The organism is Alterirhizorhabdus solaris (assembly GCF_007785815.1).
GTDB classification, from domain to species: domain Bacteria; phylum Pseudomonadota; class Alphaproteobacteria; order Sphingomonadales; family Sphingomonadaceae; genus Alterirhizorhabdus; species Alterirhizorhabdus solaris.
In genome coordinates this window covers 1-54,597 of the sequence record NZ_VNIM01000017.1, presented here as the reverse complement: position 1 = coordinate 54,597, position 54,597 = coordinate 1, and the positions used below count along the sequence as shown (strand labels likewise).

The 54,597-nt window shown below is 67.6% G+C and carries 48 protein-coding genes and 1 pseudogene; 24 read left to right on the top strand and 25 right to left on the bottom strand.

The window, feature by feature from the left end; genetic code table 11:
• From FOY91_RS06325 to FOY91_RS06290, 8 genes are all read left to right on the top strand, one after another.
• On the top strand, positions 1-1,278 hold a 1,278-nt coding region (locus tag FOY91_RS06325), incomplete at its 5' end, for a replication-associated recombination protein A (RefSeq protein WP_145149243.1).
• A gap of 187 nt (positions 1,279-1,465) precedes the next feature.
• On the top strand, positions 1,466-3,514 hold the full coding sequence (locus FOY91_RS06320) for a protein-disulfide reductase DsbD family protein (RefSeq protein ID WP_145149241.1): 2,049 nt from the start codon (positions 1,466-1,468) through the stop codon (positions 3,512-3,514).
• Between the two features lie 15 nt (positions 3,515-3,529).
• Entirely contained in the window at positions 3,530-4,129 is a 600-nt protein-coding gene (locus FOY91_RS06315) for a redoxin domain-containing protein (RefSeq protein WP_145149239.1), read from the top strand.
• Positions 4,130-4,220: 91 nt separating this feature from the next.
• Positions 4,221-5,855, top strand: a complete 1,635-nt coding sequence (locus tag FOY91_RS06310) for a M28 family metallopeptidase (protein ID WP_420822862.1) — start codon at positions 4,221-4,223, stop codon at positions 5,853-5,855.
• Positions 5,852-6,859, top strand: coding sequence for an agmatine deiminase family protein (locus tag FOY91_RS06305; protein ID WP_145149237.1), 1,008 nt, complete (start codon positions 5,852-5,854; stop codon positions 6,857-6,859). Before FOY91_RS06310 ends, FOY91_RS06305 begins: the two co-directional genes overlap by 4 nt.
• Positions 6,856-7,704, top strand: a complete 849-nt coding sequence (aguB, locus tag FOY91_RS06300; RefSeq protein ID WP_145149235.1) for an N-carbamoylputrescine amidase — start codon at positions 6,856-6,858, stop codon at positions 7,702-7,704. The genes FOY91_RS06305 and aguB overlap by 4 nt, the downstream gene beginning before the upstream one ends.
• A 169-nt stretch (positions 7,705-7,873) precedes the next feature.
• Positions 7,874-9,292 (top strand): amidase, encoded by a 1,419-nt coding sequence (locus FOY91_RS06295; protein WP_145149233.1) that lies wholly within the window; start codon positions 7,874-7,876, stop codon positions 9,290-9,292.
• A gap of 250 nt (positions 9,293-9,542) precedes the next feature.
• On the top strand, positions 9,543-11,696 hold the full coding sequence (locus FOY91_RS06290; RefSeq protein ID WP_145149231.1) for a TonB-dependent receptor: 2,154 nt from the start codon (positions 9,543-9,545) through the stop codon (positions 11,694-11,696).
• 84 nt (positions 11,697-11,780) lie between these two features.
• Here FOY91_RS06290 and FOY91_RS06285 read toward each other — a convergent pair whose 3' ends face one another.
• The 14 genes from FOY91_RS06285 to FOY91_RS06220 all read right to left on the bottom strand — a co-directional run bounded on the left by FOY91_RS06285 (position 11,781) and on the right by FOY91_RS06220 (position 25,575).
• Positions 11,781-13,451 (bottom strand): FAD-dependent oxidoreductase, encoded by a 1,671-nt coding sequence (locus FOY91_RS06285; protein WP_145149229.1) that lies wholly within the window; start codon positions 13,449-13,451, stop codon positions 11,781-11,783.
• Positions 13,452-13,596: 145 nt separating this feature from the next.
• The gene (locus tag FOY91_RS06280) at positions 13,597-14,250 is read right to left on the bottom strand and encodes a TetR/AcrR family transcriptional regulator (protein ID WP_145149227.1); all 654 of its coding nucleotides are present in this window, start codon (positions 14,248-14,250) and stop codon (positions 13,597-13,599) included.
• Positions 14,251-14,266: 16 nt separating this feature from the next.
• Complete coding sequence (locus tag FOY91_RS06275; protein ID WP_145149225.1) at positions 14,267-16,012, bottom strand: N-acyl-D-amino-acid deacylase family protein; 1,746 nt, start codon at positions 16,010-16,012, stop codon at positions 14,267-14,269.
• A gap of 183 nt (positions 16,013-16,195) precedes the next feature.
• Complete coding sequence (locus FOY91_RS06270) at positions 16,196-18,376, bottom strand: TonB-dependent siderophore receptor (protein ID WP_145149223.1); 2,181 nt, start codon at positions 18,374-18,376, stop codon at positions 16,196-16,198.
• A 292-nt stretch (positions 18,377-18,668) separates the two neighbouring features.
• Entirely contained in the window at positions 18,669-18,851 is a 183-nt protein-coding gene (locus FOY91_RS06265) for a CsbD family protein (RefSeq protein WP_145149221.1), read from the bottom strand.
• Positions 18,852-18,954: 103 nt separating this feature from the next.
• Entirely contained in the window at positions 18,955-19,086 is a 132-nt protein-coding gene (locus FOY91_RS06260; RefSeq protein WP_145149219.1) for an entericidin A/B family lipoprotein, read from the bottom strand.
• Between the two features lie 59 nt (positions 19,087-19,145).
• Entirely contained in the window at positions 19,146-20,027 is an 882-nt protein-coding gene (locus FOY91_RS06255) for a hypothetical protein (protein ID WP_145149218.1), read from the bottom strand.
• Between the two features lie 35 nt (positions 20,028-20,062).
• A complete protein-coding gene (locus FOY91_RS06250) occupies positions 20,063-20,266 on the bottom strand; it encodes a hypothetical protein (protein WP_145149216.1) in 204 nt (67 codons plus the stop codon).
• Positions 20,263-21,783 carry a PAS domain S-box protein gene (locus FOY91_RS06245; protein ID WP_145149214.1) on the bottom strand — a complete coding sequence of 507 codons (1,521 nt, stop codon included), beginning with the start codon at positions 21,781-21,783 and terminating at the stop codon, positions 20,263-20,265. Before FOY91_RS06245 ends, FOY91_RS06250 begins: the two co-directional genes overlap by 4 nt.
• Before the next feature lie 6 nt (positions 21,784-21,789).
• Complete coding sequence (locus FOY91_RS06240; protein ID WP_145149212.1) at positions 21,790-22,155, bottom strand: CsbD family protein; 366 nt, start codon at positions 22,153-22,155, stop codon at positions 21,790-21,792.
• A gap of 37 nt (positions 22,156-22,192) precedes the next feature.
• A complete protein-coding gene (locus FOY91_RS06235; RefSeq protein WP_145149210.1) occupies positions 22,193-22,513 on the bottom strand; it encodes a hypothetical protein in 321 nt (106 codons plus the stop codon).
• 61 nt (positions 22,514-22,574) lie between these two features.
• Positions 22,575-22,805 carry a hypothetical protein gene (locus FOY91_RS06230; protein WP_145149208.1) on the bottom strand — a complete coding sequence of 77 codons (231 nt, stop codon included), beginning with the start codon at positions 22,803-22,805 and terminating at the stop codon, positions 22,575-22,577.
• A 129-nt stretch (positions 22,806-22,934) separates the two neighbouring features.
• The gene (locus FOY91_RS06225; RefSeq protein ID WP_145149206.1) at positions 22,935-23,342 is read right to left on the bottom strand and encodes a response regulator; all 408 of its coding nucleotides are present in this window, start codon (positions 23,340-23,342) and stop codon (positions 22,935-22,937) included.
• 274 nt (positions 23,343-23,616) lie between these two features.
• Positions 23,617-25,575 carry a flavin-containing monooxygenase gene (locus FOY91_RS06220; protein WP_145149204.1) on the bottom strand — a complete coding sequence of 653 codons (1,959 nt, stop codon included), beginning with the start codon at positions 25,573-25,575 and terminating at the stop codon, positions 23,617-23,619.
• Between FOY91_RS06220 and FOY91_RS06215 the strand changes: the two genes are divergently transcribed.
• Positions 25,522-26,547 carry a helix-turn-helix domain-containing protein gene (locus FOY91_RS06215; RefSeq protein ID WP_162527157.1) on the top strand — a complete coding sequence of 342 codons (1,026 nt, stop codon included), beginning with the start codon at positions 25,522-25,524 and terminating at the stop codon, positions 26,545-26,547. The two genes, FOY91_RS06220 and FOY91_RS06215, sit on opposite strands and share 54 nt — an antisense overlap.
• Positions 26,548-26,589: 42 nt before the next feature.
• Here the strand turns inward: FOY91_RS06215 and FOY91_RS06210 are convergent, their stop codons facing one another.
• Positions 26,590-27,900 (bottom strand): SLC13 family permease, encoded by a 1,311-nt coding sequence (locus FOY91_RS06210; protein WP_145149201.1) that lies wholly within the window; start codon positions 27,898-27,900, stop codon positions 26,590-26,592.
• 95 nt (positions 27,901-27,995) lie between these two features.
• Here FOY91_RS06210 and FOY91_RS06205 point away from each other — a divergent pair, with 95 nt between their 5' ends.
• The gene (locus FOY91_RS06205) at positions 27,996-28,868 is read left to right on the top strand and encodes a hypothetical protein (protein WP_145149199.1); all 873 of its coding nucleotides are present in this window, start codon (positions 27,996-27,998) and stop codon (positions 28,866-28,868) included.
• 67 nt (positions 28,869-28,935) lie between these two features.
• Here FOY91_RS06205 and FOY91_RS06200 read toward each other — a convergent pair whose 3' ends face one another.
• Complete coding sequence (locus tag FOY91_RS06200; protein WP_145149197.1) at positions 28,936-29,988, bottom strand: AI-2E family transporter; 1,053 nt, start codon at positions 29,986-29,988, stop codon at positions 28,936-28,938.
• On the bottom strand, positions 29,985-30,965 hold the full coding sequence (locus FOY91_RS06195) for a YihY/virulence factor BrkB family protein (RefSeq protein ID WP_162527156.1): 981 nt from the start codon (positions 30,963-30,965) through the stop codon (positions 29,985-29,987). The genes FOY91_RS06200 and FOY91_RS06195 overlap by 4 nt, the downstream gene beginning before the upstream one ends.
• Positions 30,966-31,161: 196 nt before the next feature.
• On the opposite strand from FOY91_RS06195, the gene FOY91_RS06190 reads away from it, so the two are divergent.
• Positions 31,162-32,730 carry a phospholipase D-like domain-containing protein gene (locus FOY91_RS06190; RefSeq protein ID WP_145149193.1) on the top strand — a complete coding sequence of 523 codons (1,569 nt, stop codon included), beginning with the start codon at positions 31,162-31,164 and terminating at the stop codon, positions 32,728-32,730.
• Between the two features lie 46 nt (positions 32,731-32,776).
• Here the strand turns inward: FOY91_RS06190 and FOY91_RS06185 are convergent, their stop codons facing one another.
• Complete coding sequence (locus tag FOY91_RS06185) at positions 32,777-34,219, bottom strand: DUF389 domain-containing protein (RefSeq protein ID WP_145149191.1); 1,443 nt, start codon at positions 34,217-34,219, stop codon at positions 32,777-32,779.
• Positions 34,220-34,591: 372 nt separating this feature from the next.
• Here FOY91_RS06185 and FOY91_RS22785 point away from each other — a divergent pair, with 372 nt between their 5' ends.
• On the top strand, positions 34,592-34,945 hold the full coding sequence (locus FOY91_RS22785) for a LysR family transcriptional regulator (protein WP_420822861.1): 354 nt from the start codon (positions 34,592-34,594) through the stop codon (positions 34,943-34,945).
• Here the strand turns inward: FOY91_RS22785 and FOY91_RS06175 are convergent.
• Entirely contained in the window at positions 34,911-35,909 is a 999-nt protein-coding gene (locus tag FOY91_RS06175) for a hypothetical protein (protein ID WP_145149190.1), read from the bottom strand. The two genes, FOY91_RS22785 and FOY91_RS06175, sit on opposite strands and share 35 nt — an antisense overlap.
• A 330-nt stretch (positions 35,910-36,239) precedes the next feature.
• Here FOY91_RS06175 and FOY91_RS06170 point away from each other — a divergent pair, with 330 nt between their 5' ends.
• The 4 genes from FOY91_RS06170 (at position 36,240) to FOY91_RS06155 (ending at position 40,391) form a co-directional block, all read left to right on the top strand.
• On the top strand, positions 36,240-37,868 hold the full coding sequence (locus tag FOY91_RS06170; RefSeq protein ID WP_145149188.1) for an alpha-D-glucose phosphate-specific phosphoglucomutase: 1,629 nt from the start codon (positions 36,240-36,242) through the stop codon (positions 37,866-37,868).
• A 250-nt stretch (positions 37,869-38,118) separates the two neighbouring features.
• Entirely contained in the window at positions 38,119-38,748 is a 630-nt protein-coding gene (locus FOY91_RS06165; RefSeq protein ID WP_145149249.1) for a DUF938 domain-containing protein, read from the top strand.
• A 14-nt stretch (positions 38,749-38,762) separates the two neighbouring features.
• Positions 38,763-38,945, top strand: coding sequence for a hypothetical protein (locus FOY91_RS06160; protein WP_145149185.1), 183 nt, complete (start codon positions 38,763-38,765; stop codon positions 38,943-38,945).
• Positions 38,946-38,999: 54 nt separating this feature from the next.
• The gene (locus tag FOY91_RS06155) at positions 39,000-40,391 is read left to right on the top strand and encodes an alpha/beta hydrolase domain-containing protein (RefSeq protein ID WP_145149183.1); all 1,392 of its coding nucleotides are present in this window, start codon (positions 39,000-39,002) and stop codon (positions 40,389-40,391) included.
• 247 nt (positions 40,392-40,638) lie between these two features.
• Here FOY91_RS06155 and FOY91_RS06150 read toward each other — a convergent pair whose 3' ends face one another.
• The 3 genes from FOY91_RS06150 to FOY91_RS06140 are packed head-to-tail and all read right to left on the bottom strand — an operon-like array spanning position 40,639 to position 42,269.
• Positions 40,639-41,196: a DUF1190 domain-containing protein gene (locus FOY91_RS06150; protein ID WP_145149181.1), complete on the bottom strand. Its 558-nt coding sequence runs from the start codon at positions 41,194-41,196 to the stop codon at positions 40,639-40,641.
• An 11-nt stretch (positions 41,197-41,207) separates the two neighbouring features.
• On the bottom strand, positions 41,208-41,621 hold the full coding sequence (locus FOY91_RS06145; RefSeq protein WP_145149179.1) for a DUF350 domain-containing protein: 414 nt from the start codon (positions 41,619-41,621) through the stop codon (positions 41,208-41,210).
• 9 nt (positions 41,622-41,630) lie between these two features.
• Complete coding sequence (locus tag FOY91_RS06140) at positions 41,631-42,269, bottom strand: DUF2491 family protein (protein ID WP_145149178.1); 639 nt, start codon at positions 42,267-42,269, stop codon at positions 41,631-41,633.
• A gap of 128 nt (positions 42,270-42,397) precedes the next feature.
• On the opposite strand from FOY91_RS06140, the gene FOY91_RS06135 reads away from it, so the two are divergent.
• The 7 genes and pseudogenes from FOY91_RS06135 (at position 42,398) to FOY91_RS06105 (ending at position 49,187) form a co-directional block, all read left to right on the top strand.
• A complete protein-coding gene (locus tag FOY91_RS06135) occupies positions 42,398-42,835 on the top strand; it encodes a YjfI family protein (protein ID WP_145149176.1) in 438 nt (145 codons plus the stop codon).
• Between the two features lie 40 nt (positions 42,836-42,875).
• Positions 42,876-43,604: a PspA/IM30 family protein gene (locus FOY91_RS06130; protein ID WP_145149174.1), complete on the top strand. Its 729-nt coding sequence runs from the start codon at positions 42,876-42,878 to the stop codon at positions 43,602-43,604.
• Positions 43,605-43,608: 4 nt separating this feature from the next.
• Entirely contained in the window at positions 43,609-44,772 is a 1,164-nt protein-coding gene (locus FOY91_RS06125) for a glutathionylspermidine synthase family protein (RefSeq protein ID WP_145149172.1), read from the top strand.
• Between the two features lie 138 nt (positions 44,773-44,910).
• Positions 44,911-45,148, top strand: a pseudogene (locus FOY91_RS06120) (transposase); the annotation flags it as partial.
• A 374-nt stretch (positions 45,149-45,522) separates the two neighbouring features.
• Positions 45,523-46,929, top strand: coding sequence for a DUF2254 domain-containing protein (locus FOY91_RS06115; protein ID WP_145149170.1), 1,407 nt, complete (start codon positions 45,523-45,525; stop codon positions 46,927-46,929).
• 12 nt (positions 46,930-46,941) lie between these two features.
• The gene (locus tag FOY91_RS06110) at positions 46,942-47,919 is read left to right on the top strand and encodes a mechanosensitive ion channel family protein (RefSeq protein WP_203234509.1); all 978 of its coding nucleotides are present in this window, start codon (positions 46,942-46,944) and stop codon (positions 47,917-47,919) included.
• Between the two features lie 2 nt (positions 47,920-47,921).
• Positions 47,922-49,187, top strand: a complete 1,266-nt coding sequence (locus tag FOY91_RS06105; RefSeq protein ID WP_238995274.1) for a cation:proton antiporter — start codon at positions 47,922-47,924, stop codon at positions 49,185-49,187.
• Between the two features lie 131 nt (positions 49,188-49,318).
• Here the strand turns inward: FOY91_RS06105 and FOY91_RS06100 are convergent, their stop codons facing one another.
• The 3 genes from FOY91_RS06100 to FOY91_RS06090 form a co-directional block, all read right to left on the bottom strand.
• Positions 49,319-51,412, bottom strand: a complete 2,094-nt coding sequence (locus FOY91_RS06100) for a TonB-dependent receptor (protein ID WP_238995273.1) — start codon at positions 51,410-51,412, stop codon at positions 49,319-49,321.
• A gap of 425 nt (positions 51,413-51,837) precedes the next feature.
• Positions 51,838-53,205: a chloride channel protein gene (locus tag FOY91_RS06095; RefSeq protein WP_145149166.1), complete on the bottom strand. Its 1,368-nt coding sequence runs from the start codon at positions 53,203-53,205 to the stop codon at positions 51,838-51,840.
• A gap of 4 nt (positions 53,206-53,209) precedes the next feature.
• Positions 53,210-54,235 (bottom strand): hypothetical protein, encoded by a 1,026-nt coding sequence (locus FOY91_RS06090; protein WP_145149164.1) that lies wholly within the window; start codon positions 54,233-54,235, stop codon positions 53,210-53,212.
• A 172-nt stretch (positions 54,236-54,407) separates the two neighbouring features.
• On the opposite strand from FOY91_RS06090, the gene FOY91_RS06085 reads away from it, so the two are divergent.
• The coding region (locus FOY91_RS06085) for a helix-turn-helix domain-containing protein (protein WP_203234508.1) at positions 54,408-54,597 on the top strand (190 nt) is incomplete at its 3' end.

Below are 54,597 nucleotides of genomic sequence, written 5' to 3'. Positions count from 1 at the left end.
CCCGGCGAGGCCGCGCCGCTGGCCGATCGCCTGCGCCCGACCCGGCTGGAGGAGGTGATCGGCCAGAATCACCTCACCGGCCCCACCGGCGCGATCGGGCGGATGGTGGCGGCGCGGCGGCTCTCCTCGATGGTGCTGTGGGGGCCGCCCGGCACCGGCAAGACGACGATCGCGCGCCTGCTGGCCGACGCGGTGGGGCTGCGCTTCGCCGCGATCTCGGCGGTGTTCTCGGGCGTGGCGGACCTGAAGAAGATGTTCGCCGAGGCGCGCGACCATGCCCGCCTCGGCCAGCGCACATTGCTGTTCGTCGACGAGATCCATCGCTTCAACCGCGCGCAGCAGGATGGCTTCCTGCCCTATGTCGAGGACGGCACGGTGATCCTCGTGGGCGCCACCACCGAAAACCCCTCGTTCGAGCTGAACGCCGCGCTGCTCAGCCGCGCGCAGGTGCTTATCCTCAACCGGCTGGATGCGGCCGCGCTCGATACCCTGCTTGCGCGCGCCGAGACAGTGGAAGCGCGCGCGCTGCCGCTGACCCCGCCTGCGCGCGCGGCGCTGGTCGCCTCGGCCGATGGCGACGGGCGCTTCCTGCTCAATCAGGCGGAGACGTTGTTCTCGATCGACCTCCCCGAACCGCTCGATCCGGCAGGGCTGGCGGCGCTGCTCCACCGGCGCATGGCGGTGTACGACAAGGATCGCGAGGGGCATTACAACCTGATCTCGGCGCTGCACAAAAGCCTGCGCGGGTCCGATCCGCAGGCCGCGCTTTATTATATGGCGCGGATGCTGGTGGCGGGGGAACAGCCGCTCTACGTGCTGCGCCGGCTGGTGCGGTTCGCCAGCGAGGACATCGGCCTCGCCGATCCGCAGGCGCTGGTGCAGTGCCTCGCCGCCAAGGACGCCTATGATTTCCTCGGCTCGCCCGAAGGGGAACTGGCGATCGTGCAGGCATGCCTGTATCTCGCGACCGCGCCCAAATCGAATGCCGCCTACAAGGCGCAGAAGGCGGCGTGGAAGACGGCGCGCGATACCGGCTCGCTGATGCCGCCGCCCGCCATCCTGAACGCGCCGACCAAGCTGATGAAGTCGATTGGCTACGGGCGAGACTATGCCTACGATCACGATGCGCCCGATGGCTTCTCCGGTGACGATTACTGGCCGGCCGAGATGGCGCCGCAGACCTTCTACACCCCTGCCCCGCGCGGGTTCGAGGCGAAGATCGCGGAGCGGCTGGCCTACTGGGACGGTCTGCGCGCCGAGCGGCGCGGCGGCGGGTAAGCAAGGCTGGCCGTGTCGTCCCACCGTCACCCCGGCCTCGTGCCGGGGTCCACCGCGCGCCAAGGCAGGCGCTCCTGATGCAAACCGCCAGACAGGTCCAGCGTGGTGCGGCGATGACCGGGCTTGCATCCGCAGCATGCCATCATCTCGAATGGCGAGGCGCGGCGGCGGTGCTATAGCGGTTGCCATGCTCACCCGCCTCTCCTGCCTGCTGGCGCTGTTCGCCTCCCTCCTCGTCGGTGGGGTCGCCTTCGCGCAGCCCGCGCCGCACATCACCGCCACGCTGGTGGCCGAAAGCAGCCGGCCCGCCGCCGGGCGCGCCGTCACGCTGGCGCTGGCGATGCGGCCGGCGAAAGGCTGGCACGGATACTGGCAGAACCCGGGCGATTCGGGCGTGGAAACGACGGTCGCGTGGACGCTGCCGCCGGGGGTGAAGGCCGGCCCGCTGCAATATCCGGTGCCGCACCGGCTGCTGATCGCCGGGCTGATGAACTATGTCTATGAGGCGGATTATGCCCACCTGATCCGGGTGGAGATCCCCGCCGGGCTCGCCCCCGGCACGCCCCTGCCGATCCGGGGCAACGCCCGGTGGCTCGCCTGCACCGAGGAGATCTGCGTGCCCGAACAGGCCGCGATCGCGATCGACCTGACGGTGGGCGACGGCGTGGCGGACAAGACAGCCACCTTCGATCGCTGGCGCGCCGCCCTCCCCCGCCCGCTGGGCGACACCGCCAGCTTTGCCGCGACCCCCGGCGCGGTGCGGCTGGCGGTGCCGCTGCCGGCGGCGATGGCGGTGGCCGATCCGTATTTCTTCCCCCTGACGGACGGCGCGATCGACTATGCAGCGCCGCAAGCGGTCAGCCGCAACGGCGACATGCTGGTGATCGAGACGAAGGCGCCCCCCGGCGGCACCACGCCGTCCGCTATCGAGGGCGTGCTGAAGATCGGCGAGGGCAGCGGCCTGCTGCTGACGGCGAAACCGGGCACGGTGCCGGCGGCCGGCACGCCCGTGGCGGCAGCGGCGGAAGGCGCGGGCGGCGGCGGCGTCACGCTGCTGGCGGCGCTGGGCGGCGCGCTGCTGGGCGGGTTGCTGCTCAACATCATGCCGTGCGTGTTCCCGATCCTCAGCCTCAAGGCGCTCAGCCTTGCACGATCGGGGGAGAGCGAGCGGACCGCGCGGATCGAGGCGCTGGCCTATGCCGGAGGCGTCATCCTCGTCTGCGTGGCGCTGGGCGGGCTGCTGCTGGCGTTGCGCGCGGGCGGGGCGTCGGCCGGTTGGGCGTTCCAGTTGCAGGATCCGCGCGTCATCCTCGTGCTGCTTCTGCTGGTCGCCGGCATCGCACTGAACCTGGCCGGGCTGTTCGAGCTGCCGGCGATCACCGGCGGCGACTCGCTGGTGGCCAAGGGCGGCGCGGGTGGCGCGTTCTGGACGGGGGCGCTGGCCGCCTTCGTCGCCACGCCGTGCACCGGCCCGTTCATGGGCGCTGCGCTGGGCGCGGCGCTGGTGCTGCCGGCGGCGGCGGCGATACTCGTGTTCGCCGGCCTCGGCCTCGGCCTCGCGCTGCCGTTCCTGTTGCTCGGCTTCGTGCCGGCGCTGCGCCGTCGCCTGCCCCGGCCGGGGGCGTGGATGGACCGGTTCCGCCGCATCCTCTCGCTGCCGATGTTCGCCACCGCGCTGGGCCTCGCGTGGATCCTCGGCCGGCTGGCGGGGGTGGACGGGATGACGCTGGGGCTCGGCGCGGCGCTCCTGCTGGCGGTGGCCTTGTGGTGGGTCGGGTTGCGGCAGGCGCGCGGGCGCAGTGGCAGCTGGTGGCCGCTGGCCCCGGCGGCGGCGGCGGCCATCGCGCTGGTCGCGGTGATCCCGCGCGCGCCGGCCGTGGCACAACCTGCGGAGGGCGGGCTGCTCGCCGCCGAGCCGTTCAGCGAGGCGCGGCTCGCGGCGTTGCAGGCGACGGGCCGGCCGGTGTTCGTGTATTTCACCGCCGACTGGTGCCTGACATGCAAGGTGAACGAGAAGGCCGCGATCGAGCGGGCGGAGGTGGCCGACGCCTTCCGGCACCGTAACGTGGCGGTACTGATCGGCGACTGGACGCGCGGCGATGCGGCGATCGGCCGCTTCCTCAGCGGGCAGGGAAGGTCGGGCGTGCCGCTCTACCTGTTCTATGCCCCGGGCAAGCCGGCCGTCACCTTGCCGCAGGTGCTGACACCGGGCACATTGACCGCGCTCACCGCCTGAACGGAGACGTCCGCCATGCGCCACCTGATCGCTCTTGCCGCCCTCACGCTCGCCACCCCGGCGCTCGCCGCGCCCGAGGTCGGCCGCCCCGCCCCGCCGCTCGCCCTCACCGACGCCACCGGCAAGCCGGTGCGCCTCGCCGACTATCGGGGGCGGACCGTGGTGCTGGAATGGAACAACCCCGGCTGCCCCTTCGTGCAGAAGCATTATGCCGGCGGCAACATGCAGCGTACGCAGGCCACCGCACGGAAAGGGGGCGCCGTGTGGCTCACGATCAATTCGGGCGCACCGGGCAAGCAGGGCCATATGACGGGCGCGCAGGCCGCCGCCTTCGTGGCGCAGGAGAAAGCGCAGCCGACCGCCTATCTGCTCGATCCGCAGGGCATCGCCGGGCGCGCCTACGCCGCCCGCGCCACGCCGCAGCTGTTCGTGGTCGATGGCCGGGGCACCCTCGTCTACATGGGCGGGATCGACGACAAGCCGACCAGCGACCCGGCCGACATCGCCACCGCGCGCAACCATGTGCTGGCGGCGCTGGCCGAGATGCGCGCGGGCAAGCCCGTCTCGCAGCCGGTGACGCGGCCCTATGGCTGCGCGGTGAAATACGCCGGTTGAGCAACCACCCTGTCCGCCCGGCGTTGCCCCCGCTCCATTCGTCGTGCGATGAGCCGTCATCCGCCGGGCTGCCGGTGACAGGAGACTTGATTTGATCGTCCGCCGCCTTGTCCTTGCCGCGCTGCTTGCCGGCGTGGCCCTGCCCGCCACCGCCGCCCCGCCGGCAATCCCGCTCGATACGCTGAAGACGGTGACGAAAACGCTGTCGCAGGATTCGTTCGAGGGCCGTGCGCCAGCCACGCCGGGCGAGGACAAGACGGTCGCCTATATCGCCGAGCGGTTCGCCGCCGCCGGGCTGAAACCGGGGGTGAGGGGCGGCTGGTATCAGCCGGTGCCGCTGGTGGAACTGACGCTGAAGAACACGCCGGCCATCACGGTGACCGGCGGCAGGACCCCGCTCTCGTTCGCCTACAAGACGGACATGGTGATCGGCACCTACCGCGTCGTGCCGCAGGTCGCGGTGGAAAGCAGCGACGTCGTGTTCGTCGGCTACGGCATCAACGCGCCTGAAAAGGGCTGGAACGACTATGCCGGGCTGGACGTGAAGGGGAAGACGGTCGTCATCCTCGTCAACGATCCGGACTGGCAGGCCAGGGCGACGACCGGCCTCTTCGATGGCCGCGCGATGACCTATTACGGCCGCTGGACCTACAAGTTCGAGGAAGCCGCCCGTCAGGGCGCGGCGATGGCGCTGATCGTCCACGATACCGCGCCTGCCGCCTATGGCTTCAACGTGGTGCGCTCGTCGTGGAGCGGGCCGCAGCTCGAAACCGACGAGAAGGGCGATCACCTCGACCAGAGCGCGGCGGTCGGCTGGCTGACCAACGAGGCGGCGCGCAAGCTGTTCGCCAGCGCCGGCAAGGATCTCGACACGCTGACCGCTGCAGCGAAGGTGAAGGGCTTCCGGCCCGTGCCGCTGGGGCTGAAAGCGGGCGTCTCGCTTGAGAACGGCATCCGCCGGCAGGCCTCGCGCAACGTGATCGGCATCATCCCCGGCAGCACCACGCCCGACGAGTATGTCCTCTACTCCGCCCACTGGGATCATCTCGGCCGGTGCGAGCCGGTGAACGGCGACGACATCTGCAACGGCGCGGTGGACAACGCCTCCGGCGTGGCCGGGCTGGTGGCACTGGCCGAGGCGTTCCGAGCGGGCGGGCCGCCGAAGCGCTCGGTGGTGTTCCTCGCGCTCACCGCCGAGGAATCGGGCACGCTCGGTTCGGAATATTATGCGAACAATCCGGTCTATCCGCGGGCCAAGACGGTGGGCGGCGCGAACATGGATTCGCTGAATCTGCTCGGCGACCCGCGCGACATCAGCCTCGTGGGTGCGGGCAAGTCCGATCTGGAAGGACTGCTCACCCGCCTCGCCACCGCGCAAGGGCGGGTGGTGAAGCCGGAGCCGACACCCGAAAAGGGCTTCTACTATCGCTCCGACCATTTCAGCTTCGCCAAGCTGGGCGTGCCGATGATCTATTTCGACGGCGGTGACGATCTGGTGAAGGGCGGCGTCGCGGCCGGGCAGAAGGCGAAGGCCGCCTATGAGGCGACGCGCTACCACGCGCCGTCCGACGAATACGACCCCGAGTGGGACTGGTCCGGCGCGGTGCACGACCTGCAACTATATTATGGCATCGGCCGCGCGCTTGCGGATGGCGGCACATGGCCCAAATGGAACCCGGGCAGCGAATTCCGCGCCGTCCGCGACGCATCGGAGGCCGCGCGATGATCTACCGCCAGCCGCCCGAGTGGGCGCTGCACGACTGGGTATGGATCGGCTTCCCGAGCCACGCCGACCTGTGGCTCGACGATCTGGACGCCGCGCGCGAGGAGACGATCGCCTTTGCCCGCGCGGTGGATGCCGACGGCCGGGGCGAGCGCGTGGTGCTGGTCGCCGCCGACAAGCTGGCCGGGCGCGATGCGCTGGCGATGGCCGGGCCGAACGTGGACGTGGAGGTCGCCCGCTTCGGCGATGTGTGGCTGCGCGATACCGGCCCGATCATCCTCACCGGCCCCGAGGGCAGCGGCGCCCCGGCGCAGGCGCGCGATTTCGGCTTCAACGGCTGGGGCGGGAAGTACGAACTGCCGGGCGACGATACGATCGGCCACCGGCTGGCGCAGGCCGCCCGCTTCGCCACCCGCCGCTGCGAGTGGGTGCTGGAAGGCGGCGCGATCGACGTGGACGGCACCGGGCTTGCCGTCACCACCGAGCAATGCCTGCTCAACCCCAACCGCAACGCCTTCCTTTCGCGTAACGACATGGAGGCGCGGCTGGCCGAGGATCTGGGCATCGATCGCGTGCTGTGGCTCGGCAACGGGCTGCTCAACGACCATACGGACGGGCATGTCGACAACCTCGCGCGCTTCGTCGCGCCGGGCGTGCTGGCGGTGCCGGAGCCGACCGCCGACGACCCCAACGAGGCGGTCTATCGCGATGCCGCCGCGCGCGGCCGCGCCTTCGGGCTGGAGGTGGTCGGCCTCCCCTCCCCCGGCAAGGTGGAACGCGAGGGCGAGATCGTGCCCGCCTCGTACATGAATTTCTACATCGGCAACGCCACCGTGGTGGTGCCCGCCTACGGCGCGCCAAACGACGCGGCAGCCGTGGCGGCGGTGGCGGCGCTGTTCCCCGGCCGCACCACGGTGGGCCTGCGCGCCGACCATATCCTCACCGGCGGCGGCAGCTTCCACTGCATGAGCCAGCAGGTGCCCCCCCACGATACGGACCGCGCATGACCGAGATCACCGTCGCCGCGATGCAACTCGCCTTCTCCGACGACGTGCACGAGAATATCGCGCACGTCGTCGAACTCGTTCGCGAGGCGGCGGGCAGGGGCGCGCAGGTGGTGCTGCCACCCGAGCTGTTCGAGGGGCATTACTTCTGCCAGACGCAGGACGAGGCGCGTTTCGCGCAGGCGCTGCCCACCGATCGTCATCCGGCGGTGCTGGCGATGCAGAAGCTGGCGGCGGAGTTGAAGATCACCATCCCGACCAGCTTCTTCGAGGCGGACGGGCCGCATCACTACAACAGCCTCGCCATGATCGATCCGGACGGCAAGGTCAGCGGTGTCTATCGCAAGACGCATATTCCCGATGGCCCCGGCTATCAGGAGAAATTCTATTTCCGCCCCGGCAACACCGGCTTCAAGGTGTGGCCCACGCCCGCCGCGACGATCGGCGTGGGGGTGTGCTGGGATCAATGGTATCCCGAAACCGCGCGCGCGATGATGCTGATGGGCGCCGAGGTGCTGTTCTACCCCACCGCGATCGGCAACGAGCCGCATGATCCGGAACTGGATACGAGCCGGCTGTGGCGCCGCGCGATGGTGGGCCATTCGGTGTCCAACGTGGTGCCGATCGTAGCCTCGAACCGCATCGGCACGGAGGGCGACATGAGCTTCTACGGCCACAGCTTCATCGCCGACGAGCGTGGCGATTATCTCGCCAGCTTCGGCGCGGAGGAGACGGGCGTGCTGGTGGCGACGCTGGACCTCGACCGGGTGAAGCGCCACCGCGCCGCCTTCGGCTTTTTCCGCGATCGCCGGCCGGAAACCTACGGGCGGCTCGTCGCGGACCTGTAGGCCGACACACGCGCTAACCCGTGGGATCAACGCTGGCCGCGTCCGGCGGGCACCGCTAGGTTGATGCCTCACCGATTCACGAAGGATCGGGAAAGGCGGAGGATCAGGATGCCGGGGCGGCGACGATGCCGCCGCCAGCGCCGACCCCCGCCGTGCGGGGAGGCATGACATGACGGACACATTGCGGGAAGACGAACCGAAGGCCGCCGCCGGACCGGCGATCGGGCCACGGCTGGCATCCGTCGCATCCGCCCCCGACGACGAGTTGAGCTGGCAACCGGCATGGCGGATCCGTGAGCGGATCGTCGCGCGCGATCTGTCGCCGGTCGAAGTGACCGATCATTTCCTGCGACGCATCGAGACGCTCGACCCCGTGCTGCATGCGTTCCGCCAAATCGACGTCGATGGCGCCCGCGCGCAGGCCCGGCATGCGGAGGCGGCGCTTGCAGCGGGCGAGCCTGCAGGGGCACTTCTCGGCGTGCCGGTGGCGGTGAAGGAACTGATTTCTGTCGGCGGCATGACCTATCGCGACGCCTCGACCGGGATGCCCACCTTACGCGAGCGCGACGCGCTGGAGGTGGAGCGGCTGCGTAACGCCGGGGCGGTGATCGTCGGCATCACGGTCGGCGGGCTGACCACGCGCGAATTCGGCGATACCGACCGGCAGCCGCAGAACCCGTGGGATCGCACCCGGGTATGCGGCGATTCCAGCAGCGGCGCCGCCTGCGCGCAGGCCGCCGCGATGGTGCCGCTGTCGCTTGCCGCAGACGGCCTCGGCTCCACCCGCCTGCCCGCCGCGTACTGCGGCCTCGTCGGGATGATCGCCACCCGCGGGCGGATCGCCGACACCGACTGGACGCATCTGGTGAACCGGCTGCTGTCCCAGTCCGGCCCGCTGGCGCGCGACGTCCGCGATGCCGCGACGATGCTGTCCGTGATGGCCGGCCCCGACGGGCGCGACCTGTTCTGCCTGCCCGACAGCCCGCCCGATTACCTTGACCGGCTGGAGGATGGCGCGAACGGCATGCGCCTCGTCTGGACGGACGATTTCGGTTACGCCTCGACCTATGCAGGCGCGGAGTCCGCCCGCGTGATCGAGACGGTGCGACACGCGGCGCAGCGGCTGGCGGCGGCGGGCGCCGTGGTGGAGGAGACGCAACAGGTCTTCGAGGATCCGAACCGGGCCTGCAACATGGTGATGCTCAGCGACCCCGGCCTCGCGATCCGGCAGGATCTGTCGCGCGAGGACGTGGCCCGCACGCGTGAGACGCGCGGCCGTATCTGGCGGACCTTCATGCAGGTGCTGGAAGGGTACGACTTCATCCTGTCGCCGACGATCCAGCATGTCGCGCCCACCCGGCAGGCGTGGACCGCCGGCTGGCAGGCGCCGACCGACTGGCGCACCCCCAGCTACATGGCGACCTACAGCGCGCATACCGCCGCCGCCAACCTGCTCGGCTGGCCGGCGATCAGCGTGCCCGCCGGCCTCGTCGACGGGTTGCCGGTGGGGTTGCAGATCCTCGGGAGGCCGAACAGCGAGGTCCGCATGCTGCAACTCGCCCAGGCCTTCCTGTCGCTGGGGGGCTGACCCGCCCCCGGCGGAATCCGCCACCCGCCCGGGATCTGTGGCGCAACGGCAACAGCGCCGCCCGAAGTGCGACGGGCCGGCGAAACGACTTTGACGCGATCACACCCTCGTCTAACGCCCGTTACCTTAACGGGAGGCGGCGACAGGCGCCGCCTTCTGCGGGCCGGGTGCCGCTGCCCCCGGAGCACGACAGGAAGCACGATCGTCGGTCAGCGACGGCCTGCCCTGCACGTTTGGGGGAGAAGATTTGATGCGTTTCCGGACCGCCCTGCTCATCAGCGTCGCCGCCACGTCGGCATGCGCCCTTTCACCGGCCTTCGCCCAGACGACACCGGAAGGCGATGGCGAGATCATCGTGACGGCGCAGCGCCGCGCAGAACGCACCGAGGACGTGCCGATTTCCATCACGTCCGTTTCGGGCGATCTGGTCGAAAAGGCGGGCATCACCCGCTTCGAGGATATCGCGCGGATCGCGCCGGGCCTCACGATCGCCCGCACCGGCGTCTATACCCAGCCGGCGATCCGCGGGATCACCACCGCACTTTCCGGCGGCGAAAACAACGTCGCGACCTATATCGACGGCGTCTATATCCGCTCGTCGCGCGGCCTGAACAACGATCTGGTCAACATCGCCTCGGTGCAGGTGCTGAAGGGGCCGCAGGGCACGCTGTTCGGCCGCAACGCCACCGGCGGCGCGCTGCTGATCGAGACGCTGCAACCCTCGCTGACCGGCACCGAAGGGCGCTTCAGCGCCACCTATGCGCGGTTCGACGATCGCCGGCTCCAGGGCTATGTCTCGACCCCGCTGGCGGAGAATGCGGCAGTCAGCCTGCTCGGCGCGTATCGCAAGAGCGACGGCTACATCAAGGACGTCGCCGGTTTCGACAGCGCGCCGCTCAACACCTACACCTTCGCGGCCAAGCTGCGGTGGGAGCCGACCGACCGGCTCGACCTGTCGGTGAAGCTGGACACCGCCAAGATCGCCGATGGCCGCGCGCTCGCCACGACCATCACCGGCCGGTCGCTGGCGCAGTTCCTGTTCCCCGGCAGCTATTCGGAGACGCGGGACAACCGCACCTCGCTGAACCATCCCGTCATCAATCGGGCGAAACAGTATAATGGATCGGTGAAGGCGCAATATGATCTGGACTGGGCGGCGCTGACCTCGATCACCAGCTATCAGGCCGAGAACAACTATTCGCACTTCGAGACCGACGGGTCGGCGCAACTGGTGTACGACCAGCGCTTCAAGGAAGACTATCGCACCTTCCAGCAGGAATTCAACTTCGCCTCGAAGGGGGATAGCCCGCTGCAATATGTGCTGGGGCTGTATTACTATCACAACAAGTATCGCCAGTATGACAACGTCACGCTGACCGGCCCGTCGACCGAGACCCGCCGCCGGACGGAGGCATTTGCCGCATTCGGCGATCTCACCTGGCAGGCGACCGAGCGGCTGTTCCTCACCGGTGGCCTGCGCTACAGCATCGAGCGGCCGAAGCAGGCGATCCTCACGGGCGCCGGCCTTCTCCAGAACCCGGGGCCGCAGAACCCCGGCAAGGACAAGTTCAGGAGCGCAACGCCGCGCGTGGTCGCCCGCTACGAGCTCGGCACCGATACCAACGTGTACGCATCGTACAGCAAGGGCTTCAAGTCGGGGTTCATCGACGGCATCGCGCCGCTGTTCGCCACGATCAAGCCGGAGAAGGTCGACGCCTATGAGGTCGGCTTCAAGACACGCGCCGGCACGCTGCGGTTCGATACCGCCGCTTTCTATTACGACTACAAGGATCTTCAGGTCGGCTCGGTCGTCGTCCTCAACGGGTTGACCCAGACGATCACGGCGAACGCGGCGAACGCCGAGATTTACGGCGCGGAAGCGCAGTTGAGCGCGCGGCCGATCGACGGGCTGAACCTGTCCGGCGGGGTTTCCTATACCCACGCCCGGTACAAGGATTTCCCGAACGCCACCGTCAGCCTGCCCAATGCGGTGGGGCTGAACAGCAGCACCTGCGGCCGGACCTTCTGCACCCAGGATTTCTCGGGGCAGCGGATCGTCCGCTCGCCCGACTGGACGGTCAACGCCAACGTCGACTACACCATTCCGATCAACGACGGATCGCTGCTGTTCGCGGCCAACGCCACCTACACGAGCGAGTTTTCGCCGACCAAGAGCGACCGTGGGCTGAACGGCACCGGCTACCGCTATCTCCAGCCCGACACGTTCCAGCTGAACCTGCGCGCGGCCTATACCCTGCCGGGCGACAAGTGGACCCTGTCGGTGTTCGGCCGCAACGTGACCGACGTGAAGACCTATGCCGTACTCACCGGCAACGCCTTTGGCGACTATCAGGTGCTGGGCGAGCCGGCCACCTACGGCGTCACGCTCGACTTCCGCTTCTGACCGAAAAGGGGCGCCGGCAGATCGCCGGCGCCCCTTCGATAACCGGGTGGGACACCGCCCGGCGGGCGGCGCCCTCACGATACGTCAGGCAGCCTGCACCGCATGGTTGGCGGCGACATACCCCCAGACGAACGCCGGCCCGATGTTGACGCCCGAACCGGGGCTGGTGCGCCCCATCACCGAGGCCGCCGAGACGCCCGTCGCATAGAGACCGCGGATCGGCGTGCCGTCCTCGCGCAGCACGCGCGCCTTGTCGTCCGTCACCACCCCGCCCAGCGTGCCGACATCGCCCGGCACGATCGGGATCGCGTGGAACGGGCCGGTGCTGATATCGCCCAGCGTCTCGTTCGGCTTGCGGAAAGGGTCGCCCAGCCAGCGGTCGTAGGCACGCTTGCCGCGGTGGAAATCCTCGTCGTCGTTCTTCGCGACGAAGTCGTTGAACCGCTCCACCGTGGCGGCCAGCGTGGCCGGATCGACCTTGATCGAGGCGGCCAGCGCCTCGATCGTGTCGGCCGTGTGCAGATATCCCTGCTCGGTCCACGCATCGGGTTTCTTGGAGCCCGGCATCGTGCCGGCGATCATGTAACCGCCCATCACCCGGTTGTCGAAGATGGCCCAGCTCGGGATGGCGGGCACCTCGCGATTGCGCTCGATCATGCGGTTGCAATATTCGGTATAGGAGCCGCCCTCGTTCAGGTAGCGGACGCCCGACTGGTCGACGAGGATCGCGTGGGGCGCGGCGGTGACGCCCTGCGCGCCCGGCTTGATCGGCCACTGGTCCGCGCCGGGCGGCAGCGAGAGCTGGCTGCCGATCGCCGAATCCATCTGCGCGATCGCGGCACCATGCCGCATCATCTCCTGGATCATCTCGCCGGTGTCGCCCTCGGCCACGCTGGTGTGGCCGATCGAGCTGCCCGGCATGTAGGTGTCGCGCATCTGCTGGTTGAGCGCGAACCCGCCGGCGTTGACCAGCACGCCCAGCCGCGCCCCCACCCGGCGGGGCTTGCCCTCCTGCTCGATGACGACGCCTGTGACCGCGCCATCCTCGGCGATCAGTTCCTTGACCGGCGCATTCACCCGCAGTTCCACGCCCGCCTTGAGGGCTGCCTGCATCATGCGGCCCTGCAACGCGGCGCCGGCGGTGACGTAGTTCCGGCCGCGCAGCTTCGCCCCGACGATCCGCAGCCCCATCTTCACCAGCGCGCGCTTGGCCGCCCAGGATTTTTTCACGTGCGGCAGCTTCAGCGCGTCCTCGAGGGAGACAGGCAGCGTGAGGAAGTTCGGGCGCAGCAGCTTCTTCGCCTCGCCCAGTTCGTTGGCGTCGAACAGGTCGGCGACCACGGTACGGCCCGGCACGGAGCCGCCGGGCGCCTCGTCGTAATAATCCGGCCAGTTGCTGACGCGCGAGAACTTCAGGCCCCGGCCGATGAGGAAGTCGAGCATGCGCGGCCCCTCGACCAGATAGGCCTGCCGGCGCGCGCGCGTGGCACCGGGGGTATCGTTGTGGTCGCCCACGACATGATCGAGATAGGCGGTGGCCTGTTCGAGGCTGTCGGGCACGCCGGCCTTCTTCATGAAGGGATTGTTCGGGATCCACATCACCCCGCCCGAGCGCGCGGTGGTGCCGCCGATGAGATCGGTCTTCTCCAGGATCACCACCGATTTGCCGGCGGCGCGCAGCACGAGCGCGGCGCACATCGACCCGCCGCCGCTGCCGGCGATCACGAAATCGAACGTCTCGTCGAAACTGCTCATCGGCATGCCCTCTCCGGAATATATCTATCCCTGCGCATTGTATTGTTTTGCCCGCGCATTCCAACCTTTTCCCGGTGGATGATGCCGGAGGCCCGTGTCGGGCGGCGCGATCGGGCCACCCGGCACGCCGCGCGGGCGCGATGCCTCAACCGTTGACGAAGGCGACGAAGCGGTCGGTGAAGATGTCGATGATGAGCGGGTCGGTCGCCACGCCGGAGCCGAGCGCAGCATGGTTGCTCTGGTCCTTCAACTCGTAGATCAGCAGCCACGCCTCGATCCAGCGCCGCCGGTCTTCCGGGCGATCGGGGTCGAGCGCGAAGGCGGGAATATGCTCGCCCAGCGCGCGGATGTTATCGGCCAGATACTCATGGCCGCGCTTGACGAACTCGCCGCCCTCGACCGTGGCCTGCGTGAAGATCGACAGCAGCGCGCGATTTTCCCGGTCCGCGGCGAACTGCCCGTCGATCCAGGCGCGCACGGTTGCCGGATCGCGGTAATCGAGCCGGCCGATCCGCAGGAAACGCGGCATGGCCTCCTGTGCGACGCTCAGGAACAGCGCAATGGCCAGCGCCCCCTTCCCGCTGAAATGGCGGTAGAAGGTCATGCGGCTGACGCCCGCCGCCGCGGCGATATCCTCGACCGAAACCGGCAGGTAGCCGCGGGCGCCGAACTGCGCCATCGCCGCCGCCAGCAGCCGGTCCCGGCTGTCCTGCTTGCGCTTCTGGTGGAAGGCGAGCAGCCCCGTGGCACCCGGGGCGGGTCCGTCGGCTTCCACCGACGCATCCGCCCCGACGCCCAAGGCGCCGTCCTGTCGCTTATTCAGCGGCGAGGGCAAGCGCCACGCTCTCGCCCGGACCGACGAACTCGCCGGGGTAGCGCCCGGTGAACTCGCCACGGTCGAACGTGGGCACGCCGTTCACCAGCGTCAGCCGCATCGGTGCCGCATCGCGGGTATAGCGATAGGTGCGGCCGCCGCTGCCGTCCCACACTTCCCAGCTCTTCTTCTCGGGGCGCATCTCGATCTCGTCGATGTTGAAGACCGTGATGTCCGCCGCCTTGCCGACCTCGATCAGGCCGCGATCGGTGAGGCCGAAAAAGCCCGAGAGCCGCCCGGTCAGCATGTGGATGCCCTGCTCGATCGACAGCACCTTGCGATCGCGCACGTAATCCGTGAGCAGCCACGCGGTGTAGCCGGCCCCGCAGAACATCTTGCCGTGCGCGCCTGCGTCGGAGACGTTGGCGAGCGTGTTCGGGTCGTTGAGCAGATAGTTGAGGACCGACTCGACCTTTTCCATCATCCGCTTGAGGATGACGGATTCGGCACCGTTGTTCAGCACCCACTCGGCCAGCGCATCGGACGGATGCTCGAAGCCGCCCTCGGCGATGTAGTCGGCCAGCGTCACGCCGACCGGGCCGAAGCCGGTTTCGCTCTCACGCAGCAGCAGCGCGGTCGCATCGTGGAAATAGCTGTGGGCATAGGTGTTGTCCCAGCCGACCCGCGCCCGGGCGAGCCACTCGGGATCGGTCAGCAGCGCCTTCTTGGCTTCCCAGCCCTCGACGTTGATCAGCTCCTGCCACACCGGGTTGCCGTTCTGGGCGAACACCAGCGAGCGGCCGAAGTTGATGACCGACGTGGGCGAAACCACGTTGAACGCGGTGTAGAACGGCAGGCCCTCGGCCTTGAACTGCTCGTGCAGCGCCTTGGCGCCCTCGACCATGCCTGCCTGATACTTGAGCGTCGGCAGGCCGGCCCACTGCATCCGCACGCCGGTCTTCTTGGCGATCCGGCCCATGCGCGCGACGGTCTCGTTGCCGTTCATCCGCATGAAATAGTCGACGATCACCTGGAAGGTGGCGCCGGGATGGCGGGCGACGACGGTCAGCAGCGCCTCGAACTCGGCCTCGTCGGCCATCTGCGAGGGCAGCGGGCGATCATATTTGTCCCAGTCCAGCCAGTTGGACGACAGGCCCATGGCACCGGCGGCAAGCGCGTCCTCCAGCAGGTCGCACATTTCCTTGATCTCGGCCGGCGTCGCGGCGCGGGTCCAGGCGTCCTGGCCCATCACGCACAGGCGCATCGGGATGTGCCCGCAGAAGGCGGCGAAGTTCAGCGGCAGGCGCACGTTGCGCTGCATGGAGGCCTTGTACTCGCTCCACTTCTTCCAGTCCCACGGCACGATCTTGCGCATCGGCTCCTCGGGGATGTCCTCGAAGAAGTTGAAGATGTCGATGACGTTCTGGCGATCTTCCTCGGTCTGCGGCGCGGGCGCGAGCGAGAAGCCGCAGTTGCCGTTGATCGAGGTGGTGCCGCCGTAGCCGGGCAGCGGATCGAGGTTGGGCGACCACCAGACGCCACCGTCCCAGTGATTGTGCGTCTCGATGAAGCCGGGGGTCACGTAGCAACCGTCGGCATCAATCACGCGCTCGCCGCGCGCGGCGACCAGATCGGGGCCGACCTCGGTGATGATGCCGCCGGCAATGCGCACGTCATTCCTGGCGGCCGGCGTCACGCCCGTACCGTCGACGACCGTGCCGCCCTTGATCAGGATCCGAAATTCCATTGCTCTCTCTCCTCGTCGGCCGCGTCAGCAGGCTTCTGTTACCCCCCGTAACGCGATACGGTGCGTAACACAACGATGAAAGCAGCTGCAATCGTCATGAGGCCGGCTCTTACCCCGCCATATCGGCTGAATATCGGCGCGCGCACGCCGTGATGCAGGCAGGGGAGGCGCTCCTGCGGAAGGTCAGAAGCGTTTCGTGACCGTGCCGATCACCTGGCGGCTCTGGCCGAAGAAGCAGCTCGACGGACCGCTGCAACGACCGGCGTAACGCTTGTCGAAGATGTTGCTGCCATTCACCGCGAAGCGCCAGCCCGGCAGGTCGTAATGCAGCGTCGCGTCGAACAGCGTCACGCCCGGCGACACGAAGGTGCGCGGATCGGCGGCGCCGAACGCGGAAGGACCGACCGGCAGGCGGCCGGGGCTGTCGCTGAGGTAGCGGACACCGCCGCCCGCGCCGAAACCGGCGAGCGCGCCCGACGCAACAGTATAGTCGACGAACAGCGATGCCTTGTGTCTGGGTTGCGCGGGCAGCCGCGCGCCGACCTCCACCGCCACGTTGCTGCGGGTGATCTTGGCGTCGTCGTAGCTGTAGGCGGCGTTGACGCTCAACTGCTCGTTGAACCGGCCGACGACCTCCAGCTCCACGCCTTTCGACACCACTTCCCCGGTCTGCACCTGGAACAGCACGTTGCGCGGATCGGTGGTGAGCACGTTCGACTGCTCGATGCGGAAGACGGCGGCGGTGGCGAACAGCTTCACGCCTTCCCCCAGCCCCCGCGCATCGAACTTGATACCGCCCTCGACCTGCTTGCCCACCGTCGGCCTGAAGGCCTCGCCGCCCAGCGCCTGCCCGACGACCGGCTGGAACGAGGTGGCATAGCTGACATACGGGGCAATGCCGCTTTCGGTGACGTAGGTGCCACCGACGCGCCAGCTGAACCTGTCCTGCTTGCGGCGGGGGATCGCCGCGCCGGCGGCGTAATTATCCTGCTGGACCCAATCCTGCCGGCCCGAGAGCGTGAGGATGAAGCCGCCCAGCTTCGCCTGATCCTGAAGATAGACGCCCTCCTGCTTCAGCCGCTGGTCGGTGAAGGGGAAGAAGCCGGGCACCGCGATCGGCGTGGCACTGTACACGGGGTCGAACAGATCGATGCTGGTCGCCGCACCGAAAGCGAAAGCCGACGCCTCGCGGTAGTTGCGATAGTCGAAGCCGGCCAGAATGCGGTGTTCTATCGGGCCGGTCGCCACTTCCGCATCGAAGCGGCTATCGATGGTGAACTGCTCGACGTCATCCCTGAACGGGAAATTGAAGCGTGAGACGGTGCGGTTGTCGGCGTCCAGTCCGGCCCCGTAGATGATCTGCTGATATTCGTGATATTCGCCCCAGCGCGCATTCTGGGTGAAGCGCAGGGCATCCGAGAAGCGGTGGGTGAATTCATAGCCCGCGCTCCACTGGCGGCGGCGGTAGAAATTATAGTCCGGCTCGCCCAGGTTGATCCCGCGCCGAACCTTGCCGACCGGGTTTGCCGTCAGCACGCCGAGGGCGGGGAGGAAGCCGTTGGTGTCGCCCTCCACCCGGTCCCACTGATAGAAGCCGAGGCCGGTGATCTTCGTGTCGGGGCCGATCTCGTAGGTAACGGCCGGGGCGACATAGGCCCGCCTGGCGGTCACGAAGTCGGTCTGGCTGTCGCGATCGCGGTAGAGGCCGGTCAGGCGGGCGGTCAGGCCGTCGGTCAGTTCGCCGGTCACGGTGCCGGCCGCCTGCTTGAAATCGTCGGTGCCGTATTTCAGCTGGATCTCGCCGCCGGCCTGCGCCGACGGTCGCCGGCTGGTGAGGTTGTAGATGCCGCCCGGCGGCGTCGTGCCGTACAGCACGCTGGACGGCCCCTTCAGGATATCGACCGCCTCGAAACCGTACAGGTCCACGCCCACGTTCGAGATGGTGGAGCTGATCGGCGCCTGCAGCCCGTCGATATACTGCACCGGGATGAAGCCGCGCAGGGTGAGGAAATCGAACCGCAGGTCCGGCCCGTAGTTCTCGCCGACGATGCCGGCGGTGTAACGCACCGCCTGCTGCACATCGATGAAGTTCAGCAGGTCGATCTGGTCGCGGGAGACGACCGAGACGGACTGCGGCGTCTCGATCAGCGGCACGGTGGTCTTGCTCGCGGTGATCGCGCCGGACGGCACGAAGCGGCCGGCGGTCACGATGATGGTGCCGTCCTCCCGCCGGGTCGCGTCCGGGCTGGCCGGTTCGGCGGCGAAGATCGCCGGCCCGGCCTGGGCGGCCGCGACGGCCGGTAGCTGGACGGCAACCCCCGCCAGCAACAGCGTGGACAGGCGACAGGACAAGACAGCGGACATTTCGATCACCCCCGGTTGCCGCGCTCCCGGCGGCGGGCCTTGGAGGCGCCATTGCCGTCGTTGCGATTAACTTGCAATAGCAAGCAACGGGAGTGGGGGCGGAATGACAGGGGTGTGGCTTTTTTGCCAATCCCCGGGAAATCATCGGACCCAGTCCGGGCGCGGCGCGAAGCGGATATGCTCGCCCCGACAGGCGAAACGCTCCTCCGGCGTTGGCCGAAGGGGCGTTCAGATCGTATTGTCGGTGGGTGCCCGCCGCCCGGAAACCGACGCGGCAGGCCCTGCCCTCACATCAGATCTTGTCGCCGAGCGCGCCCTTGAAGCTGCCCTTCACGTCCTGGCCGGTGCCCTTGACCTGCTGGGCCTCGCCCTCGGCTTCCAGACGCTCGTTGTCGGTCGCCTTACCGATCTCTTCCTTCACCTTGCCGGTGACCTTGTTCGCGGCTGCACTGATCTTGTCGGTGAATTCGCCCATGTTGACCTCCATTTGCCCGGCCCGAGTGCCGAGGCTGTCGTTGAAAAATCCGGAAACGCGGTTCGCGGCCGCCCGATCTCGGGCAGCGGGCCGATCCGGCGTCTTACTTGCTCGCGGCGTCGGAGACGGCGGAGCCGGCCGACTTCAGGTCCTTGCCCGCACCGCCCACCGTGTTGCAGGCGGCGAGGCCCATCATGGTCGTCAGGGCGATCACGAAACCGATCTTCTTCGTCATGGTACACTCCTTTGGAAACGGGATGTCGCGGGCCGGGCCATCCGACCCGCGACGAACACTCAGCGCAGGCGGCGACGGGTCGCCGCCGTGGCACCGAAGCCGGCTGCCGCGGCACCGATCAGCAGCGCCAGCACGATGATGAACGAGGTTCCGGCAGCGGCGCCGGCGGCCTTGTCCGTCACCGACTTGGCGGTCGCGACGGTTTCGTTCTTGGTCTGCACGAACTGCTGCTTGGCGCGCGTCACCTGGGCCTGCGCCTCCGGACGGCTGATCTTGCGCTGTGCCGCAACGATATCGACGATGCGGCTCTCGGCCTGCTGGCCGTCGGCGCCGCCACCGGCGAGAGCGGGAAGCTCGCGGGCGATTTCCTTCTGCGCCTGTTCCGGCGTCATCAGCGCGGGGTCGTTCGGCGCGTCGGACAGGTAGGCTGCGGCCTCGCTGCGCACGTCGCTCTCATCGATACCGGCGATGGACGCGGCCTTCGGCGCGGCGGCACCCACCGTCGTCCCGGCGGCGCTGGCCACGGCACCGACCGTGCGGAACGCACCGCCGATGATCCCGCCGACGGCCGTCGTCAGCAGATAGAGCGTCAGGATCAGCGTGACGCCCCACACGACGAGGCCGTGGACGAGCGCGTCGAACCGCTCGTGCACGCCGGCCACGCGCGATGCGGCATAGCCGCCGGCGCCCAGGGCCAGGATCGTGGTGATGAGCCAGAAGATGCCGGCGCCGATGCCGAATCCGGCCGCCCCCGGGGTGGTGCCTTCCACCGGATCGACCATCGTCAGGCCGATGCCCGCACCGAGGATGCCGAGCACGAGCTGCACCGCGATGGCGATGACGACACCCGCGAAGATCGCGCCCCACGAGAAGCGGGTGGGCGTCTTGCCGGGATACGCTCCGTCAACCGGCGCGAGGCCGGGGTTTATCTTGGTCGCCATGGTAACTCCTGTTGAATTGAATATCGTCGCCGCGGTCAGGGCCGCGAGGATTTCTTGTTGTCCGATGCATCGGCGGCACCGGCGTTCTTCTCGGCGGTGCCACGGTCGCGCGCCGCATCGTCGCCGATCAGCTTGCCGATCGCTTCCTGGACGGAGCCCTTGGCCGCCCGCGTCGTCGCGGCTTTCGCCCGGGCCTTGCCATCGGTCGGCGCATCGCCGTTCGCGCGTCGCGCCGTCATGCCGCCGTTTCCTTCTCGGATCTATGAAGCGCCACGCCTTCGCCGTCGAACCCGCGCGCCCGCGCCCACGCGACCGCGGCGATGCGGCGATTGACGCCGATCTTGGCGTAGATCCGCGCCACGTGGTTGCGCACGGTGTTGCCCGCCACGTCCAGCGTCCGCGCGATCGTCTTGTCGTCGCAGCCACGGCAGATCAGCGCCAGCACGTCACGTTCGCGCGGGGTGAGATCGTCCAGCCCCGGCCCGTCGTTCTCGGTTCGCGGCGCCCGCAGCCGCGCCAGCTTGTCCATGATCGAGCGGCTGAACCAGCTGGTGTCCTTCATCACCGCCTCGATCGCCTCGACCAGTTCGACCTCGGTCGCCTTGCGCTGGGTGATGTCCTGAAACGCCCACAATACGCAGGCGCCGTCGCCGAGCCGTATCGCCTCGGTGGAAACGATGCAGTCGATCGTCGCGCCGTCCTTGGCCTGGATGCGTGCCTCATGGCCGCGCAGATCGTGCCCCCCGTCGATCGCCGCCTCGATCTTCTCGCGGATGGCGCTGCTTTCCCACAGCTCCACCTCACCGAGCGGACGGCCGATGATCTCGGTGGCGCAATAGCCGGTCAAGGCGGTGAAGCTGGCGTTCACCTCGCACAGCAGGTGTCCGTCCCGCGCGCCGATCGCCATCGGCACCGGCGCCATCTGGAAGGTGCGGGTGAACCGTTCCTCGCTGTGGCGCAGCGCGCCTTCCGCCTTCCGCCGCGGTTCCAGATCCGCGAAGGTGAACAGCATGCAGGGCTGGTCGCCCATGTCGATCGGCTGGCCCGCGACGATCACGAGCCGGGTGCCGCCCTCGGGCAGCTCCAGCTCGGCTTCCATCTGCGGAATGGTCCGCCCCTCGGCGAGCCGCTCCTTGGCCAGATCGCGCCGCTCCGCCTGACGCAGCACGTCGATGTCGTACACCGTCTTGCACAGCACCTGATCGCGCTGGTGCCCGGTCATCTCCAGAAAACCCTGGTTGACCTTCACGAAGCGCAGGTCGTTCAACCGGCAGATCACCGCCGGGGCGGGGTTGGCGTTGAACGACTGCTCGAACCGGTCTTCCGCCTCGTAGCGGGCGGATACGTCCTGGATGATGAGAACGAGGCAGGCCGGCTCGGCTTCGTCGGCGTCGTTCAGCACGAGGCTGCGCACCTGATGCACCCAGCGCGGGCTGTCGTCGCCGGCGACCGTCACCTCGACGACCACCTCGGAAAAGGAGTCGCCGGCCACGACGCGTTCGATCGGATATTCGTCCGCCCCGACCCGGTGGTTGTTGCGATAACGCAACTGGAAGCGGGCGCGATACTCGTCCACCGTCGCACCGAGGTCGGCGATGTCGTCGACACCGTGCATGGCCAGAGCCGCGTCGTTCGCCCAGAGCAGGCTCTGGTCGGGATCGATCAGGATCACGCCCTCGTCGAGGCCGACGATGATCTGGCGCAGGTGGCGCAGATCCGCAGTCTCACGCAGGGATTTGAACGACGCGTCGGCCACGACGGATCAGTACCGACGCCCGTGGACGAACCATGCGAGGCCGTAGCCGACAAGCGCCGCCGCCAGCGCCCAAATCACGGGCTGGTCCTGCACGGTCTGCACCGCGACCTTGCCGCCCCGCTGCGCGCTGTCGGCGACCCGCTCGCCCGCCGCCTTCAGGCGATCGCGTGCTTCCCCGGCCAGCGCGGGAGCGCTGTCGATCGCATCGCCGACGATCGAGCGGGCGCGACCGAAGCCGTGCTGTGCGCCACCCGCGACCTGATCGACCACGCCGTCGACCTTCCAGTCACGGCTGTCGACCGCGTCGCCGACCGCCTTTTCCACCTTGCCACCAAAGTAGCGGGCACCGCCCTGCAGTTCGTCCTTGTTCATGATCGTAATCCTTTTGAAGAAAAGAGGTCCGGGCGGATCAGAGGATGGCGCCGCAGCCCGCCGCAGCCTTGCCGACGGCGAGGGGAATCGCGGGATCCTTCAGTTCACCGGCGACGCGCAGCAGATCGCCGGTCGTCAGTACGCCCGGCGTCGTGTCGCCCTTCTGGTAGGCCGCCGCGGCGCGACCGAGCTGCTGGAGCTGCCCGAGGGACAGATCGCCCTGCAACCGCGTGCCGACGCAGTCCGCGCGCTGCTCATCAAGGCCGTAGCGCTGGAGGCCGGCGGAGATGCGGGTAGCGGGTGCGGCACAGGCGGAGAGCGCCAGGATGCCCAGCAGGGCGGTCGTGACAGGCTTCATGGGTAATCCTTCCCGGCCGGGTCCGCGACGGCGCGACCGGTTCGGGCGTATCAACCGACTATCATGACGCCCGTTCCTGGTCTTTTTGTGTGAACGACTGGTCTGGATGTACCATTATGGCAAAGGCGGCCCGCGCTTCGTACAACTGCCTGAGACGCTGGTGGATGCCACGCGCACCCGGCTCGTCGCAGTCTTCCGCAAGCCGGCGATGGTCTTCGGCACGGCGCAGCAGATAGTCACGCTCCGCCGCCCCGGACCGTTGAATGGGGCTGTCAGGATGCTGATTGCTCATCACCGACGCCTACCATCGGACATGCACCAGCCATATCCTCCGAAAATACCCGCCGTCAGGTAGATTTGACCCCTCGGCACGATCGACGCGCGGTTCCGGCTCCCGCTCAGGGCCGGGTCACCACCCTCGTCAGACCGCGTGTCGCAGCGGCTCCGGCTGCTTGCCATCGGGCAGTATCTCCCGAAGATGGTCGTGGATCATGCGGTCGTTGAACGGCTTGCGGATGAAACTGGCCTTGGCCGGCATGTCGTCTCCCGCCGGCTGGATGCGCCCGCTTGCGATGACGATCTCGATCCACGGATAATTGTCCGCGACATGATGCGCCAGATCGAAGCCATCGGTGTCGCCCGGCATCTCCACGTCGGAAAACAGCAGGATGATCTTCTGCGCCTGCCCGGCGAGAACCACCTTCGCGTCATCGCCGGTCATGGCCTCCAGCGACCGGAAACCGGCATCCTCGATGATGTCGCACGCATCCATCAGGATGATGGGGTCGTCGTCGACGATCAGGGCGTAGGGGACGGTGGACATGGTCATGCCGCGCTAACGACCCGATGCCGGATACGTTTCGGAATTCTCGTCGAGCGACGAAAATTGCAGAACCCCGGGCAACCGCGCGGCGGCACAGCGGGTGGCGACCGCGCCCGTAGATGACCGCGTGGCGGGTGATGATCCTCGCCTGAAAAGTGGACTTGTGGGTGATCGCGGGCCGGGGCGGACCCGATACCGCCTTCGCCACCCCGACGACGTGGCGGGCGCTTCTCCGTGAAGAAGCGCCCGCCACGATCGGCATCACTGCGTCATGGCGCGATCACGCCACGATCAGGTCTTCCCCGAACCGCGGGCTCAGGCCGTCGTCGCGGGGGCCGGCGTCGTTGCCGGCGGGATCGTGCAGCCAGCGGTACATCCGCCGGATGTCGATCGGCCCGTTGACGCTCGATCGGCCCTGCTCGTTGCGATAATAGTTCGTCGCGCGCGGATCCATGTAGACCATCTTGCTGTCCTCGGCGTCGAGGATGCGGGCGAAGCGCCAATAGGCGTCCTCCGACACATCGACGCTGTGCGCACCCTGCTCGATCAGGCCGGCGATGCAGCGCAGCGCGAACTGCGCCACCATCTCGAGCAGATCGACCACGGTGAAGCCGCCGAAGTTGTTGGTGTTCGGGCCGTAGCACATGAACAGGTTGGGGAAGCCGGGGACCATCGCACCCAGATAGGCGCGTGGCCCGTCCACCTTCCACACGTCCTGGATCTTCACGCCGTCGCGGCCGCGCACGTCCATCGGCCACAGATAGTCGTTCGCCCGGAAGCCGGTGGCGAAGACGATCGCGTCGACGTCATACTGCTTGCCACCCGCGACGATGCCGTGCGGCGTGATGCGTTCGATCCCGTCCGTCACCAGCGATACGTCGTCGCGCATCAGAGCGTCGTAGATGCTGTCGTCGGCATCCACGCGGATCGGCCGCGATGCCATCGGCGGGCTGTTCGGCGTCATCTTCTCGACCAGATCCGGCCGCGCGCCCAGCTTGCGCCGGATGAAGCCGACGCAGGCATCGCGGATCGCCTTGTTGCCTAGGTTGACGCTGTCCGGATCGACATGATCGGGGTCGATATGCAGCGCGGACTTGATCAGCGCCGGATTGTAGGTCGAGGCGATCCTGAACCGGACGAAATTACCGTAGAACGGGAAGTTGCGCTCCAGCCATCCGACCTGCGGGGCAAGTTCCTTCACATAAGCCTTGTCCTCGAAACACCAGTTCGGCGTCCGCTGGAACACGAAGGTCTGCGCCGCCGATTTGGCGATCACCGGCGTCGTCTGGTAGCCGGAGGCCGCCGAACCGACGACCGCGATGCGCTTGCCCGCCACGTCGAATTCGTCCGGCCACGTCGCCGTGTGGCATGCGACGCCCTCGAACGTCTCGATGCCCTCGATCTCGGGCAGCTTGGGCCGCGACAGGAAGCCGACGCACGAAATCACCGCGTTGAACGTAGCGGTCTGCGACCCCGAGGCCGTCCGCGTGGTCAGCCCCCACACCTGCGCGGTGTCATCCCAGACCATCGCCTCGACCTCGGTCTCGAACTGGATATCCTCGCGGATACCGAACTCGTCCACGACCCACCGGAAGTAGGCCAGGTTGACATCGCGCGGGCTGTAACCGTGCGTGAAGGGGAAATCATACCCGAACAGGTGAGTGTAACCACGGCTCGCGGTATCGACCCGCGCGCCGGGATAGCGGTTCTCGAACCACGAGCCGCCGACGTCGGCGTTCTTCTCGAACACGACGAACGGGATGCCGGCGCGCTTGAGCTGCACCGCCACGTTCAGGCCGGAAATACCCGTGCCGATCACCGCGACCTTGAACCCGCTACGGGCTGCCGGCGCCGCGCCGGCCTTCCACTCCACGCCACGCGCCCAGCGGTCGAGCGCCAGCTCCTCCAGCCAGATGTCGAGATCCCCGGGCGGAATGTCGTAGGCCGCCGTCAGCGACAGGCTCTGCCGGAGGCGGTCGATCGGCCCGATGTCGAGCGCGGGCTCGCCCGCGTCACGGAAGCGTTTCAGGAACTCGGCGGCCTTGGCCTTGATCTTCTGCTCGTCGTCCGTGTTGGTGGTGTCGCTGCCCGTGTCGAACTTGGCGCCACCGCCGGGGTTCAGGCCGAGCAAATCCTCGTCGCCCGTCAGTTGATGGAGCAGGCCGTGGAGCACCAGCGGCTGCGCATGCTGCACGGCATCATCGATATCCGCGTCGGAAGCGTTGGTCAGTTCAGACATCCACGTACCTCTTCCCGATCAAACATTTGCAATGTCGAATGTGTTTATGCAATGGTGATAGCCGATGACGTTTGTGGCGTCAATGATTGGAGGCACTCCCTGTCCCGCCCGGCCCTCGCCGCCCTGCGCGGCACCCGCATACTAGATCTGCTCGCGTCCTTTCCCGAGCGGCGCTTCACGCTGACCGAAGTGGCGCGCGCGACCGGGGTGAATCCTGCATCCTGCCTCGCCATCCTCGGTGAACTCGTGCAGCGCGGCCATCTGTGTCGCCACATATCCCGAAAGACCTACTGGCTCGGCCCGGCGCTGATCGCCGCCGGCACGGCGGCCACGATCGCCAACCCGATCGTCGCGCGAGCGCGGACGGTGGCGGAGCGCCTGCGCGGCGAGCTCGGCCTGCCGACGTTGCTGAGCACGCGCGTCGGAGACGAGATCGTCTGCGTCTTTTCCCTGCCCGACGATGCCGGCCGGACCGCCGGCCTGCGCGCCGGTGAGCGGGTGCCGCTGGTTCCGCCCGTCGGCGCCTCCTTCATGGCCTGGGTCGCGCCGGACGAGGTCGAGGCGTGGATCGCGCTGCGCCCGGATGACGGCGCCGGGCCGGTCGTGCGGCAGCTGCGCGAGACGCTCGCCCTGACCCGCACGCGCGGTTTCCACGTCACGCTGCGCCGGCCCGAAGCCGAGGATATCGCGTCCATCCTCGCCCGTGCCGCCTCGGGCGATCTGGCACCGGATTTCTATCGGCAGGTCGTGGCGTTCGTGGCGACGCTCGACGTGGAGGCATCGCAGCCGGACATGCTCGATGCCGATGCCATGTACGACACCCAGCTGATCGCCTCGCCCATCATCGATCCGGAGACGTCCGGCATCTACAACCTGTGCCTGGGCGGGTTTCCCGGCCCTCTTGCCGGAACCGAGATCGCCCGCCTGGGCCAGCGCCTCACCGCCTCCTGCGTCGAGATCATGAAACACTGAGATACCCGGGACCGGCGGCCTTATCGGCGCTCGGACACCCCGCTAGAAGGGGAAGAACAGCCGGATCGCGGCGACCGCCACCGCGCAGGTGAGGATGTTGAGCGGCAGGCCGATGCGGATGAAGTCCATGTAGCGGTATCGCGCCATCTGGTAGACGATGACGTTGGTCTGGTAGCCGAACGGCGTGGCGAACGCGGCGCTCGCGGCCATCATCACCGCCACCAGGAACGGGCGCGGGCTGACCGCCAGGCTATCCGCCAGCGCCACCGCGATCGGCGTGACCAGCACCGCGACGGTGGCGTTGGACAACAGCTCGGTCAGCACCATCGTGACGAGGTAGAGCGCGATCAGCGCGATCAGCGGATCGAGCCCGTGGACCCCGGCGATCAGGGTTTCGGAGATGCCGGCGGCGAGGCCGCTCTCCTCCATGGCGATCCCGATCACGACCATGCCGGCGATCAGCACCAGTATCTCCGGCTTCAGGCCGCTGTACGCCTCGTCCGCGCTGATGACGCGCAGCAGGATGAGGAGCACCGCGCCCGCGAAGGCGGTGGCGGCGATCGGCGCCACGCCCGCGGTGGCGAGCGCGATGGCGCCGCCGAACACGGCCAGCGCGGCGATCGCCTTTCGCGGCTGCAGCGGGCGGTGCTCGGCGAAGACGGCGGCATCGCCGACGGAGGCGCTGGCGATACGATCCGTATCGACCGATGCTGGGCCGCCCTCCGGCGCCTCGTCCGCATGGCGCCCGCCGAGCAGGCGGTTGCTGAACAGGAAGAGGTAGAGCCCGCCGACGATCGCCATCGGCACGCCGACCGGCGTCACCTCGAAGATGCCGAAGCGCGGCTGCCCGGCGATGCTCGCCATGTCGTCGACAAGCAGGTTGGTCGAGGTGCCGATCAGCGTGCAGCAGCCGGTCAGGATGGTGATGTAGGAGAGCGGGATCAGGTAGCGCTTCGGGCTCTGCCCCATCGCCGTCGCGACGTCGCGGATGACGGGCGCGCCGAGCACGACGATCGGCGTCGAGTTCAGGAAGCAGGAGACGCCGCCGATCATCGACAGCAGGAACCAGATGCCGGCGGTGCCGAGCCGGCGACACATCGCGACGGCGCGCTGGATCGCGCGGTCGAGCAGGCCCGACAATTCCAGCGCGTAGGCGATGACGAAAAGGGAGGCGAGCGCAACGATCGCCGGGCTGGCGAAGGCGCCCTGCATCGCGATCGGGCGGACCACGCCGGCCATCAGCAGCACCGCTGCGCCGGCGAGCGCGACCACGTCGGCGCGCAGCTTGTCCCACACGAGCGCCGCGACGACCGCGACGAGGACGGCGAGCGTCAGGATCTGGTCGAACGGCATGGCAATCGCTGCGTCGGACGGGGCGGGCGCGCTGTCAACGCCCGACCCCGCACATTCGCGGTGGAGCGGCGCATGATAATCGCTATCGTGCCGACATGCGTGAACCCAGCCCCCGGTCCAGTCGTCTCGCCATTGGTGGTGGTCTGGTCGCCGTGATCGCGGTCGGCATGGCGGGCTTCCTGCTCGGGCGGGAAAGCGCCCCACCGCCCGCGCCGGCCGTGGCCGTGGCGCCCGGCACCCCTGCTCCCGCCCCGCCGCCGAAGCCGGTCGAGCCGGCGGTGAGAGTGCTCGGTCGCGCCGACCTGCTGGCGTTGGCGGACGCCGCCGCCGATGCGTTCGCATCCGGAAAGGCAATGCCGGCCGACGTCGCCGCGGCGGCGGGGCGGCAGTTCGACCTCGTGCTGCCGTTCGGCTGCGCCGGGCCGAACGATCCCGCCGCGACCGCGATGGGGTGGCAGTACGATCCGGCCACGGAGACGCTGCGCGTGTCGGCGACGCCCGTCTCGTGGGGCGGTGCGTCCCTGAACGTGCGGCAGGGGGATGAACCGGCGACCGCGACCGGCTTCTGGATCAATCGCCCCTGGTCGAGCAGCGAGAACTGCCCGGTACCGATCGGCGAGACCGTACCCGCCGGGACCGCGCCGGTAACCCTGCCCGGCCAGACGCTGGCGATCGCCATGCCCGGCCCGGACAATGCGCTCGGCCGTGAAGGCCGCGCCTTCGAGACGGTGCAGCGGGTTCGCGGGTTCGATGGATCGAAGGGGTTCGTCCTGCGCATCACCGGCCGGCTCGATCGATCCGCCCCCGGCAGCGTCGTGCGCTGCGTGCAGCCCGCTGGCATCGACCAGCGGCCGATCTGCGCGATCGCCGCCGCCATGGACGAGGTCCGCATCGAGAACCCCGCGACCGGCGCGACGCTCGCCACGTGGATGATCGGCCGCACCGGCGGAAGGGATGAGCGGCACTGAGATGTCGCATCCCGGCGGCGTCACGCTGTGTCCGTGGCGGGCGTGACATCGGCAAGAGTGCCGCCGTTCAATCGGCGCGGACATTCTCCGGCAGGTAGAGGCGGTCGAGCAGCACCTTGGTGATCGCGACCATCGGCAGCGCCAGCGCCAGCCCCCACAGCCCGAAGACGACGCCCAGCAGGATCTGCGCCGCGAACAGCGTCGCCGGTGGCACGGACAACGCCTGACGCTGGATGAACGGCGTGAGGATGTAGCTTTCGAGCGTCTGGACGAGCACGTACAGGCCGACCGCATACAGCGCCATCTCGATCCCGCCGGTCAGCGCGACGGCCACGATGACGACGCCTGCCACGATCGGACCGATATTGGGGATGAACGCCAGCAGCCCGGCCTGTACCGCAAGCAGGAACGCGGCGGGCACGCCGATCATCGCCAGCCCCGCCCAGGTGACCGCGAAGATGACGGACATCGTCGTCAACTGCCCGGTCAGCCAGCGTCGCAGCGTCTCGCCCATGTCGTCCAACGTGGCGGCGGCGGTATCGCGGTGACGACGGGGCACGAAGCGCAGGACGCCGGATCGGTAGGCGCCGGGCTGCGCGGCGACGAACAGCCCCAGGAAGATCACCACGAGCGCGTTGCCGAGATAGCCGAGGACGACCGACACCAAGCCCAGCACACGGCTGGCGACGGAGCCGTCGCCGGGCAGCAGGGCGGCGGGATTGGAGAAGATCGTGCCGGGCCGCTCGCTGTCGGCGGCCTTGGGCGCGATCGTCCCGATCGGCACGCCATTGTTCCGCAGCCATGTCTGCGCCGCCTTCATCTGCCGGTCGAGCAGCACGGAGACATCGGTGGTTTCCTGGCTGAGGCGCACGCCGCCGACGGCGACGACGCTGCCGAGTGCCCCGAACAGCAACAGGCAGACGATGGCGAGCCGGATCGAATGGCCGAACGGCAGCACCTTGCCGAGCAGCCGGTTCATCGCATCGAGAAAGATGCCGAACAGGATGCCGGCCAGGATCAGCAGCAGCGTCGCCGATGCGAACCATGCCAGCGCCAGCAGGGCGGCTGCCGCGAGGATGACGATACCCGCCAGCGCCAGGGTGCGGATCGGCGAGGTCATGCGGCATTCTCCTGTGATAACGTCCCGGCCTCGACCCGATCGGCGGCGACCGCGCCGCGCTGGCCCGCCGGCCGGGGCATGCCGGTCGTCGTGTCGATCGTCGTCTGAAGCTCCAGCTCCACGTTCAGGCGGGCGCCCAGCAGCAGCGCGACCGCCGACAGGAACATCCAGACCTGCAGCACGACGACCGCCGCGAGCGAACCGTACGCCGCGTCGTAGCGCGCGAAGTTTGCGACGTAGACGCCGAAGCCGTATGTCGCGGCGAGCCAGAGCAGGGTGGCGACCAGCGCCCCCGGCAGACACCACGCCCAGCGCGCGTCCTCCCGCGCGGGCGCGTAGCGGTACAACAGCATGAACCCCGCGCCGGTCGCCACCGCCATCGTCGTCCAGAAACCGAGGCGGACGGCATTCCACAGCAGCGGCGTCCCGTCGGGCAGGAAATCCTGGACATAACCGAGCAGGGCGATGCCGCAGAGCGCCATCAGCAGGAAAAGCCCGCCCGAAAGCGCGATCATCGCGGCGACCACCCACCGCTTCAGAAAGCTCGGGCGGCGCGGTTGACGATAGACCAGGTTCATCGCCGCCATCACCGCGCGGGCAAACAGCGCCGCCGTGTAGAGCGTGAGCAATACGGTCGAGGCCGCGCCGATCACGTCGCGCTGGCGCGATCCCATGCCGTGGGTCAGTCGCTCCGTCAGCAGAACCTGCCCGCCGGCCGGCACGATATCGATCAGAGACGCCATGTCGTGCGCCACGCGCGACGGTGTGGCGATCATCCCGTAGATCAACGCGATGGCGACGACGGTGGGCACGAGCGTCAGGAACGCGTGATAGGCGATGCCGGAGGCGAGAAGCGTCAGATGCTCCGCGAAGGTCTTGCGCCGTGTCCGCACGAGCACGTCCAGCCAGCCGGCAAGGGGGATCTTCCAGGGGTGACGGGCATCCTGCCCACGCGCGCGGGCATCCCGGACGGCCACCCAGTGCCCCCGCACTGCCCGGATGGATCGCATCAGGAGGCGCAGGGGACATTCCGGTCGGGGCGGTGGCGGGGTGCGATCATCCCGACAGGACACCTGTTCACCTCATTCGGTTCCCCGACGCCCGATCACGGTTTGCCCTGCCCAGAACCGTTGCCCCCTTGGCGGATGCGCGGCCGCCTGCGAAGGAGGCGGGATGGACGACAATGGAACTCTGCTGAAACCGGGTCAGAATTGCTGGCGGGTCGAACGTGCGTCGCGCGTGGCCGTGATCATCGATGCCGACGATTATTTCAAGGCCGCGCGCGCGGCGATGATGAAGGCGAAAAAGCAGATCGTCCTCGTCGGATGGGATTTCGACGCGCGTATCCGCTTCGGCGGCGATGTCGACGACGGCGGGCCCGAGCGGGTCGGCGGCTTCTTCAGCTGGCTCGTCAGGCGCACGCCCGGCCTTCAGGTCCACATCCTGCGGTGGGATACCGGCGCGATCAAGACGCTGTTCCACGGGCAGACGCTGCTGCGGCTGGTACGGTGGATGCGGGATCCCCAGATCCACCTGCGACTGGACGGGCATCATCCGCCGGCCGGCTCGCATCACCAGAAGGTCGTCGTCATCGATGACGACGTCGCTTTCTGCGGCGGTATCGACATGACGGTCGATCGCTGGGACACGCGCGACCATCTGGACGAGAACCCGCGCCGGCGGGAGCCGGACGGAACGCTCTACGGCCCCTGGCACGATGCGACGACGATGCTGGAAGGCCCCGTCGCGAAATCCCTCGGCGAGATGTGCCGGCGGCGCTGGGGCGTATCGGGCGGCATCCCGATGGAAGCCGTGACGGCGGGCGCGGAATGCTGGCCGGATGGCGTGGAGCCGGACTTCACCGATGTCGACGTCGGCATCGCCCTGACCGTGCCCGAGATGGCCAACCAGGAACCGCGGCACGAGATCGAGGCACTCTATGTCGATCTCGTCGCGCGGACGAAGCGTCATTTCTACGCCGAAAGCCAGTATTTCGCCTCCCGGCGGGTGGCGGAAGCGATCGGCAAGCGGCTGGCCGAACCCGACGGCCCGGAGTTCGTGATCGTCCACCCCACCACCGCGGAGGGCTGGCTGGAACCGATCGCGATGGACTCGGCCCGCGCCCGGCTGGTCGAGGCGCTCAAGGAACAGGATCCGCACGGGCGCCTGCGCCTCTATCACCCGTTCACCGCCGGCGGCGCGCCGATCTACGTCCATGCCAAGGTGACGGTGATCGACGACGAGGTGCTTCGGGTCGGGTCGTCCAATTTCAACAACCGCTCCCTGCGCCTCGATACCGAATGCGACGTCGTCATCGATGCCTCGCGTGAGCGCAACGCCGACGAGCGAACGACGATCGCCGGCATCCGCAACTCTCTGCTGGCAGAGCATCTCGACACCACCCCCGAGAAAATCGAGGCGGCGATCGCCGAAACCGGCTCGATCATCGCGACCATCGAGCGGTTTCAGAGCGATGGACGGTCGTTGCGCCCCTATGAGGTGCCGGAACTCGATGCGGTGCGCGCGTGGCTGGCGGACAACAAGATCCTCGATCCCGAAGGCCCGGGCGAGATGTTCGAGGGCCTGTCGGCGCGCAAGCCCCTGCTCGGCAGCCTGCGGCCGCACCTGCATCGGCCAGACGGGAGCATTTCGGCGACCAGCGTCTCCCTGATGGCCCTCGGGATTGCAGGCGTCGCGGCGGGTGCTGTCGCGCTGGCCAGATATCGCAGAACGGAACGATAAGCCGGGCTGCGGGGGCGAGGCCGCTGCGGCTGTTGCTTCATGGGGGCTATGGCGCGTCCGAACCGGGATCGCGCGGCGCGCTCCAGTCGAGCCGGAGGCGCCCGCCCGCGCGGCCGGCAGCGGCCCGGCCACCACGGGCCGTGATGCCCTCGGCCACCGCCTCGCGTTGCCGCAGCAGACCGCCCTCGACGTCGAGCGTGCGGCCCTGCCGGGCGGACCCCCAGGCCGCCCCGTCGAGTGCCGCGTCGTCGATCACGCCCGACCTGATCGAGATATCCGGCAGCGCCGCACCGCTTGGCGGCACCAGCACCACCCGCCAGTCGGCGGCGGCAGCGCCGGCCCGCCGTTCAAGATCGCGATAGCCGGCGATCCCCAGACCGGCGAGCGGCGCCGCATCGGCACGGATCGACCGGGCGGATGCATCGACCGTTACCGAAGCGACGGGCACGCCGGCGATCAGCGCGACATCCGAAACCGCCTGATCGCGCGCCTGCACCGCGCGCAGATTATCGCGGTTGCCCGCACGCGCGATCTGCGCCGCCTCGACGGCACCCCCTTCGGGCGAGATACGCACCTGATCGACATGCACGTCGACGGGTCGGGCAAGCCGCAGGCGAAGGTCCGCCGCCAGCTTGCGGTCCACGCCCGGCTCGATCCGCGGCGTCAGCATCACCGCGCGGACGCGCACCGGATCGGCGCTGTGGTCGATATCGACCTGGCTCAGCCGCGCCCCGGCCGGAAAGTCGTCACCCAGCGCGTCGCGAACCTGTCGCTGGGCGACGGCCTCGAAAGTGATCCTGCGCAGGCCCGCACCGAGCGGGATCGACAGCAGTCCGATCGCGACCGCGAACAGGACGACCTGCCAGCCGGTGTGACGCGGCGAGAGATGGCTGCCGAAGCCGTAGAAGCGCGCGACGAGCGCCGCCGTCAGCGCGATGGTGATCGCGTTGGTCAGGAACAGCAGCAGCGCGCCCGAGAAGACGACCCAGTTCCACGTCGCGATGCCGAAGCCGACCACCACCAGCGGCGGCATCAGCGCGATCGCGATCGCCACGCCGACCACCGTGCCGCCGCGCCCGCGGATCAGCGCATAGCCGCCGGCGATCGCCGAGAGCAGCGCGACGAGCAGGTCGAACAGGGTCGGCTGGGTCCGCCCGGCGATCTCGCTGGTGATCGTCTGCACCGGCGACAGCAGGATCAACCCGACCGACAGCGCGACGGCGATGGTCGCCCCCAGCACCAGCGCCGTCGCCGCACGGCGGATCTCGTGGAAGTCGAGGGTGGCGATACCGAAGCCGAGGCCGATGATCGGCATCATCAGCGGCGACAGCAGCATGGCGCCGATCAACACCGCGACGGACGGCATGAGCAGCCCGAACAGCGAGATCGCCGCCGAGATGACGATCAGGAAGACATAGCGCCCGGACCAGCCCGACTCCTCGGCGATCTGCCGGAGAACGCCGTCATGATCGACACCGTGGGTCGCCATGGCCAACCACGACCGGGGCAATGCGAAGAGGTTTGCGGATGGCAGGGGAATCGGGTCGTCTCCGTCAGGGCGAAGGTCTTCGTCAGACCATGATACAGTTTTTCACGCACCGGCGATGACGGGGGCCGCGCACATCGGCAATATCGAGCGGCGGCCTATGATCGTTTTTTTCGGACAGGACGACGGTTCGGACGGACGGCGCACGAACGACCGCGGCACGACAGGCGACCCACCTGAGGATGATGCCAGCGTCGAACGGCCCGATCGGAGGGGGGCGTCGATGATCCGGGCGACATCCGGACATCCGACCATGCGCCGGGCGATGGCAGCCGATGCGTCGCGCAAGCTGCCGACAGGCAGCAGGATCGTTGAGTGCCGTTCGACGTTGCCAATCGAGCCCGGACCCGGCACCATTTGGCCATGCCGCCAAGCCGAACGGACCTCGCCGACTTCAGCTACTTTCTGGCCATCGCCAGGCATCGCAGCTTCCGGCGGGCCGGGCTGGAACTGGGGGTCAGCGCCTCCGCCCTCAGCCACTCGCTCAAGGGGCTGGAGGGCCGGCTCGGTGTGCGCCTGCTCAATCGCACCAACCGAAGCGTCACGCTCACCGCCGCCGGCGAGGAATTGCCGGGCGGCATCGGCGCTCCCTTCGCCGCGATCGGCGAGCGGCCCGGCAGCGGGGCCGGCTGCTTCAACAACCATCCGACGCGTCGATCGAGCGAATGAAGGTCCGCCCGCCCTGGCGCACGAGCGTCACGACGGCGCTGCCGTCGCAGCGCGAACGTCCTGCCGAATAGCGGTAGCGTACGCGGTAGGCTCCCCGATCGAGCGGTACGACCTCCATGAGCCGGATCGGCTCGACCAGCCCGCCGTAGAAGCGCGACATCGCCTCCGGGGAGAATGCCGGGCTCGATCGCTTCCCGGGCATGATCCGGGCCGCGGCCGCCCTGCCGTTGCCGACCGCGAGCGCGCCATAGAAGGCGCGCACCGTCGCCTCGCCCTCTCCCGGCCTTGAGGCGACGATGCCCGGCGCCGGTTCGCCGGCAGTCTGCCGGTCGGTCAGGGCACGGTCCTGCCCGTACGCCGGTGACGGCGATCGTTCCGGGGGTCGCAGGGAAGGCGCATCCGCCTGCGGAAGCATGTCGGGTTCCGTCGCGTCTGGATCGGCCTGTCCCTCGTCGATTGCCGCCGGTGGCCGGTAGGCCCCGCTGACCAGATTGAACCCGGCGATTCTTGCCACGATTTCCTCGGCACCCTGCAGGCGATAGACGAAGCCGTTACCATCGGCGGAGGCCTGCGCCGTATAGCCGACGTCCGCCTCGAGCCGGCGTTCGCCGCCCAGTCCACGCTCGGCGCCCGGCGGCACCATCAGGACGAACCGGCCCGCACACCGCGTGATGTCCAGTGACGGATCCCAGCCCTCGACCACGGGATTCTCCATCCGCACCACGGAATAGTCGGCCAGGGTGTCGAGCGCGGCACGATTACCGCCGCGTTCGCCGATCGCCCGATCGAAGAGGATGTCCTTCAGCCGGCCATAGCCCGCGGATGACGCGCAGGCGGCCTTCTGCCGTTTCGCTTCCGCCTGCGCCTTGCCGGCGTCGCGCGGATCGGCCTGCTTCGTCCTGCCGCATCCGGCGAGGCCGATCGCCAGACAGAACAGAATGCCGGCTCCGGCTGTCCGACTCATCGCCATACGCATGTCTCAAGATCCTGGAACCGGGCGCGCCCCGATCATCGCCGAACGACGGGGCATGCCATTATTGGCGGGTGCGTGGATGCCTATACCGGGAAGTGGGTAGAGGATAACCATGGAGCGATCGATCCCGCGCCGATCGATGACGATCCGGTCGTCATCGCCCTTCGGCTTGGTCCACGAGCATCCGCGGTGAGGCAGCGTGCCGTTCGTTCGCGTCCTGCCGCGACCCCGGAATCTCTTCCGCGCTCGTATCGGCAGCCAAACGCTTCGCTGCGCCTTTTAGCGGCTTTACCTGTGTTCCCGGTCTGGCAATGTGGCCTGATGACCCTGACGATCGCCACGACCCCGTATATCGACCAGAAACCCGGCACCTCCGGTTTGCGCAAGAAGGTGCGGGTGTTCCAGCAAGCCCGTTATGCCGAGAATTTCGTGCAGTCGGTGTTCGACGTGCTCGATGATTTCGCCGGGCAGACGCTGGTGGTCGGGGGAGACGGCCGGTTTCTCAATCGGGACGTGATCCAGACGGTGATCCGGATGGCGGCCGCCAACGGCTTCGGCCGGGTGCTGGTCGGTCTCGGCGGCATTCTGTCGACCCCGGCGGCCAGCAACATCATCCGCACATATGCGGCGTTCGGGGGCCTCATCCTCTCCGCCAGCCACAATCCCGGCGGGCCGAACGAGGATTTCGGCATCAAGTACAATATCGGCAACGGCGGTCCGGCGCCGGAGAGGATCACCGACGCCATCCACGCCCGCTCGATGGTGATCGACCGTTACCTGACGGTGGACATCCTGGACGTCGATCTCGACCGCCTCGGCGAAACGCAGGTGGCGGGGATGGTCGTCGAGGTGATCGACCCCGTCGCCGATTATGCCGAACTGATGGAGCGTCTGTTCGATTTCGACGCGATCCGCAAACTGATCGCTGGCGGCTTCCGCCTCAGCTTCGACGCGATGCATGCCGTCACCGGCCCCTATGCGCACGACATCCTCGAGCGCCGCCTCGGGGCGCCCGCCGGCACGGTGACGAACGGCACCCCGCTGCCGGATTTCGGCGGCCATCACCCCGATCCGAACATGGTTCATGCGCACGCGCTGTTCGACCGGATGTTCGGCAGCGATGCGCCCGATTTCGGCGCCGCCTCGGATGGGGATGGCGACCGCAACCTGATCCTCGGCCGCAACATCTTCGTGACGCCGTCGGACTCACTGGCCGCCCTCGCCGCCAATGCTCACCTTGCCCCCGGCTATGCGGGTGGCCTCAAGGGCATCGCCCGCTCGATGCCGACCAGCGGCGCCGCCGATCGGGTGGCGCACGCGCTCGGCCTGCCGTTGCACGAGACGCCGACCGGCTGGAAGTTCTTCGGCAACCTGCTGGATGCCGGCATGGCGACGATCTGTGGCGAGGAGAGCGCCGGTACCGGATCGGACCATGTTCGCGAAAAGGACGGTCTGTGGGCGGTGCTGCTCTGGCTCAACATCCTGGCGGTGCGGGGCGAGAGCGTGGCCGCGATCATGGCGGGGCACTGGGCGCGGTTCGGCCGCAATTACTATGCGCGGCATGACTATGAGGGGCTGGAAACCGCAGCGGCGGAACAACTGGTGAGCGAATTGCGTGCCGCTCTGCCGGCCCTCCCCGGCCGCACGACCGGCAGCCTCACCGTCGCCGGGGCGGACGAATTCGAATATCTGGACCCGGTCGATGGCTCGCTCAGTCGCGGCCAGGGGCTACGGCTCCAGTTCGAAGGCGGCGCACGGATCGTGTTCCGTCTGTCCGGCACGGGCACCAGCGGTGCGACCCTGCGTGTCTATCTCGAACGCTATGAGGGGCCGGACGGGGTTCTGGATGCCGAGACCCCGGCCGCACTGGCCGACCTGATCGCCGCTGCAGACCACCTCGCCGGCATTCCCCGCCACACCGGCCGCACGGCGCCGACCGTCATCACCTGAACGGGTGGGCGCCCTTCCGGTTTGTGATGCTCGCCGATCGAATATGCCTTCCCGACCACCGCCACCCGTTCCCATCCATGCGACGGCGCCTCGTGGGGTTTGCCCTCTGGCGGGTAATCAGAAAACGCCTGCACATGCGCCAAACCGCGTGCGGGGTGCATTTCGCTGTCCTGACCCCCATGATCGTGGCACTCCCTGCTCATGGCCGTCCCTCATGCCCGCCGACGCGTCCGCGACGCCTGCCCACCCCATGGCTGACCCCACGCCGTGGATTGCAGCGGAGGCGCCGGGGGACACCGCGCGCCGCCATGCGCCCGCTACGCTGCGAAACCGCGACGCGATCGCCGACGTGCTCGCGACCATGTTGCCTTCGAGCGGCACCGTGCTGGAGGTCGCCAGCGGCTCGGGCGAACATTGCGCCTATTTCGCGCAGCGGTTCCGCGCGCTCGCCTGGCAGCCGAGCGATCCGCAGCCCGCCGCCCGCGCCTCGATCGCTGTCTGGTGCGAAGGCCTTGCCAACGTACGTCCAGCGCTCGATCTGGACGGGACGGCACCTGACTGGCCGATCGCCGAGGCGGTTGCCGTGCTGTGCATAAACATGGTCCATATCAGCCCGTGGGAGGCGACTTTGGGGCTCTTCTCCGGCGCCGCCCGACTGTTGAAACCGGGCGCGCCCCTGCTTCTCTACGGGCCCTATCGCCGCGCGGGCCATCCCACCGCCCCCTCGAACGAGGCGTTCGACGGGTCGCTCAGGGCGCGCGATCCACGCTGGGGCTTGCGTGACCTCGACGAGGTCGTCGCAGCAGCCGACGGCTTCGTGCTCGACAGCGTCGTCGAGATGCCGGCCAACAACCTGTCGGTCATATTGTGCCGCCAGTAGTTTCAAAGGCAACGGTGGCCGTTCGCGGCGGCGCGGGCATCTTCGCCAAGAACATCTTCGACAGGCGCATTCTCCTGAGCCAGAACACGGTGCTGCCCACCACCGCGGATTTCGGCGCGCCCGGATACAGCACGTTCGGGCAGACCCTGCAGCGGCAGATCGGCGCCTCGCTACGCTATAATTTCGGGTCGCGCTGACTCGACGCCAGATATCGCCGGACCCGACCGCCCATTCGACAAGGAAGCAAGATTATGGACACGAGTATCCGACGCACCGCTGCGAACGTGGCCTCCGCGCTTTCCCTCTGCGCGCCGGTTCCCGGCCCCGCCCGGGCGGACGTGACCCCCGTCCCCGCCGTGGCCCCGGTGGCCGGCACCGCACAGCCCTTCGGCTCGAACGATCCCGGCGTCGCCGACATGGCGGCAAAGGGCTATGTTCAGGAGGAGTTCTTCATTTCCGGAAAGATCGGTTCGGGCCTCCCCTACACCACGCGCCTGCTCGTCCGTCGCCCTGCCGATCCGAAGAAATTCAGCGGCGTCGTCATCGCAGAGTCCATCCGATCGAGCGGACACCGGTCGATGTGGTCGGAAAACGCGTATCTGATGGCGCACGGCCACGCCTATGTGGAGATCGGCTCCAACCTGTCGGTCAACACGCTGGTCAAGCCGTCCGATCCGGCGCGCTATGCCGCGCTGAACGTGCCCAACCCCACCCCGGGGCAGCTCGTCTTCGGTCACGTTCAGGAGATCGCGGCTCAGGCGGGCCAGTTGCTGCGGTCCAATCCGGCCAAAGGGCCGTTCGAGGGGTTCAGGGTTCGCCACGTCATCCTCGCCGGCTGTTCGGAACAGGGCATGTTCGTGCGGCTCTACATGCGTGACGCGCACCCGCGTTACCGCACGGCCGCCGGCCGCTCGGTCTATGACGGCTATTTCCCGGCATGCGTCGGCGACTGGCCGCCGGTGGTCGCCCGCGAAGGGGGCGAGCCGCTGGCCAACTTCACCCAGCCCCCCGTCGAGGTCCCGACGATCATGGTCGCCACATCGGAGCCCGAGGGATATCCGCAGGACGGTCGCCGCTACCGCCGGCCGGACAGCGACGCCCCACGGGACAAGTTCCGCCTCTATGAAGTCGCCGCCATGCCGCACGGCCTGGACATGCGCGGCACCATGCGGCCCGGCCTGACGCTGAATTGCGACGGCCCCAAGGCCCGGACCGATTTTCCCGGCGCCTATCCCGCCAACAATGCGCTCGACAAGCTCATCCGGTGGGTCGACGAGGAAAGGCCCGCCCCCCGCGCCGCCCGCCTGGAGGTGGCCAGCGCCACCGGGCCAGTGCTGCGGGACGAGTTCGGCAACCCCAGGGGCGGCGTCCGCACGACGACCCTCGACGTGCCGGTCGCGACCTACGCCCTTTGCGATACGGGAAAGAAGACCAGCATCAATCCGGCCGGGATCGATTTCGGCGCGGCCTACATGATCCCCTTCACGCCGGAACGGCTCAAGCAGCTCTACCCGACCCCGCAAACATATCTGACGAAGGTCGACAGGCGTCTCGACCAGTTGGTGCGGGATGGCTGGTATCTGAAGGAAGACGCGGACGAAGCACGGGCGAAGGCAGCGGAATATGCCAAGACCCTGCCGTGAGGCGCGACTGGCCCGGCTCCGCATCGGGCCGGGCCGCAGCCCCTCCCCTCGGCCGACCCGGTCTGCGAGCCTGATGGGGCCTCTCGCTTTCGGTCGCTGTCTTGCCGGCCTTGGCCGAACCGCGTCCGCGATGCCCGGCCCTCCGGCCTGCTCCGGCACATTGGCCGCCCAGGGTCACCCGGCTCCAAGCGACGCTCGCCTGATCCTTATCGGCCGGTGCCGCTGCCTGGCAAAGCTCGACCGGCTGTCAGCCGCCAAACCCCCGGCTGCCGAAACCGCCGCCGAAACCGCCGCGCGAGATCACGGCGCTGCGGGATTGTACGCGCGTCGGTGCCCGGGCGGCGGGGTTGAAGGCGTCCGAACCGATCCGCGTGCGGCCGGTCAGATAGTCACGGTTGATACGGCCGCCGGCACCGCCATAATAGTCGCCGAAGCGATCGCGATACATCGGCGCGCCACGATAGCCGCCGCCGAAGTTGCTCAGCGCCTGCCCGACGATGAAGCCGGTCAGCAGCGGGGTGAAGAAACTGCCGTTGTTGCGCGGCACGCATTGCGAGACGCCATATTGCTCCTCGCAGGTCTGGCGATCCTCGAACTTCGGCGCGTTGGCCTCGTTCGCTTTCTGCGCCTGCGCGTAGGCCGTTTCACACTCGGCGGCCGGGATGGTGCCGGCGGCGCGACATTCCGCCACGCTGGTATAGCTCACCGCATCGACGGGCTTGCCGCCGTCGCCGTCGCAGGCGGTCAGCGACACGCCGGTGCCGGCCATCAGCGTCGTCAGGACGATCGACCGGGATCGCTTCATCGTCGCTCTCCTCAGGCCGTCAGGCAGGCGGCGTTGAGTACGCCCACGCCGATCGAGATGCTGCCCATGTACACCGCCGCCGCCAGTTCGCCGCGCACGATGCGGTCGGCGAAATCGGGCATCACGATCCGCCGCACGATCGTGAAGGCGACGATCTGGATGACGCCCGCGATCAGCGCCCACACCGCGAACTCGACGAGGCTGGCGGTATGCGACAGCGCCGAGGCGAGCACCAGAATGTAGCCGAGCAGGGCGGCGCCGAGCGTGATCGCGGCGGCGACATTGCCTTCGCGGATCAGCGTGCGCTCGTGATAGGGCGTCGCCCACTGGTACAGGACCTTGAAGACGATCGCGAAAAGGCCCGCGACCAGAAACGCGACGATGAAGGCGGTCAGCCCCGTCTGAAAACCATATGTGTCGATCATGTCGCCCCCTTATGCCCGGAATTCGCCGAGTTCGAGCGCCACGCCGAGCATGATCTCGAACGACACCTCGCCGGCCTCGTTCTCCTGATCGATCGCCAGCAGCAGCTCGCGCCCGTCGCCGTCGAGATCACGTGCGAAGAGCATCGACGTCTGGAAGATGCGGCGGTCGACGATGCCGTCGCGATCGTCGTGCAGATCCTCCCAGAACGTCACCGGCTCCTGCTTCACCGCCTCGTCGCCGAACCAGAAGCGGCGATATTCGGGCAGCCCCTCGGCGGTGAAGGTGCGGGCGGTGAGGCGTTGCAGCCACGCCGGCCGGTCGAACGGCATGGTCGGATACTGGCTGTCCCACGGCGCGAACAGCGTCACGTCGGTCACGTCCTGTCCGGCCGCATCGTTGGAGACGGCCTGAAACATCACGTCGTCGTCGGTGTAGAAACGGTGGACGAAGCCGCCGTCGTTCAGCGTCACCTGCCCCTGCGCCACGATCTGCAACGTGTCGCGATCGAACGGGAAACGCAGCGCGTCACCGAAGCGCCGCCACGCCAGCGGATCGAGCACGATCGAGCGCCCGAGGGTGACGTTGCGGACGATGGGCAGCGCGCTGCCCTCAAGCGACCGCTTGCGGCCGAACAGACGGTCGAACATAGACATCCTCGATAGACCGCCCGAACATAGGCCAATCGACGGGCCGCACAACGCCCCGTCGCAGGCAGCGGGTGTATCCGCTGCGCGAACCCTATATGAAGAGCGTGTCGATGGGAGGAACGAGCAGCATGACCGATATCGCATGGACCGTCCGGAGCCTGAAGACCGCGCTCGATGGTTGCGCGGCGGTGAAGTCCGGCGAGTTCACGGTGCGGATCGTGGAGGGGTCCGATCCCGTCCTGCTCGTCACGATGCACCGTCATGGCGACCTCGAAGCGTTCGTGAACGTCAGCGAGGCGCAGATCGCCGCATCGGTGCTGCTGTGGCCCTGCGACGAGCAGCCCGACCGCGCGGCCTTCAACGAATTCCTGCTGAAGGCGCAGAAGCTGGTGCCGCTGTCGAATTTCGGCATCGCTGCCGTCGGTGACCGCGATTTCTACGAACTGTTCGGCGAGCTGGCGACGACCACCTCGCTCGACACGATCGTGATCGAGCTGCAGGTGCTGGCCGAGAACGCCATCGAGGCCGCGACCGACCTGCGCGACAACTTCGCTCCCGCCGCCTGACGCCCTCCCCCTGTTCGCCCCCTTATTCGGAAGAGAGACGATGTCGATCTGGAGCAAGCTGTTCACCTTGGGCCGCGCCGGCGCGCATGATGCGTCCGCCGCCGTGGTCGATGCCAATGCGCTGCGTATCCTCGATCAGGAGATCCGCGATGCCGACAAGGCGCAGGGCAAGGCGCGCGACGACCTCGCCGGTCTCGTCGCCCGCCGCCGCATCCTCGAAACCGAGGTCGACAGCTTCCGCGCGCAGGTGGCCAAGTACGAGACGTCGGCACGGCTCGCGGTGGACAAGGGCAACATGGACCTCGCCCGCCAGGTCGCGCAGCGGATCGCCGATCTGGAGCAGGACATCGCGCTGAAGGCGCCGCAGGTGGACGACATGCGGCAGGCCGAGGACCAGATCCATGCCGCCATCGCCGGCACCGACCGCAAGATCGAGCAGCTTCGTCGTGAGGTGGATGTCGTGAAGGTCAACGAGTCGGTGCAGAAGGCGCAGGCGACCGTTGCCTCCAGCGGCGCCGGCAGCTCGATCGGATCGGCCGCGCAGAGCCTTGCGCGCATCCGCGAACGCCAGCTGATCCGTGGCGAGAAGATCCGCGCCGCCGGCGAACTCGAGGATCGCCGCACCGGCGCCGATCTCGACGAACAGCTCCGCCTCGCCGGGATCACGCCGGGCCACTCGTCCGCCGACGACGTGCTGGCGCGGCTGAGCGCGCCCAAGCCGACGCTCCAGATCGAGCAACGCAACGACTCGAAGACGAGCGACGGCTGACGCGATGCGGCGCATCACCCTCCCGCCCCGGCCCGACTGGCGTGCGAAGGCGGAGGCGATCGGCTTCGTTTATCACGACACCGCCGGCGCGCCTTACTGGGACGAAAGCGCCGCATACGCCTTCACCCTGCGCGAGATCGAGGAAGATATCGAACTGGTCGCCACGCAGTTGCATGCGATGTGCCTCGACCTCGTCGACGAGGTCGTCGCCAGCGAGGCGCTGATGACCCGACTGGCGATCCCGACCGCGCATCACGCCTTCGTCGCGGATTCTTGGCGCACCCGCCAGCCATCGCTCTACGGCCGGTTCGACCTGGCCTATGACGGTGAAGGGCCGGCGAAGCTCTACGAATATAATGCGGACACGCCGACGTCCGTCTTCGAGTGCGCGACGTTCCAGTGGATCTGGCTCGAGGAGATGATCGCGACCGGCGGCCTCCCCGCCGGGGCGGACCAGTTCAACAACCTGTTCGAGACGTTGCGCGACCGCTTCCGGACACTGTTCCCGACAGGCGGCTTCGTCCACTTCGCCGGCGATGCGAGCACGATCGAGGATCGCCAGACCGTGCGCTTCTTCGAGGATCTTGCCGTGCAGGCGGGCATCGAGCCGAAGTTCGTCGAGATGAAGGACATCGGCCTGAACGCCGCCGGTCGCTTCGTCGATGACGACGGCTACGAGATCCAGGCTGCCTTCAAGTTATATCCCTGGGAATTCATGCTGCGCGAGGCTTACGCGCCGAACCTGAAAGACGCGGGCGTGCGGTGGATCGAACCGGCGTGGAAGGCCATCCTGTCGAACAAGGGACTGCTTCCCCTGCTGTGGGAACGACACCCCGATCACCCGAATCTCCTGCCCGCCTATTTCGAAGGTGATCCGGCAGCGGAGGCACTGGGCGATACCTATGTGCGCAAACCGCTTTTCTCCCGCGAGGGAGCCAATGTGGCGATCGTCCGCGATGGTCGCGTCGATGCTCTGCTGGATCAGGGCTATGGCGAAGAAGGCCATGTCCGTCAGGCGCTCCATGAGCCGCCGGAGTTCGGCGGCGGATATCCGGTGATCGGCGCCTGGATCGTCGATGGCGAAGCGGTGGGTATCGGCGTGCGGGAAGACAGCGCCGTAGTGACGCGCAATCTCGCGCGCTTCGTGCCTCATTATATCGAGCCCTGATGCGTGGTGCGATCGTCCGGCGCAATGTGCGACCAGCCGACTGCCGTGAAGTCTGGGGTCAGGACCCATTGATTTGAGCGTCGCGATCTGATTCAGGGACCGTGGATGAGCGAACTGTAATGGCTGACGGATGAGCAAATGGCGCGTCTGCTGCCGTTCTTTCCCAAGAGTCACGGCAAGCCTCGTGTGGATGACCAGCGGGTGCTGAGCGGCATCGTGTTCGTCAACCGCAATGGGCTGCGCTGGCGCGATGCGCCCAGCGCCTATGGCCCGCATAAGACGCTGTACAATCAGTGGAGGTGAGCGAGGCGTGTTTGCCCGCATGATGGAGGGGCTGGCTACGGCAGACGCCGAGCCGAATACGGTCATGATTGAGCTGCTGCCGGTCCCATGGATTGGATAGGCGTCGAAGCGGGACCCCGTCATTTGTCCAAAGAGCCACTGAAAACGTTCGATATTGTAGTGTTTAAGGGGGGTCCCGTTTCGACGCCTATCCACAAACCAGAAGCTGGACGCCAAGGGACGGCCAGGCGGGTCGAAGCCTCCATGCAGGACATTGAAAGGACCATGAGGCGCAATCCCGATAACGAGATCGGAAGCCCGATCCGGTCCGTGGAGGCCGATCTGCAGCAGGCGCTTTGCCGTCGTCTCGCGTGACGGGCAGAAGCGAAGTGCCGGGCACATACCAAAGCTCGACGGCGTCTCCGAACATGGGCAGATAGCGTCTCCCTGATGGAAAGCCCTTCCCCCATGAACGCCGGCTTTCGCCGCCTCGCCGATTATCTCGGCTCCAGCTACTGGTTCGTTCCCACCGTCATGGCCATCGCAGCCGTCCTGCTGGCGGGCGGCATGGTCGCGCTCGACACGATGGTCGGTTCGTCCTGGATGGACGATTATGCCTGGCTCTATGCTTCGCGACCGGATGGCGCCCGGCAGGTGCTGTCATCCGTCGGCGGGTCGATGATCACCGTAGCAGGCACCGTCTTCTCGGTGACGATCGCTGCGGTGGTGTATGCCTCCGGACAGTATGGCCCGCGGCTGCTCACCAACTTCATGCGCGACCGTGGCAACCAGGTGACGCTCGGCACCTTCATCGCGACGTTCCTCTACTGCCTGCTGGTGCTGCGCACGATCCACTCGGCCGAGGAGTCCGGCGGCTACGGCTTCGTCCCCAACCTGGCGCTGCTGGTGGGTGTGCTGCTCGCGCTCTGCTCGATCGCGGTGCTGATTTACTTCATCCACCATGTGCCCTCGAAGATTCACATTAACAGCGTGATCGAGGACGTCGGCGACCGCCTGCTCCGTGGGATCGACGACCGCTTTCCCCGCTTCATCGGCAGCTCGCCGGACGACCATGCCGACACCGTCGCGAGCATTCCGGCCACATTCCGCGACGATGCCAGCATCGGCGTCGGCGAGCAGCGCCGGATCGTCGCCGCGAAGGAGACAGGCTATATCCAGTTCCTCGATGACGAGGCGGTGCTGAAGCTGGCGGGCAAGCACGACCTGATCCTCCGCCTCCAGTACCAGCCCGGCGACTTCGTCCATGTGGGACGTGCGTTAATCGAGGCATGGCCGCCCGAAAAGTGCGACCATGCGTGCGTCGATGATCTGCGCGACGTGTTTTCGATCGGCTCGCGGCGTTCGGCGTTGCAGGATCTGCGCTTCCTCGTCGACGAGCTGGTCGAAATCGCAGCCCGCGCGCTGTCGCCCGGCGTCAACGACCCGTTCACCGCCGTCACCTGCCTCGACTGGCTGAGCGCCGCGCTTTCCGACCTCGCCGGCCGTTCGCTCCCGTCGCACTTGCGGGTCGACGATGACGGGGCGCTGCGCGTCATCGCCCATCCGGTGACGTTCGCGTCGCTGATGGACCGCTCGTTCGGCGCGCTCGCCCAATATTGCGCGGCCGACATGGTGGCAAGCCTGCGCTACCTGAACGCGCTCGGCGAGGTGTCGCTCGACTGTGACGAGCCCGATCGCCTCGCGACGATCCGATCCTATGCCGACAGGCTGGAGGATCTGGCGGCCGAGGCGCTGAAGGGCTTCAACCTGACGCGGGTTCGAACCCGTGCGGCCGATCTACGTACCGCGCTCGACCAGCCCGACTACAAGCGTCGCCTGCGCGACGGCACCGCCTGGCTTGCCGGCACGGCCTGAGGAACAGTATTCATGAGCACACCCTCCGCCCAGGCCATCCACCCGTCCGAGATCTGGGCGACCGTCAACGGCATGGTCAACGGCTTCCTCGCCATGCTCCCGCTGCTGCTCGCAGGACTCATCGTTTTTCTGATCTTCTGGGGCCTGGCCTCGGCCGTCCGCCGCGGCGTCGAGACGTTCGCGGCCAAGCGATCGGAGTTTCCGAGCGCCGGCATGGCCTTCGGGCGCCTCGCCTATATCGGCCTGATGCTGCTCGGCGCGCTGGTCGCGGCGACGGTGGCCTTTCCGTCGGTGACGCCGGCCAAGCTGTTCTCGGCGCTCGGCATCGGCGGTGTCGCGATCGGTTTCGCCTTCAAGGACATCTTCCAGAACCTGCTCGCCGGCATCCTGCTCCTCATCCGTCACCCGTTCCGCGCCGGCGACGAGATCACGACCGGGGGCGGCTTCACCGGCACGGTGGAGTCGATCGAGACGCGGGCCACCTATATCCGCACCTATGACGGCCAGCGGATCATCGTACCGAACAGCGTGATCTACACCGAGACGGTCACCGTCATCACCGCCTACGATTTGCTGCGCAGCCATTATGATGTCGGCATCGGCTACGGCGACGATGTGACGACCGCCAAGGCCATCGCGCTGAAAGCGGTGCGAGGCGTCGAGGGGGTGCTGAGCGATCCCGCGCCCGACGTGCTGCTCTGGGATCTGGCCGGCTCGTCCAAGAACCTGCGGGTACGCTGGTGGACGCGACCCAAGCGCTCCGGCGTCGTCGAGGTTCGCAGCCAGGTGCTGCAGGCGGTCGCAGAGGCGCTGGTCGCGGCGGGTATCGACCTGCCGTTCCCGACCACCCAGGTGCTGTTCCACGACCAGACCGAGGCGAGTGACGGCGACCGGCGCCATCAGCGCGAGGGCTGGCCGGCAGGCGACGACGTGCCCGAGCCGCGCCACATCAATGCGCTGACGATCGTCCGCAACGACGAACAGCGCTGACTGTGCTGACGCCCTTCGATGCCGCGGCGATCCTGATCGTGCTCGCCGCGGTGCTCGGCTACTTCAACCACCGCGTGCTGAAGCTGCCCTCGTCGATCGGGCTCACGATCATGGGCGCGGTCGCCTCGCTGCTGGTCGTCGGGATCGATCAGCTGCTGCCCGGCAGCCAGGTCGGCGAGCAGGTCGTCGGCTTCATCGCCGGCATCGACTTCCACACGACGCTGATGGACGGCATGCTGTCGTTCCTGCTGTTCGCGGGTGCACTGCATGTGAAGTGGGACGACATGCGACGCGGGCGCTGGCCGATCGTCGTCCTCAGCACGGTCGGCGTGGTGCTCTCGACCACGATCATCGGCGGAGGTTTCCACCTCATTGCCGGCTGGCTCGGCCTCGCCGTGCCGTTGATCTGGTGCCTCGTCTTCGGCGCGCTGATCAGCCCCACCGATCCCGTCGCAGTCATGGGCATCCTCAGCCGGGCGGAGGTATCGCCTACTCTGAAGGCGACGGTGGCGGGCGAGAGCCTGTTCAACGACGGTGTCGGCGTGGTCGTCTTCGCAATCCTGCTCGAAGCCGCCCTCGGCACCGAGCCGCTGTCGCTCGGCCACGGCGCGGTTCTCTTCCTCCAGGAGGCGGGTGGCGGAGTGCTTCTCGGATTGGCGGCGGGCTGGATCGGCTACCGGGCAATGCGCTCGATCGACGAGTACAATGTCGAGGTGATGATCTCGCTGGCCGTCGTGATGGGCGGCTACGCGTTGGCCTCGCAGCTTCACATCAGCGGCCCTGTCGCAATGGCCGTCGCCGGCCTGCTGATCGGCAACAAGGGCGTGGCGGACGCGATGAGCGACATGACGCGCGACTATCTGCTCAAATTCTGGGCGCTGATCGACGACATCCTCAACGCCGTGCTGTTTCTGCTGATCGGCCTGGAGGTGGTGACGATCCCATGGGACCCCCGGCTGGTCGCGCTTGGGCTCGCTGCAATCCCGCTGGTGCTGCTTGCCCGCGGCATCGCCGTCGTCGCGCCGCTGGCGGTGCTGCGGCCGATCCTGTCGCTCGGCCGTCTGGCGCCGCTGACGCTGATCTGGGGCGGTCTCCGCGGCGGCATCTCGGTTGCTTTGGCGCTCGGGCTACCGGATGGGCCGGCACGATCGATCGCGCTCGCGGCCACCTACATCGTCGTGCTGTTCTCGGTCATCATCCAAGGCGGCACCATCGAGCGCGTTCTTGACCGGGCAAGGCGCGATGACCCCAAGTCTCGATCAACATAACTCAATTCTGGGCGTTCACAGACTTTCTGCTCTCCTCACGTTTGGACGTTCATTCGTAGAGCACGCCGTATGGACCGTCCTCGGCCACCAATCTGTTGCCAGGCTGGGTCAACCGGTCACGGAGATCGCCCTCAGAGGCTGTAGCGCATCGAAACCCTCAACTGGCGCGGCTCGACCGGGTGGATATGTCGATCCTCCACGCCCCCGGCCGGCTCGCCCTGCAATCGCGACGCGTAGAAGTAGGTGATGTCGGCGTCGCGCGCGTCGAACAGATTCAGCACGTCCACACCGATCTTGACCCGCCCGGCCGTATAGTAGGTGCCAAGATTGACGAGCGTGGTGGGGTTCGAGCGCACGCTGCCGTCCTCGATCAACGGTGCCGCGCCAAAATGGCGAACGCGCAGCGAGCCGGTGACGCCGTGGCCCAGATCGAGCGCGGCGCCGGCCGAGACCACCTCGTCCACCGAGTTGGGGATCCGGGTCTTGCCCGGCGCCACATCGTGGAAGCGTGCATGGGTGACGGCGCCGGACGCGTCGAGCGTCAGCCATTCGGTCGGGCGCCAGAACAGGGTCGCCTCCGCGCCGTAGCGGCGGGTGGCGTCGTTCGGTTCGGTCGTGCCGCCGTCACCGACGAAAACGAGTTCGGAGCCGAGGCTCAGATGATAGCCTACCAGCGATACGGTGAAGCGGCGGAATTCGGCGCGCGCGCCAACTTCGTAACCGCGCGCCTTCACCAGTACCGGCACGCGATCGACCGGATCGCCCGTCACCGGGTCGACGCGGATGCTCGCCCCGCGCACGTCGTTGGAGTGGAACGCCTTGCCATAGTTGGCGTACAGTTCCAGATGATCGGTCGCGCGCCACGCGAGCGCCGCCTTTGGGCTCAGGATACCATCCGATCCCTTGCCGCTGTTCGCCGCGATCGTCTGCGCCCGCACGTCATAGCCGTAGAGGTCGCCGCGCAGCCCCAGTGTCAGCCGTATCCGGTCGGTCAACGATGCCGTACCCTCGGCGTAGACCGCGCCGCTATACTCATCGACCTTGTCCTGCCGCACGGTGCCGCTCGTGCGGCCGGCGATCGAATTGTAGAGCCCGATCTTGCCGATATGATCCCACCGCCCCTCCCCGCCCACGGTGAAGGCGACCGGCATCGCGCCGATCGTGACGGGAATGCTGTGGCGGATCGATCCACCGAACTGGCCGCGCTGGTCGCGCTGCTGGAACTCGTCGCCATTCACCGGGTCATTCAGGAAATAGGTGAAGTTCGATGTCAGCAGGAAGCGGTAATAGAGGCCGTACAGGTTGATGTCGGTCGCCCCGAGATGCGCGTTGCCGGTCAGCCCGATCCGGATGGTGCGCCCACCCAGCGCCGGATCGATATTGCCGAAGCGGCCGATCAGCCCGCTTGCGATCGCGCGCTCGGGCACCTGATCGGTCGCGTTCCACGTCGCATGGTAGCCCGTCAGGCCGAGGTTCCAGCCGTGATCGACCGTGCCCCGTGAATATTTGACGAGGCCGTTCACCTTCCTGAGATCCTCGTTCAGATCCCACGGGCCGTTCGAGCGGGTGCCGTCGAGTGCGACGAGCAGGTCACCCCCGGCCAGCGTGCTGCTGCCGGCGGCCAGCGCCCGGTAATAGCCGTAGCTGCCGCCCGTTACCTCGACCATCGGCCGTGCCAGCCGATCGACGGTGGTGAACTTCACCGTCCCGGCCGCCGAAAAGTCCCCGACGTCGGCGAAATACGGCCCCTTGCGATAGTCGATCCGCTCGACCAGTTCGGGGATGAGGAAATTGAGATCGAGATAGCCCTGCCCATGGCCGTGTGTGCGGAAGTTCACTGGCGCGCCATCGACGAAGCCCGCGAAATCGGTGCCATGATCGAGGTTGAAGCCGCGCAGGAAATACTGGTTGGCCTTGCCGGTGCCCGAATGCTGCGTGGCGATCACGCCGGGCACGTTCTCGACCAGCTCGCCTACCCGGCTGAGCGGCTTGTCCTCGAAGTCCTTGTAGCCGACCACACCCTGCGATCCGGACGTGGCGATGCCGATCTGTGCCAGAGCGCGACCATAGACGATGATGTCCCGATCCGACGACGTAGTCTCTGACCCCGCGATCTGTGCGTGAACGGGGTTCGTCGCGACGATCATAGTGCCGGTCACCAGCCCGGCCTGCAGTATCAGCTTGCCGGTACGCACCCGCCGTCCCTGATCAACCAGCGTTCTCATCTGCTTCCCCAATCATCTGGTTTATCCCGCTACTTATTATGGGTCGGCATTTTCTTCCACGAAAACCCGATCATGGCGGACAGCACGACCGTCACGGCCTTGCCGGGCGGGACGCTGGCTCCTTCAGTCTTCTCCATGCGGTCCATATCCCTCTGGCCGACGTCGCCAGCCCGAGGATAGACAGCGCCCACAGGAGAGTGTCCCACACAGGGCAGTTCATCGTGAGAGCGGGCAAATCCCACTTGTGCAGCAGGTCGAACAGCCAGCGATAAATCCGTCGTTGTGAATAGGCGTCGAAACTGGACCCCGTCATTTTTTAGAAAAGTCACAGAAAACGTTCGATATTATGGTGTTTAAGGGGGATCCCGATCGGTGCCGATCGCCCCCCCCCGGAGAGTTATTATTCTGTCGTCAGCTACAACGCCTTAGTCGCATTTCGGCGGGGGTTCTGTTTCGACGCCTGTCGACACAATAGGCTGATTAACGTTGATGCTCACAGGTATTGGTTTGCTGCTCAGGAACCCTTGCGAGAGGACATGGTACAGCCGTTCCTTCGATACGGCCTGAGCAACGAAGTCGGCGATCAGCGCCGAGGCGACCAGTGGCATCATCAGTCCCCGACTCGCAGTCGTCTCCGAGATGATGATGACTGCGGTCAGCGGCGCTCGAACGACGCCGGTAAAGTAGGCGACCATCCCGAGCAGCACGATCGCTCCGGGCGGATAGGTTGGAAAGATGCTGAGAAGCATGTCGCCGATGCCAGCCCCAACTGACAGCGATGGAGCAAAGATGCCGCCCGGCATACCTGACACTGCGGTCGCGAGCGTTGTGACGAACTTCGCTGCACCATACCAGTGCGGCACGTCTCCGCCGGTGATTATGCCGCGGGCCGCACCATAGCCGGTGCCCCAGGTTAACCCGCTACCGACACCGATGATCGCGACCACGGCACCCAGACCTCCGGCGAACAAGGCAGGTCGCGCTCGCAACCACGCTACCAGCGCCAATTGGGACCGCCCGGTTGCGATCACTGAACGGGAGAAAAGCGCCCCTGCAAGGCCGCCAAGGATGCCGGCCACGGGGGCCGCAACCAGCGTCTCGCGCACATTCAGTGTCTGGCGCATGACGCCGAAATATACATAGTCGCCCGACAGGCCCAAGCTCACCATGCCCGCGATCAGTACTGCGGTCATCACCAGCAGGGTCATGCGTTGCTCGTAGGCGGCTGCCAGCTCCTCAATGGCAAACGCGACGCCCGCAAGCGGAGTGTTGAAAGCGGCTGCGACCCCTGCGGCCCCGCCTGCGATGAAGACGGAGGCACGAAGAGGAATCGCCATAAGGCGATGGGCATAGCCCATGATGGAGGCGGCGACCTGCACTGTCGGTCCCTCACGCCCTGTTGACGCCCCGACCGACAGCGTAGCGACGGTAAGCGCGAGCTTCACAATCACCGTCTTGGCTGAAATTAGACCCGTCATCGCATGATCCGGATCACGCGTTGCCGCCATGACTTGCGGAATGCCCGATCCTCGCGCGGCAGGAGCCAGTCGGGCCGTGATCCATGCAATGCCTGCGTAGCCGATCGGCGTCAGCAGCAGGGGCGCCCACCACCACCTCGTCGCTAGCGTCGCAAATGCTTCGCCTGCGCGGTCTGCCGCTGCGGCAAAGCAGAGCGCGACGATCCCGATCGTTATCGCTCCACCAAGGATCGCCACACGGCGACGCCAGATAGGTGCGGTCGGCCCGTGTCGCCGCAGTAGGACGCGAGCGCGCGCCTGGGTAATCCGCGCCATCGTCTTAGCCTTCGGCCGGAGCGCCGACAAAGACAGCGACAAGGCAGATCAGTCCAACCCCTGCAAAGCCGATCCGCTGCGCCATCGTTCCTGTCCCACGTTTGGCCGACACCGCGATCGCGAGGACGCACTGCATCGCGTAGAACAGGGCAAAGGCGCGCGATGACAGTGCGACCACCTCGAACGGATCGGTCAACCAGACCACCAAGATCGCAAGCGCGCCCGACAAGGTGAAGGCAACCGGTACGCTTACTTTGCGTCGCGACACCTCGTTGACCAGCCCACCCGAACCGATGGAATCCGCAACCGCCGCGCTCAATTGGCTGGATACAGCGCCTGCGAGGACGAAGATGCTGAGTGCCGGGGCGATCAGCGCCATAATGTCGAGGATGCCGGCAACACCCTCCGTCATGGCGGCTCGCGACAGGAAAGGGGTGAGCAGCGCGATGAAGGCGAGATAAATCGCGGATGCGATCCACTGCGCATGCCGCATCGTCCTGATCCGCAGGTCGGCTGGATAGTCATGCCCAAGGTATCGCGATGTCTCGAAGCCCTGCACTGTGATGATGAGACCGAGCAGCATGGGTATGCTCGCCCAAGACAGGCGAACCGGGGGTAGCGGCTCGACAATACCGCTGGATACCCAGGCGATGCCAAGCGCCACGAGCAAACCGGCAATAATCCCGATCTTGATCGAGACGGTGCCGTGCGCGAGATGCTCGACCCGACGCAGACTCCCGCCAAGCGCAAGCAGGGTCATCAATGCAATGATGATCGTCACGATGATGTTGGCGCCGAGCGGCTGCCATGCTGGATCCACAGCGACCGGCTTGAGAACGAACTCTGCCAACAGCTTCAAATAGTAGGCGACGGATACGGCGTAGGCGAGCGCCAGCACCCCTTGCGTGATGCGGGCCGTCCAAGCGATTGGGTCGTTGAACGATACTTCGGCAAGGTGTGCCTCGACATGAATTATGTTGAAGCGGATTACCCAACCGGCCGCGTAGGCGATAGCCAGCAGCACCGCCATGGCGAGAATGGCCGCACTGCCGAACTCCCGCGCCAGTAGCGGTCCGCAGATGAGAAATCCCGATCCGATGATCGAGGCTAGAGCGGTTTCCGCGCCTTCTGAATCGTTGAGGATTCACACGAGCGCGGTTTTCTGATTCAGGCGTTGTGCCGGGTCGAGGAGGCCGGCATGGATGCCACGAGTGCTGTCACAGGACCTTCGAGAGCGGGTGGTCGCCGCGGTTGATGCCGGGATATCGTGCCGGGCCGCGGCAGCGCGGTTCGGGGTGAGCGCGGCGAGTGCGATCCGCTGGCGGCAGTTGGTCGTTCGGAACGGCACGCCGGCTGCCAAACCGCAGGGTGGCGACCGCCGTGCGGCCAGGA

Coding starts and splice junctions, on each gene's coding strand:
- FOY91_RS06230 (WP_145149208.1), bottom strand. CDS start 22,805: ATGAGCAATCAGCATCCTGACAGCCCCATTCAACGGTCCGGGGCGGCG.
- FOY91_RS06295 (WP_145149233.1), top strand. CDS start 7,874: ATGACGGACACATTGCGGGAAGACGAACCGAAGGCCGCCGCCGGACCG.
- FOY91_RS06130 (WP_145149174.1), top strand. CDS start 42,876: ATGTCGATCTGGAGCAAGCTGTTCACCTTGGGCCGCGCCGGCGCGCAT.
- FOY91_RS06235 (WP_145149210.1), bottom strand. CDS start 22,513: ATGAAGCCTGTCACGACCGCCCTGCTGGGCATCCTGGCGCTCTCCGCC.
- FOY91_RS06275 (WP_145149225.1), bottom strand. CDS start 16,012: ATGGAATTTCGGATCCTGATCAAGGGCGGCACGGTCGTCGACGGTACG.
- FOY91_RS06290 (WP_145149231.1), top strand. CDS start 9,543: ATGCGTTTCCGGACCGCCCTGCTCATCAGCGTCGCCGCCACGTCGGCA.
- FOY91_RS06315 (WP_145149239.1), top strand. CDS start 3,530: ATGCGCCACCTGATCGCTCTTGCCGCCCTCACGCTCGCCACCCCGGCG.
- FOY91_RS06175 (WP_145149190.1), bottom strand. CDS start 35,909: ATGAGTCGGACAGCCGGAGCCGGCATTCTGTTCTGTCTGGCGATCGGC.
- FOY91_RS06115 (WP_145149170.1), top strand. CDS start 45,523: ATGAACGCCGGCTTTCGCCGCCTCGCCGATTATCTCGGCTCCAGCTAC.
- FOY91_RS06255 (WP_145149218.1), bottom strand. CDS start 20,027: ATGGCGACCAAGATAAACCCCGGCCTCGCGCCGGTTGACGGAGCGTAT.
- FOY91_RS06145 (WP_145149179.1), bottom strand. CDS start 41,621: ATGATCGACACATATGGTTTTCAGACGGGGCTGACCGCCTTCATCGTC.
- FOY91_RS06260 (WP_145149219.1), bottom strand. CDS start 19,086: ATGACGAAGAAGATCGGTTTCGTGATCGCCCTGACGACCATGATGGGC.
- FOY91_RS06095 (WP_145149166.1), bottom strand. CDS start 53,205: ATGGCGCGGATTACCCAGGCGCGCGCTCGCGTCCTACTGCGGCGACAC.
- FOY91_RS06100 (WP_238995273.1), bottom strand. CDS start 51,412: ATGAGAACGCTGGTTGATCAGGGACGGCGGGTGCGTACCGGCAAGCTG.
- FOY91_RS06285 (WP_145149229.1), bottom strand. CDS start 13,451: ATGAGCAGTTTCGACGAGACGTTCGATTTCGTGATCGCCGGCAGCGGC.
- FOY91_RS06265 (WP_145149221.1), bottom strand. CDS start 18,851: ATGGGCGAATTCACCGACAAGATCAGTGCAGCCGCGAACAAGGTCACC.
- FOY91_RS06220 (WP_145149204.1), bottom strand. CDS start 25,575: ATGTCTGAACTGACCAACGCTTCCGACGCGGATATCGATGATGCCGTG.
- FOY91_RS06125 (WP_145149172.1), top strand. CDS start 43,609: ATGCGGCGCATCACCCTCCCGCCCCGGCCCGACTGGCGTGCGAAGGCG.
- FOY91_RS06250 (WP_145149216.1), bottom strand. CDS start 20,266: ATGACGGCGCGACGCGCGAACGGCGATGCGCCGACCGATGGCAAGGCC.
- FOY91_RS06305 (WP_145149237.1), top strand. CDS start 5,852: ATGATCTACCGCCAGCCGCCCGAGTGGGCGCTGCACGACTGGGTATGG.
- FOY91_RS06170 (WP_145149188.1), top strand. CDS start 36,240: ATGACCCTGACGATCGCCACGACCCCGTATATCGACCAGAAACCCGGC.
- FOY91_RS06320 (WP_145149241.1), top strand. CDS start 1,466: ATGCTCACCCGCCTCTCCTGCCTGCTGGCGCTGTTCGCCTCCCTCCTC.
- FOY91_RS06240 (WP_145149212.1), bottom strand. CDS start 22,155: ATGAACAAGGACGAACTGCAGGGCGGTGCCCGCTACTTTGGTGGCAAG.
- FOY91_RS06140 (WP_145149178.1), bottom strand. CDS start 42,269: ATGTTCGACCGTCTGTTCGGCCGCAAGCGGTCGCTTGAGGGCAGCGCG.
- FOY91_RS06205 (WP_145149199.1), top strand. CDS start 27,996: ATGCGTGAACCCAGCCCCCGGTCCAGTCGTCTCGCCATTGGTGGTGGT.
- FOY91_RS06135 (WP_145149176.1), top strand. CDS start 42,398: ATGACCGATATCGCATGGACCGTCCGGAGCCTGAAGACCGCGCTCGAT.
- FOY91_RS06185 (WP_145149191.1), bottom strand. CDS start 34,219: ATGGCGACCCACGGTGTCGATCATGACGGCGTTCTCCGGCAGATCGCC.
- FOY91_RS06165 (WP_145149249.1), top strand. CDS start 38,119: ATGGCTGACCCCACGCCGTGGATTGCAGCGGAGGCGCCGGGGGACACC.
- aguB (WP_145149235.1), top strand. CDS start 6,856: ATGACCGAGATCACCGTCGCCGCGATGCAACTCGCCTTCTCCGACGAC.
- FOY91_RS06200 (WP_145149197.1), bottom strand. CDS start 29,988: ATGACCTCGCCGATCCGCACCCTGGCGCTGGCGGGTATCGTCATCCTC.
- FOY91_RS06150 (WP_145149181.1), bottom strand. CDS start 41,196: ATGAAGCGATCCCGGTCGATCGTCCTGACGACGCTGATGGCCGGCACC.
- FOY91_RS06155 (WP_145149183.1), top strand. CDS start 39,000: ATGGACACGAGTATCCGACGCACCGCTGCGAACGTGGCCTCCGCGCTT.
- FOY91_RS06270 (WP_145149223.1), bottom strand. CDS start 18,376: ATGTCCGCTGTCTTGTCCTGTCGCCTGTCCACGCTGTTGCTGGCGGGG.
- FOY91_RS06090 (WP_145149164.1), bottom strand. CDS start 54,235: ATGGCGGTGCTGCTGGCTATCGCCTACGCGGCCGGTTGGGTAATCCGC.
- FOY91_RS06110 (WP_203234509.1), top strand. CDS start 46,942: ATGAGCACACCCTCCGCCCAGGCCATCCACCCGTCCGAGATCTGGGCG.
- FOY91_RS06190 (WP_145149193.1), top strand. CDS start 31,162: ATGGACGACAATGGAACTCTGCTGAAACCGGGTCAGAATTGCTGGCGG.
- FOY91_RS06215 (WP_162527157.1), top strand. CDS start 25,522: ATGCTGCACGGCATCATCGATATCCGCGTCGGAAGCGTTGGTCAGTTC.
- FOY91_RS06210 (WP_145149201.1), bottom strand. CDS start 27,900: ATGCCGTTCGACCAGATCCTGACGCTCGCCGTCCTCGTCGCGGTCGTC.
- FOY91_RS06225 (WP_145149206.1), bottom strand. CDS start 23,342: ATGACCATGTCCACCGTCCCCTACGCCCTGATCGTCGACGACGACCCC.